This window comes from Streptomyces sp. NBC_00425 (assembly GCF_036030735.1).
Lineage (GTDB): Bacteria > Actinomycetota > Actinomycetes > Streptomycetales > Streptomycetaceae > Streptomyces.
In genome coordinates this window covers 3,216,337-3,273,045 of the sequence record NZ_CP107928.1, presented here as the reverse complement: position 1 = coordinate 3,273,045, position 56,709 = coordinate 3,216,337, and the positions used below count along the sequence as shown (strand labels likewise).

Genomic DNA, 56,709 nt, shown 5'->3' with positions numbered 1-56,709 from the left:
CTGGCCCTCGACCACTCGGTCCGCACCCCGGCGGAGGCCCGCAAGACCGCCGGCGAGGACCTCAAGGTCCAGCTCGGCCTGCTGGACGCCCGCCACCTCGCCGGCGACCTCGGCCTCACCGCCGGACTGCGGACGTCCGTCCTCGCCGACTGGCGCAACCAGGCCCCCAGGCGCCTGCCCGAACTCCAGGAACTGTGCGCCGAGCGCGCCGAACGCCAGGGCGAGCTGCAGTACCTGCTGGAACCCGACCTGAAGGAGGCGCGCGGCGGACTGCGGGACGCCACCGCGCTGCGCGCCGTCGCCGCCTCCTGGCTGGCCGACGCCCCCCGCGAGGGCCTCGCCGACGCCCGCCGCCGGCTCCTCGACGTACGCGACGCCCTGCACCTCGCCACCGGTCGCGCCACCGACCGCCTCGCGCTGCAGGAGCAGGACCAGGTGGCCGCCGAGCTGGACCTGCTGGACGCCGACACCCTGCTGCGGCAGGTGTACGAGGCGGCCCGCGTCATCTCGTACGCGAGCGACGTCACCTGGCGCGAGGTCGGACGCGTTCTGCGGTCGCGCGCCGTGCGGCCCCGGCTGCGCGCGATGCTGGGGGGCGGCAAGCCCGCACCCGAGCGGTCTCCGCTGGCCGAAGGGGTCGTGGAACAGGACGGCGAGGTGGTGCTCGCCCGCGCCGCGCGCCCCGAACGCGACCCCGTGCTCCCGCTGCGCGCCGCGGCCGCCGCCGCGCAGGCCGGCCTGCCGCTGTCCCTGCACGCCGTCCGGCGCCTCGCCGCCACCGTGCGCCCGCTGCCCACGCCGTGGCCCGCCGAGGCCCGCGAGCAGCTGGTCACCCTGCTCGGCTCCGGTCAGCCGACCGTCGAGGTCTGGGAGGCGCTGGAGGCCGAGGGGCTGATCACGCAGCTGCTGCCCGACTGGGAGCGGGTCCGGTGCCGGCCGCAGCGCAACGCCGTGCACATCTGGACCGTCGACCGGCACCTCATCGAGACCGCCGTGCGCGCCTCCGAGTTCACCCGCCGCGTCCACCGGCCCGACCTCCTGCTGGTCGCCGCGCTGCTGCACGACATCGGCAAGGGCTGGCCCGGCGACCACTCGGTGGCCGGCGAGATCATCGCCAAGGACGTGGCCGCCCGCATCGGCTTCGACCGCGCCGACGTGAACGTGCTCGCCGCCCTCGTCCGCCACCACCTCCTGCTCGTCGACACCGCCACCCGGCGCGACCTGGAGGATCCGGCCACCGTGCGCGCGGTCGCCGACGCCGTCGGCTCGCAGGGCACGCTGGAGCTGCTGCACGCCCTCACCGAGGCGGACGCGCTGGCCACCGGGCCCGCCGCCTGGTCGTCCTGGCGGGGTTCGCTCGTGGCGGACCTCGTCAAGCGGGTCGCGGCGGTGCTCGCCGGCAACGAGCCGGAGGAGCCGGACGACACCGCGCCCACCGCCGAGCAGGAACGCCTCGCCATCGAGGCGGTCGCCACCGGCAGCCCGGTGCTGGCGCTGCGCGCGCAGACCGAGACGCCCGCCGAGACCGCGGGGGAGCAGCCGGCCGGCGACCCCGAGCCGCTCGGCGTGGAGCTGCTCATCGCCGTGCCCGACCAGGAGGGCGTGCTGCCGGCGGTGGCCGGCGTCCTCGCCGTGCACCGGCTGACCGTACGCACCGCCGAGCTGCGCGCCCACGACCTCCCGGACGGCGTCGACGGCTCGGTCCTGCTGCTGAACTGGCGGGTCGCCGCCGAGTACGGCTCGCTGCCCCAGGCGGCCCGGCTGCGCGCCGACCTCGTGCGCGCCCTCGACGGCTCGCTGGACATCGCCGGACGGCTCGCGGAACGCGACGCCGCCTACCCGCGCCGCCGGGGCGTGGTCGCCCCGCCGCCGCGCGTGGCGGTGGCCTCCGCGGCCTCCCGGCACGCCACCGTCATCGAGGTGCGCGCCCAGGACGCGCCGGGGCTGCTGTTCCGCATCGGCCGGGCGCTGGAGGACGAGGGCCTGCGGGTGCGCAGCATGCACGTCTCCACCCTCGGCGCGAACGCCGTGGACGCCTTCTACGTCACCGGAACGGACGGCACGCCCCTGCCGGGCGACGAGGCCGTCGCCGCCGCCCGGAAGCTGGAGGAGACGCTGCGGGCGTGATCGCACGCGCCGCGCGGCCCGTCCCCGCCCGCTGAATACAGCAGGCGGGGACGAATGTCTTGCGCGGCCCGATACTCTGGAAGACGCTCAGACCGCCCCCGACACCGAGGACCGACGCCGCCGTGTTCGATACTCTCTCCGATCGCCTCTCAGCGACCTTCAAGAACTTGCGCGGCAAGGGGCGCCTGAGCGAAGCGGACATCGACGCCACGGCGCGCGAGATCCGCATCGCCCTCCTCGAGGCGGACGTGGCCCTGCCGGTCGTCCGCACGTTCATCAAGAACGTCAAGGAGCGCGCCCTCGGCGCCGAGGTCTCCAAGGCCCTGAACCCCGCCCAGCAGGTCCTGAAGATCGTCAACGACGAGCTCGTCACGATCCTCGGCGGTGAGACCCGCCGCCTGCGCTTCGCCAAGCAGCCGCCCACGGTGATCATGCTGGCCGGCCTCCAGGGCGCCGGCAAGACCACTCTCGCGGGCAAGCTCGGCCGCTGGCTGAAGGAACAGGGCCACTCGCCGCTGCTCGTCGCCTGCGACCTCCAACGCCCCAACGCCGTCAACCAGCTCAGCGTCGTCGCCGAGCGCGCCGGCGTGGCCGTCTACGCCCCGCAGCCCGGCAACGGGGTGGGCGACCCGGTCCAGGTCGCCAAGGACTCCATCGAGTTCGCGAAGGCCAAGGTCCACGACATCGTGGTCGTCGACACCGCGGGCCGTCTCGGCATCGACGCCGAGCTGATGCAGCAGGCCGCGGACATCCGCGACGCCGTCTCGCCCGACGAGATCCTCTTCGTCGTCGACGCGATGATCGGCCAGGACGCGGTCAACACCGCCGAGGCCTTCCGGGACGGCGTCGGCTTCGACGGCGTCGTGCTGTCCAAGCTCGACGGCGACGCCCGCGGCGGTGCGGCCCTGTCCATCGCCTCGGTGACCGGCAAGCCGATCATGTTCGCCTCCAACGGCGAGAAGCTCGACGAGTTCGACGCGTTCCACCCCGACCGGATGGCCTCCCGCATCCTCGACATGGGTGACCTGCTCACCCTGATCGAGCAGGCGGAGAAGACGTTCAGTCAGGAAGAGGCCGAGAAGATGGCCTCCAAGCTGGCGTCCAAGAAGGGCCAGGACTTCACCCTGGACGACTTCCTGGCCCAGATGGAGCAGGTCAGGAAGATGGGCAGCATCTCCAAGCTGCTCGGCATGCTGCCCGGCATGGGCCAGATCAAGGACCAGATCGCCAACCTCGACGAGCGCGACGTCGACCGCACCGCCGCGATCATCAAGTCGATGACGCCGGGCGAGCGCCAGGACCCGACGATCATCAACGGCTCGCGCCGCGCCCGTATCGCCAAGGGTTCCGGCGTCGAGGTCAGCGCCGTGAAGGGGCTGGTCGAGCGGTTCTTCGAGGCGCGCAAGATGATGTCCCGGATGGCCCAGGGCGGCGGCATGCCCGGTATGCCCGGGATGCCGGGCATGGGCGGCGGCGCCGGCCGGCAGAAGAAGCAGCCGAAGCAGGCCAAGGGCAAGCAGCGCTCCGGCAACCCGATGAAGCGCAAGCAGCAGGAGCTTGAGGCGGCCCAGCGCCGCGAGGCCCAGGCCCAGGGCGGTAACGCGCTCGGGCTGCCGCAGCAGGGCGCCCAGGACTTCGAGCTGCCGGACGAGTTCAAGAAGTTCATGGGCTGATTCCGTCAGCCGCCGAGGGCGTCCTCCCGTGCCGGAGGGCGCCCTGGCGCGTTTCGGTGCGACCCTCAGCGCATGCCGTGCCCGGCGCTCTGTCGTAGCGTCCAGATATGAGCAACGCCGCTCCGGAGCGCAAGGCCCCCGACCAGCCCTGGCGCACCGAGGGCACCCCGGACGACGACGGACGACGCCCCCCGGACGGCAGGCGGGCGCGCGGCCGCTGGTGGGGGCTGGCCGTCACCGCGGTGATCGTCTTCCTGCTGGTGTACGTCGGACTGAACTACCTCGGCGGGGGAGACGAGCCGACGATCTCCTACACGGAGTTCAGCAGGCAGGTCGACGCGGGCAACGTCGACAAGATCTACTCCAAGGGCGACGCCATCCAGGGCCAGCTCAAGAAGGCCCGCGACGACCCCGACGGCGGCGGCCAGTACACCAAGTTCACGACCCAGCGCCCGGCCTTCGCGGACGACGACCTCTGGCAGAGCCTGGACCGTCAGGACGTCACGGTGACGGCCCGGCCCGTCGTGCAGCAGCGCAGTCTGCTGGCCAACCTGCTCCTGTCGCTGGTGCCGATCGTGCTTCTGGTCGCCGTGTGGATCTTCTTCGCCCGGCGCTTCGGCGGCGGTCCGGGAGGCGGCGCGGGCGGCCTGCTCGGGCGCAAGACGCCGCCCAGACCGGTGGGCCTGCGGCCCGACGGCCGGCGCACCACGTTCGCCGACGTGGCCGGCATCGACGAGGTCAAGGGCGAGCTGGACGACGTCGTCGACTTCCTCGAACACCCCGAGATCTACCGCCGTATGGGCGCGAAGATGCCCCGTGGCGTGCTCCTCGCCGGATCGCCGGGCACCGGCAAGACCCTGCTGGCGCGCGCGGTGGCGGGCGAGGCCGGCGTGCCGTTCTTCTCCGCCTCGGCCTCCGAGTTCATCGAGATGATCGTGGGCGTCGGCGCGTCCCGCGTCCGTGAACTGTTCGCCGAGGCCCGCAAGGTGGCGCCCTCGATCATCTTCATCGACGAGATCGACACCATCGGGCGGATCCGCAGCGGCGGCGCCTCGGTCGGCGGGCACGACGAGCGCGAGCAGACGCTGAACCAGATCCTCACCGAGATGGACGGCTTCTCGGGGGCCGAGGGCGTCATCGTCATCGCGGCGACCAACCGCGCCGACATCCTGGACCCGGCGCTGACCCGGCCGGGCCGCTTCGACCGGGTGGTCAGCGTCTCCCCGCCGGACCGCGCCGGCCGCGAGGCGATCCTCGCCATCCACACCCGCGAGATCCCGCTCGCACCGGACGTGGACCTGGCCTGGATGGCGCGGACCACTCCCGGCATGACGGGAGCGGATCTCGCCAATCTCGCCAACGAGGCCGCGCTGCTCGCCGTGAAGCGCGCGCAGGAACAGGTGACGCAGTCCGACCTGTCCGAGGCGCTGGAGAAGGTGCAGCTCGGGGCCGAGCGCACACTGATCATGCCCGAGGAGGACCGCCGGCGCACCGCGTTCCACGAGAGCGGGCACGCCCTCCTCGGCATGCTGCAGCCCGGCGCCGACCCGGTCCGCAAGGTCACCATCGTGCCGCGCGGCCGTGCGCTCGGCGTGACCCTGTCGACCCCGGAGGTGGAGCGGTACGCGCTGTCCGAGGAGTATCTGCGCGGCCGGATCATCGGCGCCCTCGGCGGCATGGCGGCCGAACAGCTCGTCTACGGCGTCGTCACGACCGGCGCCGAGAACGACCTGGAGCAGGTCACCAACATCGCGCGCGGGATGGTCGCGCGGTGGGGCATGAGTGAACGGGTGGGCCGCCTCTCCGCCCTCCCCAACGACGCCCAGCAGGCCTACGGCCTCGCCGCCGCCCCGGCCACCCTCGACGTCATCGACCACGAGATGCGCCGCATCGTCGACGAGTGCTACGAGGAGGCCTGCCGCAAACTCCGCGACCACCGCGGACAGTTGGACGCCCTCGCCCTGGCGCTGCTGGAACACGAGACGCTCGAGGAGACGGACGCGTACCGCATCGCCGGCATCACCCGGCTCACCAAGAAGGACGCCTAGACCCGGACCCGGCCACACCCCCGGGCCCGGCCACGGGCCGTTCTCCCGACCATGGACCGCACCCGGACGCAGGCTGGTCCCGGGACGGAGGGCGGGTCGGCCGGGAGGTCGAGCCGGGCCGGGAGGTCGAGCCGGGCCGGGAGGTGGACCCGGACCGGGAAGCGGTCTGGTGGACCGCACGGCCTCCGGCGAAGGGGGCGTGCGCTCACGGGGTCCGTGCGATCAGGTACCGGAACACGTTCGGCATCCAGACCGTGCCGTCCGGCCGTCGGTACGGGTGGAGCGCTTCCGCCGTCTCCTTCTCGACCTGCGCCTGGTCGGTCGCCGCGACCGCCGCGTCGAACAGACCCGTGGAGAGCAGCCCCTTGAGGGCGCTGTCCACGTCGGCGTACCCGAACGGACAGGCCACCCGGCCCGATCCGTCCGGCCGCAGCCCGGCCCGCCGGGCGACGTCCTCGAGGTCGTCGCGGAGCGCGGGGCGCAGCCGGACCGTGCCGCGGTCCTGTTCCGCCGCCTTCGCCGCGACCCGGAGCACCGCCGTGGTGGCGCAGCGCTCGGGCGGACCCCAGCCGACGAGCACCACGGGTGCGCCGCGCCGGGCGAGCGGCGTCGCCGCCGCCAGCAGCCCGGCCAGTTCCTCCGTGTCGCCGGCCACGCGTCCGATCGGCTCGAAGGCCGTGACCAGGGTGTACGGGGGCGCCTGCGCCCCCGCCCGGTCCGTGGGCAGCCGGTCGGTGAGCCGGATGTCCGCACGCGCGTGTGCCCCCCAGCTCTCCCGCACGAGCAGCCGCTCACGCGCAAGGGCCAGCCGTGCCGGGGAGGAGGACTCGACGCCGGTGAGGGCCGCGCCTCTGGAGGCCGCCATCACGAGGGCGAGCCCGGAGCCGGAGCCGAGGGAGAGGAGCCGGGTGCCCGGCCCCACGTCCAGCCGCTCGTAGACGGCCTCGTAGAGCGGAACCAGCATCCGTTCCTGGATCTCGGACCAGTCACGCGCGCGTGCACCCAGATCCGCGCGGGGCGCCGGCCCCGCGTGAGGCAGGTGCTGTCGCACGAGCACAGGTGTCATGGAAAAGCGCCCCAATCCGCCGAGAGTCTGCTGCTGTACCCGATCAGTGGGCCCCCGTGCAGTGCTCAGGCACCGCCCCTGTATGCCAGGTAACTCCCCGTCCGCGGCCGCGTCCAGGGGTTGCGGAGCCCTGCTTGAGGACGGCATGTGCCCGTGGCGAGAATTCACATTCCGGCAACGTGGACCCGTACCATCGCGCCATGGCCAAGGCACCCGTTCTCACCCCGCGGGCGGAGGACTTCCCTCGCTGGATGTGGTCCGTTGGGAGCTGCGCCCCCGTCTGTTCCTGCGCACGTCCGAGTTCCTCTGGCAGGAGGGCCACACCGCGCACGCCACGTACGAGGAGGCCCGTGACTTCGCCGCGCGCATCCACCACGAGGTCTACGGGGACTTTCTGGAGAACGTGCTGGCGATCGACTTCGTCGCCGGCCGCAAGACGGCGAAGGAGCGTTTCGCGGGCGCCGTCAACACGCTCACCCTCGAGAGCATGATGGGCGAAGGCAAGGCCCTCCAGATGGTCACCAGCCATGAGCTGGGCCAGAACTTCGCCAAGGCCTTCGACACCCGGTACCTGTCCAGGGACGGCACGCGGGAGCTGGTCTGGCAGACCTCCTGGGGTTCGACCACCCGCATGATCGGCGCCCTGGTGATGACCCACGGCGACGACGACGGGCTGCGGGTGCCGCCGCGGCTGGCGCAGATCCAGGTCGTCGTCCTGGCGGTCAAGGACGACGAGGCGGTTCTGGCCAAGGTCCGCGAGCTCGGCGACCGGCTGACGGCGGCGGGACTGCGCGTCCGGGTCGACGACCGCACCGACGTCCCGTTCGGCCGGCGCGCGGTCGACTGGGAGCTCAAGGGCGTGCCGGTGCGCGTCGAGATCGGGCCCCGCGACCTGGCCGGCGGCACGGCGATGCTGGTCCGCCGCATCGCGGGAGGCAAGGAGCCGGTGGCGGTCGACGCGCTCGCCGATCTGCTGCCCGCCGTCCTCGAGGAGGACCAGGCGCTGCTGCTGCGGCAGTCGCGCGAGCGCCGCGAGTCGCGGACGGCCGACGTGGCGACGGTCGGGGAAGCCGTCGAGGCGGTCGGCGCCGGCGGCTGGGCGCGCCTGCCGTGGGCGGCCCTCGGCGCAGAAGGCGAGGCCGGACTGGCCGAGCAGCAGTCGCTGACCGTACGGTGTCTCGTCGCCGAGGACGGGTCGGTGCCGGACGACGAGGACGCCCCCGGTAACGTCGCGGTCGTGGCACGCGCTTACTGAGGCGGCGCCCTCCGCGCGCGAGAGCGGCCGAAACGCCCCTTGCGCCCCCGGAAGACCTCCGCGCCCCGGCGTGCGGACATGGTCTACGCGCCGGGTCGTACCGGGGACTACGCACCAGCTTGGTACGAGCTGTGAGGCTTCTCCGCAGATCAGCGCACCCGCCCTCGTCCGGACGCATCAGTGCCGACTGACGGGTACGTGCAAATTATTTGGGATGCCCCGGAATAGGAACACTGGGGCACCCCCGCTCGTTGTCATTACGTGAGCACGACACAGACACCACCAGTTCTCGCCGCAGAGCTGGCAGAGGCGTGGGCCGACATTCAGCGGTACCACCCCGAGCTGCCGGATCTCGCCGCGCCAGAGTCCCTGATCGGGGAGTCGTCGTCCGCCTGCGGTCACGAGCTCTCCTTCGAGCGACTGCTTCATGAGGCAGTCCATGGCATCGCCGCCGCCCGCGGCGTGCGCGACACCTCCCGTGCCGGCCGCTACCACAACCGCAGATTCCTCGCGATCGCCGAGGAGATGGGGCTGGACCACCCCGAGGAACCGCACCCCAGCAGCGGCTTCTCGCTGGTCACGCTCAACCCCGAGGCCAAGCGCCGCTACCGCCCGACGATCGAGCGCCTGCAGCGGGCCCTCAAGGCGCACACGGCGGCCACCTCCGCCGACACCGCCCGCACCTTCCGGGGCCCGGCCGCCCGGCACGGCTCCTCCGGCGGAGGCGTCCGCGTCAAGGCCGTCTGCGACTGCGGGCGCAACGTCCGGGTCGTGCCGTCGGTCCTGGCCCAGGCGCCGATCGTGTGCGGGGGCTGCGGCAAGCCGTTCCGGATCCCGGAGATCGTCGGCGCGGCCTAGGCGTCGGGCCCTGTTCCAGACGACCGGCCCTGGCTCCGGCCGAGGGCGGTCCGGTACCGGCATCTCGTGGCTGCCGGTCCACGACGCGGGCGGGGCGCCCGTCCGCCGCGTTCAGCAGTGCCTCCCCCGGCGCCCCACGGGCCCGGGGGACCTTCAGGGGCCGCTGCCGGACGCGGCCCGGCGCCCCGCTGCGCCGGGCCGCGCGTCCGACGCGCCCGCGCCGGGTGCCGCTCAGCCGTGCCCGGGCGCCGCCGACCCTCGGCCGAGGCGACCCGCCGGGTATGGCACAATGGTCAGCTGTACTCGACAGTCGCACAGGACCCCTCTCTCCTCCGGCTGACGCGTCCATCGGGCACTCGGGTACCGCAACCCCACGCGGCCATCTCGCCGTGCCCAACCACGTCAAGACCAGGAGACACCACTTCCGTGGCAGTCAAGATCAAGCTGAAGCGTCTGGGCAAGATCCGTTCGCCTCACTACCGCATCGTCGTCGCCGACTCCCGCACCCGTCGTGACGGCCGTGCGATCGAGGAGATCGGCAAGTACCAGCCGACGTACCACCCGTCCGTCATGGAGGTGGACGCCGACCGCGTCGCCTACTGGCTGGGTGTCGGCGCGCAGCCGACCGAGCCCGTCCTCGCCATCCTGAAGAAGACCGGCGACTGGCAGAAGTTCAAGGGCGAGCCCGCCCCGGCTCCGCTGCTCGTCGCCGAGCCGAAGAAGGCCCGCCCGTCGTTCGAGGCCCTCGGTGGCGACGACTCGGGCAAGGGTGAGGCCATCACCCAGAAGAAGAAGGCCGAGAAGAAGGACGAGGCTGCCGCCGAGTCCTCTGAGTCGACCGAGGCCTGAGCAGCATGCTCGAAGAGGCGCTTGAGCACCTCGTGAAGGGCATCGTCGACAACCCCGACGATGTGCAGGTCGCCTCGCGCAACCTGCGCCGCGGGCGGGTGCTCGAGGTCCGTGTCCACCCGGACGACCTCGGGAAGGTGATCGGCCGCAACGGCCGCACCGCACGCGCTCTGCGCACCGTCGTGGGCGCCATCGGCGGCCGGGGCGTCCGTGTCGACCTCGTCGACGTGGATCACGTCCGCTGACGCGTTTGAGCACCACCGGCTCGGGCCGGGGAAGGCCACTGGGCCGTCCCCGGCCCGCAGTCGTTACGGCACTCGTGACGACAGGCACCGACAGGCACGACAGGAGATCTTCAGAAGTGCAGCTCGTAGTCGCGCGGATCGGCCGCGCCCACGGCATCAAGGGCGAGGTCACCGTCGAGGTACGCACCGACGAGCCGGAGCTGCGGCTCGCACCCGGCGCCGTCCTGTTCACGGACCCGGCCCCGACCGGCCCGCTGACCATCGAGACCGGCCGCGTCCACAGCGGCCGCCTCCTCCTGCGCTTCGAGGGCGTGCGCGACCGCAACGCCGCCGAGGCCCTGCGCAACACCCTCCTGATCGCCGAGGTCGATCCCGAGGAGCTGCCCGAGGAGGAGGGCGAGTACTACGACCATCAGCTGATGGACCTGGACGTGGTCACCGTGGACGGCGCCGAGGTCGGCCGGATCACCGAGATCTCGCATCTGCCCTCCCAGGACCTCTTCATCGTCGAGCGGCCCGACGGCAGCGAGGTGATGATCCCGTTCGTCGAGTCGATCGTCACCGAGATCGACCTCGAGGAGCAGCGGGCGGTCATCGACCCGCCTCCCGGTCTCATCGACGACCGGGCCGAGGTGGCCGGCACCCGGGACCCGGCCGGAGAAGAGTCCTGATGCGCCTCGACGTCGTCACGATCTTCCCCGAGTACCTGGAGCCGCTGAACGTCTCCCTCGTCGGCAAGGCACGCGCCCGCGGGCAGCTCGACGTGCGGGTGCACGACCTGCGGGAGTGGACGTACGACCGGCACAACACGGTCGACGACACCCCCTACGGCGGCGGCCCCGGAATGGTCATGAAGACCGACCCGTGGGGCGACGCCCTCGACTCCGTCCTCGCCGACGGTTACGAGCGGGGCGCGCACGCCCCGGCGATCGTCGTCCCCACCCCCAGCGGCCGGCCCTTCACCCAGGAACTGGCCGTCGAGCTGTCCGGGCGCCCCTGGCTGATCTTCACGCCGGCCCGCTACGAGGGCATCGACCGGCGGGTCGTCGACGAGTACGCCGCCCGGATCCCCGTCTACGAGGTGTCCATCGGCGACTACGTGCTGGCCGGCGGGGAGGCGGCCGTCCTCGTCGTCACCGAGGCCGTCGCACGACTGCTGCCCGGCGTGCTCGGCAACGCCGAGTCCCACCGCGACGACTCCTTCGCCCCCGGCGCGATGGCCAACCTCCTCGAAGGCCCCGTCTATACCAAGCCGCCCGCCTGGCGCGGCCGGGAGATCCCCGAGGTGCTGCTCAGCGGCCACCACGGGAAGATCGCCCGATGGCGCCGTGACGAGGCCCTGCGGCGCACGACGGCCCACCGGCCCGACCTGATCGAGCGCTGCGCACCCGCGTCCTTCGACAAGAAGGACCGCGAGATGCTCTCCATCCTGGGCTGGACGCCCGACCCGGAGGGTGCGCCGTACGGCCGATTTTGGCGCAGGACCGACGGCGTGGAAGAATAGGACGCTGTTGTGCGCCGTCCGGTGTGCGCCCCTGCCGCAGGGGGACACGACGCCCGCCTCGACGGGCACACGGCACTCAATCCTCGAACATCTAGTTCCGTTGATGACCTGTGGCATCAGCGAAGAAAGCAGACGAAATGTCTCACCTGCTCGACTCCGTCGACGCCGCGTCGCTGCGCAGCGACGTTCCGGCCTTCCGCCCGGGCGACACCGTCAACGTCCACGTGCGCGTCATCGAGGGCAACCGCTCCCGTGTGCAGCAGTTCAAGGGCGTGGTCATCCGCCGCCAGGGCGCCGGCGTCCGCGAGACCTTCACGGTCCGCAAGGTCTCCTTCTCCGTCGGCGTCGAGCGCACCTTCCCGGTGCACACCCCGATCGTCGAGAAGATCGAGCTCGTGACCCGCGGTGACGTCCGTCGCGCCAAGCTCTACTACCTCCGTGAGCTGCGCGGCAAGGCCGCGAAGATCAAGGAGAAGCGCGACAACTGAGCGCCTTCCGGAGTTCGTGGAGGGGCCGGATAACATCTGGCCCCGATGGACACCGAAGCTCAGCCGACGCCGGAGCGCGATCGCTCCTCCCGCCCTTCCGTGGCCGCCGACGTCTCCCAGGAGACCGCGGACCCGCAGGGACCGGAGGGGCGGTCGCGTTTTGCGTGGGCGGGACGGATCGCGTCCTGGGTCCCCGGGGGCCGCTACAGCCTGACCGCGCTGGTCTGCCTGCTGTTTTTGCTCGTCCTCAACGCTTTCGTGGTGCAACCATTCCAGATTCCCAGCGGATCCATGGAAAACGCGTTGAGGATCGGTGACCGCGTTCTCGTAAATAAGTTGGCGTACCGTTTCGGTGCCGAGCCGCGGCGCGGCGACGTCGTCGTGTTCGACGGCACCGGGTACTTCGGGAACTCCGACTACATCAAGCGCGTCGTGGGTGTGGGGGGAGATCACGTGGTCTGCTGCGACAAGGAGGGGAGGATCCAGGTGAACGGCCGGTCGGTCGACGAGTCGACATTCCTGTATCCCGGCGACAGCCCGTCCACGGCCGCCTTCGACGTGGTCGTGCCCGACGGCGCCCTGTTCGTCCTGGGCGACCACCGCGGCCGCTCCAGCGACTCCCGCGACCACCTGGGCTCACCGGGCGGCGGCATGATCCCCGTCGACGACGTGATCGGCCGCGCCGACTGGATCATCTGGCCCTTCGCCCACCTCACCCGACTCTCGCGTCCGAGCGCCTACGCGCGCGTGCCCGGCTCGGAGGGCGCCCGTGGGTAACCGCGGCAAGCCGCGCGGCCTCTCCGACCGCGCCGCCGACAACCTCCTGCCCACCGGCGTCCGGCGCACCTCCGGTCCGGGCCCCGGCCGCTCCCGCGCGGAGCGGCGCAAGCTGCAGCGCAAGGTCAAGCGCAAGCGCAGGCGCTCGGCCGTGCGGGAGATACCGCTGCTGGTCGGCGTCGCCGTCCTGATAGCCCTGGTGCTGAAGACCTTCCTGGTGCAGGCCTTCGTGATCCCGTCCGGCTCCATGGAGCAGACGATCCGGATCGGCGACCGCGTCCTGGTCGACAAGTTCACCCCGTGGTTCGGCTCCAAGCCCGAGCGCGGCGACGTCGTCGTCTTCAAGGACCCCGGCGGCTGGCTCGACGGAGAGCAGACCACCGCCAAGAAGGCGGATCCGGTCGTCGTCAAGCAGATCAAGGAAGGGCTCACCTTCATCGGTCTGCTGCCGTCCGACAACGAGAAGGACCTCATCAAGCGCGTCGTCGGGGTGGGCGGCGACCACGTCAAGTGCTGCGACACCCAGGGGCGGGTCACCGTCAACGGCGTTCCCCTGGAAGAGGGAAGCTACCTCTACCCCGGCAACACGCCCTCGGACGACCCGTTCGACATCACCGTCCCCCAGGGGCGGCTGTGGGTGATGGGCGACCACCGGGCCAACTCCGCCGATTCCAGGGCGCATCGCAACACCGACTACGGCGGCACCGTCTCGGAGGACGAGGTGGTCGGCCGGGCCATGGTGATCGCCTGGCCCCTCGGGCACTGGATCCGTTTCAAGGAACCGCAAACTTTCTCGTCGGTGACCGGCTCGGCCGTCGCGGCGACCGCCTCCGCCCAGCCGTCGCATAGGGTTGCTTCCGACGGTCCGAACGGATCGATCGGAAGACTCCCGACCCCTGCGGAACTCCCGCTCGTTATGGGAGTGGTGGGCCTGCGTCGTATGTGGGGCAGGCAGCGGCACAAGGTGAGGAGTTGGCGTGGGGGATGTGGCGGTTGGCGCACGGTCCGGGCACGACGGCGAGGAGCACCGCGGACACCCCGTGGGCGCTGCCGACCCGGTCGCGGACAGCGCCGTGACCTCCGGGAGTGACCCCGTGGCGGGCGGCGACGGTCCGCCGTCGGACGAACCGCCCCGCACCGGCGGCGACGGTTCGGACGGCCCGGCGCCGAAGGCGAAGAAGCCCCGCTCCTTCTGGAAGGAGCTGCCGATCCTGATCGGCATCGCGCTGGTCCTCGCGCTGCTGATCAAGACGTTCCTGGTGCAGGCCTTCTCCATCCCGTCGGCCTCGATGGAGAACACCCTCAAGATCGGCGACCGGGTTCTCGTCGACAAGCTGACCCCGTGGTTCGGCTCCGAGCCGGAGCGCGGCGAGGTCATCGTCTTCCACGACCCGGACAACTGGCTCGCGGGCGAGAACACCGTCGAGCCGAACGCCTTCCAGACCGTCCTCAGCTGGATCGGCCTGATGCCGTCCGCGGAGGAGAAGGACCTCATCAAGCGGGTCATCGGCGTCGGCGGCGACACCGTCGCCTGCAAGGGCACCGGCCCGCTCACGGTCAACGGCAAGGCGCTGAACGAGCCGTACGTGTACCCCGGCAACACCCCGTGCAGCCAGGACGACCAGGGCGGTCAGTTCTCGGTCAAGGTCCCCAAGGGCTACGTCTGGGTGATGGGCGACCACCGTCAGAACTCGCGCGACTCGCGGTACAACCAGTCGGACAAGAACCACGGCATGGTGCCCGTCGACCAGGTCGTCGGCCGTGCCATCGTCAAGGCCTGGCCGATCACCCACTGGGGCACGCTGCCGGTGCCGGACACCTTCGAGCAGACCGGTCTGAACGATCGGTCCGCGGCGTCCGCGGCCCTCACCGTCGCGCCGCAGGGTCTCGCCCTCGCCGGAGTCGTACCAGTGGTCCTGTGGCGTCGCCGACGGACCGGGGACTCCGGGAACCGCTGACCGCGGGGCCCCGCGCCCCTCCCACCGGGCCCTCGTTCGGCAAACCCTTTCCCAAGCGTGTGACCTCGGCCTGCGAAGACCGGGCCGAACCGGGCGAGGCCCGGAAAGAGGGGGCTGACCGGGTTCGGTACCGCCGGGTAGGGTGCGGGTCCATGGGTGGCGAGAGCACTACACGAACGGCCCCGCGCAGCGGCGGTGGCACCAGCAGCGGCCCGGTGGGCAGCCGGACCGGACAGCGCCTGTCCGGACTGGCCGTCGCACTGGGCCTCGTGCTGTTCCTCGGCGGGTTCGCCTGGGGAGCCCTGCTCTACCGGCCCTACACCGTGCCCACCAGCTCCATGAGCCCGACGATCGCCGCCGGCGACCGCGTGCTCGCCGAGCGCATCGACGGTGGCGAGGTGCGCCGCGGGGACGTGGTCGTCTTCATCGACAAGACCTGGGTGAGCAACGCGCCCGTCGTCAAGCGCGTGGTCGCGGTCGGCGGCGACACGGTCTCCTGCTGCACCGACGGCAAGCTGACCGTCAACGGCAAGCAGATCGAGGAACCGTATCTGCCACCGGGAACGCTGGCCGAGATCAAGAACTTCCCGACCGTGACGGTCCCCGACGGCAGGCTCTTCCTCCTCGGCGACGAGCGGCAGGGCTCCCTGGACTCCACCGCCCACCTCACCGACGCGGCCCAGGGCACGGTGGCCCGCAGCGCCGTCAAGGCCCGTGTCGAGGCGGTCGTCTGGCCCATGAACGGCATGCTGAAGCGCCCCACGGGCTTCGAGGACCTCGGCGCCCTCTCCGAGCCGGGCCCGCTGGGCACGATCGGCTGGCTGATCGTCGCCGGCGCGGCGCTGGTGCTCGGTGGCGGCGCGTACGGCCCGATCGCCAAGCGGACGGGCCGCCGCCGCACCCGGCCGGAGTCCGCCGGTGCCCGCTGAGCCGGCGCCCGCCGAGCCGGCGCCCGCCGAGCCGGCGCCCGCCGAGCCGGCGCACGAGCCGACCGGCGCGGACGCCGACTCCTACGAGGGCGGGCTGCGCAGGGTGGCACGGGTCGTCCTCCTCGATCCGCAGGACCGCATCCTGCTGCTGCACGGGCATGAACCGGACGACCCCGCCGACCACTGGTGGTTCACGCCCGGCGGCGGCGTGGAGGGCGACGAGACCCGTGAGGAGGCCGCACTGCGGGAACTCGTCGAGGAGACCGGCATCACCGAGGTCGATCTCGGTCCGGTGCTGTGGCGGCGGATGTGCTCCTTCCCCTTCGCGGGCCGCCGCTGGGACCAGGACGAGTGGTACTACCTCGCCCGGACGACGGTCACGGCGACCCGGGCGACGGCCCTGACCGAGTTGGAACGGCGCAGTGTCGCCGGAGCGCGCTGGTGGACGTGTCAGGAACTGACCCAGGCACATGAGACGGTGTATCCGACCAGACTCGCCGAGCTGCTGCGCAGGCTGCTCGACGAAGGTCCTCCGGCCGGACCGGTGACCCTTGACACGGAAATCGTCTAGGGCCGCTCGGGACTGGCGCACAATGGGGGGATCGCACGGCTGAAGGGGAACATGCCATGAGCGCCGAGGACCTCGAGAAGTACGAGACCGAGATGGAGCTGAAGCTCTACCGGGAGTACCGCGATGTCGTCGGTCTGTTCAAATACGTGATCGAGACCGAGCGTCGTTTCTATCTGACCAACGACTACGAGATGCAGGTGCACTCGGTCCAGGGCGAGGTGTTCTTCGAGGTGTCGATGGCCGACGCCTGGGTGTGGGACATGTACCGGCCGGCCCGCTTCGTGAAGCAGGTGCGGGTCCTCACGTTCAAGGACGTGAACATCGAGGAGCTGAACAAGAGCGACCTGGAGCTTCCGGGGAGCTGAGTCGTGCCGTCCCGCCGGGCGCCCCGGCGGGTCCGGCTGAAACGGATTCCCCCGGACGGGTGACGGGGTTCTCCACAGTGGCCGGCGTGTCCACCAAGATCCTTCCGGTGGCGGCGGATGCGTGAGCGTGGGTGCCGGAGGTGGTGCCGACATGAACGCACAACGGGCACGTGGAGCACTCGGCAGGTACGGCGAGGAGCTGGCCGCCCGGCGGCTGGCCGAGGCAGGGATGACGGTCCTGCGGCGCAACTGGCGCTGCGGCAGGAGCGGCGAGATCGACATCGTCGCGCGGGACGGCGACATGCTGGTGGTCTGCGAGGTGAAGACCCGCAGGGACGGCGGCTTCCAGCACCCGATGGCGGCGGTGACGCCCAAGAAGGCTCAGCGCCTGCGCGGGCTCGCCGAACGATGGATCCAGGCACACGGCGGAGCCCCGCCGGGCGGCGTCCGGATCGACCTGGTCGGCGTGGTCCTGCCGCGCCGCGGAGCCGCCGTCGTGCAGCACGCGCGGGGGGTGGCCTGAGATGGGTTTCGCGCGCACGTGTGCGGTGGCGCTGGTGGGCGTCGAGGGCGTCGTCGTCGAGGTGCAGGCCGACCTCGAACCCGGAGTGGCGGCGTTCACCCTGGTGGGGCTGCCGGACAAGAGCCTGAGCGAGAGCCGCGACCGGGTACGGGCCGCGGTGGTGAACTCGGGCGGCGAGTGGCCGCAGAAGAAGCTCACGGTGGGCCTCAGCCCCGCCTCCGTGCCCAAGGGCGGATCGGGCTTCGACCTCGCCGTGGCCTGTGCGGTGCTCGGCGCGGCCGAACGGATCGACCCGCGGGTGCTCGCCGACCTCGTGATGATCGGCGAGCTGGGCCTGGACGGACGCGTGCGCCCGGTGCGGGGCGTCCTCCCCGCGGTGCTGGCCGCCGCGACCGCCGGATACGAACAGGTGGTCGTGCCCGAGAGCGCCGCCGCCGAGGCATCGCTGGTGCCGGGCGTCTCCGTGCTCGGGGTGCGCAGCCTGCGCCAGCTGATCGCCGTCCTGGCGGACGAGCCCGTCCCCGAGGAGGAGCCGGACGAGGCGGGCCGCCCGGATCCGCTCCTGGCGGGCCTGCGGATGCCCGGCACGGGCGCGGCCACCGGCATGGGCGCCGCTCACCCGGACCAGGAGCACGACCTCGCGGACGTGGTCGGCCAGCGTTCGGCGCGGACCGCTGTGGAGGTCGCCGCGGCGGGCGGACACCACCTCTTCCTGCAGGGCCCGCCCGGCGCCGGCAAGACGATGCTCGCGGAGCGTCTGCCGGCGGTGCTGCCCACCCTGTGCAGGGAGGAGTCGCTGGAGGTCACGGCGGTGCACTCGGTGGCCGGCCTGCTGCCGCCCGGCAAGCCCCTCATCGACGTGCCCCCGTACTGCGCCCCGCACCACTCGGCCACGATGCAGTCGCTGGTCGGCGGCGGCCCCGGCATCGCCCGCCCCGGAGCGGTGTCGCTGGCCCACCGGGGTGTGCTCTTCCTCGACGAGACCCCCGAGTTCGGCAGCCGGGTCCTCGACGCCCTGCGACAGCCGCTCGAGGCGGGGCATGTGGTGATCGCGCGCAGCGCGGGCGTCGTGCGGTTCCCGGCGCGGTTCCTCATGGTGCTGGCCGCCAACCCGTGTCCGTGCGGGCGCTTCTCGCTGCGCGACGCCCTGTGCGACTGTTCGCCCTCCGCGGTCCGCCGCTATCAGGCGCGGCTGTCCGGACCACTGCTCGACCGGGTCGACCTGCGCGTCGAGGTCGACCCGGTCAGCCGGGCCGAGCTCGCGCACCGCGGGCCCGGAGGCGAGTCCACGACGACCGTCGCCGACCGGGTGCGGGCCGCCCGGGAGCGTGCGGCGGTCCGGCTGGCGGGAACCCCGTGGCGGACCAACTCCGAGGTGCCCGGCCGTGAGCTGCGCCACCGCTGGCACGCGGCGGTCGGCGCGATGGACGAGGCGGAGCGGAACCTGGAGCGAGGGACGCTGACCGCCCGCGGCCTCGACCGTGTGCTGCGGGTCGCCTGGACCGTCGCCGACCTGGTCGGTCACGACCGGCCGGACGCGACGGACGTGGCCCTGGCCCTGCAGTTGCGCACAGGGGTGCCCCGCGGGGCGCCGATGGCCCTCGGGGCCCTCACGTGAACGCCGGCGCCCGGGCCGAGGACCGGCTGGCCCGGGTCTTCCTCGGCCGGGTCGTCGAGCCGGGCGACGAGGTGGGCGGTCAGTGGGTGCGCGAGCGCGGGGTGCGGGAGGTGGTGCGGCGGCTGTGCACGGACGGCGAGCCGCTGCCGGGAGTGACCGCACGGCGGTGGGCCGGGCTTCGGGCGCGGGCCGAGCTGGCCGAACCGGAGCGGGACCTGGCGCTCGCGGAGGAGGCCGGGGTGCGGTTCGTGTCCCCGGGCGACGCCGAGTGGCCCGGGACGCTGGAGGAGCTCGGGGACGCCCGGCCGCTGGGGCTCTGGGTGCGGGGTCGGCCCAGCCTGCGGATGTGGGCGCTGCGCTCGGTGGCCGTCGTCGGCGCCCGCGCCTGCACCGAGTACGGCGCCCACATGGCCGCCTCCCTCGCCGCCGGCCTCGCCGAACGAGGATGGGTCGTCGTGTCCGGCGGCGCCTACGGGGTCGACGGCGCGGCCCACCGGGGCGCCCTCGCGGCGGGCGGCGCCACCGTCGCCGTCCTCGCCTGCGGGGTCGACCGGCCCTATCCGCGGGGTCACACACAGTTGATCGGCAGGATCGCCGAACAGGGTCTGGTGATCGGGGAGTTGCCGCCCGGCGACCATCCGACGCCGAGCCGCTTCATCCTGCGCAACCGGGTGATCGCCGCACTGACCCGGGGCACGGTCGTCGTGGAGGCAGCCCACCGCAGCGGCTCGCTGGTCACCGCCCGGGCGGCGCAGCGGCTGGGGCGGCACACGATAGGAGTGCCGGGTCCGGCCACCAGCAGCCTCTCCGCAGGGGTGCACGAACTGCTGCGGCAGGAGGCCGTGCTGGTCACGGACGCCGCGGAAGTCGTCGAGCTGGTCGGCGACATGGGGGAGCTGGCACCCGACCGGCGCGGGCCGACGCTGCCGCGCGACCTCCTCGAACCGGGTGCCCGGCGCGTGCTGGCCGCGCTCCCGGCGCGCCGGACCGCGGCGGTCGACGAGCTCGCCCGCGAGGCCCGGACGACGCCGGACGACGCGATCGCGAGGCTGTACGAACTCAGAGCGCTCGGCTACGTCGAACGACACGGCGACGGCTGGAAGTTGACACGCCAGGCGATGGTCTCCGTTCGAGGGGATCGGCCTCCGTGTTGACCAGGGGGGTTCGGCCGTCCGGGGGAACGCCGAATGCCTTGCGGAATCCCGTAGTTGACGCGACCTCGCGATGACGACCGCGATGGACCTGCCCCGGGAGGGCGCCCAGCGGAACGTATCTGCGTACCGGTCCGGCCGCGACCTTCGCGCACCGCGACACCGCAGTCACGCTACGCTCACGAGGATTCCGTCACAGACCGGCACCACTGCACCACCTGGTAGCACCTACACCCACCATGACGCACTTCACGGCAGAACGGCACAAGGCGACGAATGCCCCAGCACACCTCCGGGTCCGACCGGGCGGCGGTCCCCCCAGCCGCCCGTGACGGTGGCAGCGTGCGGCCGCCCGCTCCCTCGACGCTCGACGAGCTGTGGCGCTCGTACAAGGCGACGGGCGACGAGCGGCTGCGGGAGCAGTTGATCCTGCACTACTCGCCGCTGGTGAAGTACGTGGCGGGAAGGGTGAGCGTCGGCCTGCCGCCCAACGTGGAGCAGGCCGACTTCGTGTCCTCCGGGGTCTTCGGGCTGATCGACGCGATCGAGAAGTTCGACGTCGACCGGGAGATCAAGTTCGAGACGTACGCGATCACCCGGATCCGGGGCGCGATGATCGACGAGCTGCGGGCGCTGGACTGGATCCCGAGGTCGGTCCGGCAGAAGGCGCGCAACGTGGAGCGGGCCTACGCCACGCTGGAGGCGCGGCTGCGGCGGACCCCCTCGGAGTGCGAGGTCGCGGCCGAGCTCGGCATCGCCGTCGAGGAACTGCACGCCGTCTTCAGTCAGTTGTCGCTGGCGAACGTGGTGGCGCTGGAGGAGCTGCTGCACGTCGGCGGCGAGGGCGGCGACCGCCTCAGCCTGATGGACACGCTCGAGGACACGGCGGCCGACAACCCCGTGGAGGTGGCCGAGGACCGGGAGCTCAGACGGTTCCTCGCCCGGGCGATCAACACGCTGCCCGCCCGGGAGAAGACGGTCGTCACCCTGTACTACTACGAGGGGCTGACGCTCGCCGAGATCGGCAACGTGCTGGGGGTGACCGAGAGCAGGGTCAGCCAGATCCACACCAAATCGGTGCTCCAGCTGCGGGCCAAACTGGCGAGCTTCGGTCGCTGACCTGCCTGTTGCCGCTCTGCGCGCGCAGTCACTCCCGCCGCGCGTGGCGCGTCCGTACAGTGGACGACGTGCCAAGGATTCGAGCGGCCTCCGTGGCCGAGCACCGGTCGATGCAGCGTGCCGCCCTGCTGGACGCGGCACGTTCCCTGTTGTCCGAGGGCGGGACGGAAGCGCTGACGTTCCCGGCCCTCGCCGAGCGGACGGGTCTCGCGCGCTCGTCCGTGTACGAGTACTTCCGGTCGCGGGCCGCGGTGGTCGAGGAGCTGTGCGAGGTCGACTTCCCCGTGTGGACGGCGGAGGTCGGGGCGGCGATGACCGCCGCCGACGGTGCCGAGGCCAAGGTCGAGGCGTATGTGCGGCGGCAGCTCGCGCTGGTCGGGGACCGGCGGCACCGGGCCGTCGTGGCGATCTCGGCCAGCGAGCTGGACGCCGGGGCCCGGGAGAAGATCCGGGCGGCGCACGGCGGCCTCGTGACGATGATCGGCGAGGCGCTGGCCGAGCTGGGTCATGCGGAGCCCCGGCTGGCGGCGATGCTGCTGCAGGGCGTCGTGGACGCGGCGGTGCGGCGGATCGAACTGGGCGCCGCGGAGGACCCGGCGGCGATCACGGAGGCCGCGGTCGGCATGGTCCTGCGCGGAGTCCGCGGCTGACCCTGCCGCGGATTCCGTGCTTCCGCGCTCGGCGCTGCCGCCCCGGCGCCCGAAGACGGCGCCGGCCGCGGCACGGCAGGGGCGCCCCGGCCGGGTCACGGCAGGGGCACGCCCAGTACCGGCAGGAGTCTGGAGGGGGCCGTGCGCCGCAGCCACGGCGGCAGCAGGGACAACGGGTCCAGGTAGGTCCCGCCGCGCCGCAGTCCCCAGTGCACACAGGTCCGCTCACAGTGCGAGCCCGTCGGCTCCACCGTGCCGACGACCTGGTCCGGCATCACCTGGTCGCCCTCGCGCACTGACGCCCGCACGGGCTCGTACGTCGTGCGCAGCGGCGGCAGGCCCGTGGCCGTCAGCTCCACCGAGACGACGCCCCGGCCCGCCACCCGGCCGGCGAAGGACACGCGTCCGGCCGCCACCGCCCGTACCGGGGCGCCCGGCGGGGCCCCCAAATCCACGCCTCGATGGCCGCGGGCGTACGGCGTCGCCGGGGGCTCCCAGCCGCGTACCACCGGCGGACGCGTGCCCACCGGCCATGTCCGGCCGATCGCCGGGACGGGAGACGCCTCGCCGCCCGCCTCGGCCTCGGCGGGTGCGGGGGCGTGACCAGAGGACGGGGAGGCCGACGGCGGCGCGGCCGGGACAGGCGGGTCCGGAGGAACAGGCAGGTCCGGCGGGACAGGCGGGCCCGGCAGGTCGGACCGGCTCTGCGGGTCGGTCGGGTCTGCCGGGCGCGGGGTGTCGGGTGGGTCTGCCGGGCTCGGTGGGACGGGCGAGGCGGACGGGTGCGGTGGGACGGGGCGGGCGGACGAGTCCGGTGAGGCGGGTGGGCCGGCCCACGCCGTGGACGTCAGCATCATGATCGACAGGAGCAGCGCCAGGCTGCCGAGGCATCGCTTCGCATACATGACCGAACGGTCCCGCATCCCGCCGATCAGGGCTGCGGCCTGTGGACCGTGCACCGCTTGTGGACAGCGGCGTCACCCGGCACCCCGCGGGTCCCGTACACTTCTTCTGGCGATCCGGGTCACCGGGTCGACTTCGCACGCCCCAATATCGGGGGTCCGGCCACGGTCGGTCTTCCGGTATCCGCGCCCCTCGGTCCTTCGTGGCTCGGCGCATCGCGGGCGTCAGGCGCGGGAGCCGTCCGGTTCCCGCGGCACAACCGAGAAACCCAAGGAGAACGGCCATGGCCGTCGTCACGATGCGGGAGCTGCTGGAAAGCGGCGTCCACTTCGGTCACCAGACCCGTCGCTGGAACCCGAAGATGAAGCGCTTCATCTTCACCGAGCGCAACGGCATCTACATCATCGACCTGCTCCAGTCGCTGTCGTACATCGACCGCGCCTACGAGTTCGTCAAGGAGACCGTCGCCCACGGCGGCACGGTCATGTTCGTCGGCACGAAGAAGCAGGCGCAGGAGGCCATCGCGGAGCAGGCCACCCGCGTCGGCATGCCCTACGTCAACCAGCGCTGGCTGGGCGGCATGCTCACCAACTTCTCGACCGTCTACAAGCGCCTGCAGCGCCTCAAGGAGCTCGAGCTCATCGACTTCGAGGACGTCGCCGCCTCGGGTCTGACGAAGAAGGAGCTCCTGGTCCTCTCGCGTGAGAAGGCCAAGCTCGAGAAGACCCTCGGTGGTATCCGCGAGATGTCCAAGGTCCCCAGCGCCGTCTGGATCGTGGACACCAAGAAGGAGCACATCGCGGTCGGTGAGGCCCGGAAGCTCAACATCCCGGTCGTCGCCATCCTCGACACCAACTGCGACCCCGACGAGGTCGACTACAAGATCCCGGGCAACGACGACGCGATCCGCTCCGTCACCCTGCTCACCCGCGTGATCGCCGACGCCGTCGCCGAGGGCCTCATCTCCCGTTCCGGCGTCGCCACGGGCGACAAGGGCGACAAGGCCGCCGGCGAGCCGCTGGCCGCGTGGGAGCGCGACCTGCTCGAGGGCGAGAAGAAGGCCGACGCCGAGAAGGCGGACGAGGCTGCCGAGAAGCCGGCCGAGGCCGCTGACGAGGCTCCGGCCGCCGAGGCCGCCGCTGCCGAGGCCCCCGCCGCCGAGGCTGCCGCCGACGAGGCTCCCGCCGCGGAGGCCGCTCCGGCCGCCGAGGGCGAGCAGGCCTGAGTCAGGCCGTGAGCCGTACGGTCGCCACGCGGTCCGTACGGCCGTAGGGCTGAGTGACGGCGGGGGGCACCGAGCGTGCCGCCCGCCGTCCACCCACAGCCCGCAGATCTTCGTAGATCTTCGAGACTTCGAACTCCGAGAGAGATTCACAGATCATGGCGAACTACACCGCCGCTGACGTCAAGAAGCTCCGTGAGCTCACCGGCGCCGGCATGATGGACTGCAAGAAGGCGCTGGACGAGGCCGAGGGCAACGTCGACAAGGCCGTCGAGGCGCTCCGCATCAAGGGCCAGAAGGGCGTCGCCAAGCGCGAGGGCCGCTCCGCCGAGAACGGCGCCGTGGTCTCGATCATCGCCGACGACAACTCCTCCGGCGTCATCGTCGAGCTGAAGTGCGAGACCGACTTCGTCGCCAAGGGCGACAAGTTCCAGGCCGTCGCGGCCGCGATCGCCGAGCACGTGGCGAAGACCGCCCCGGCCGACATCGAGGCGCTGCTCGGCTCCGAGATCGAGGCCGGCAAGACCGTCCAGGCGTTCGTGGACGAGGCCAACGCCAACCTCGGCGAGAAGATCGTGCTGGACCGCTTCGCGCAGTTCGCCGACGGCTACGTCACCGCGTACATGCACCGCACGATGCCCGACCTGCCCCCGCAGATCGGTGTTCTCGTCGAGCTGGACAAGCCGAACGCCGAGATCGCCAAGGGCGTCGCCCAGCACATCGCCGCCTTCGCGCCGAAGTACCTCTCCAAGGAGGACGTGCCGGCCGAGGTCGTCGAGTCCGAGCGCCGCGTCGCCGAGGAGACCACCCGCGCCGAGGGCAAGCCCGAGGCCGCCCTGCCGAAGATCGTCGAGGGTCGCCTCAACGGCTTCTTCAAGGACGCCACGCTGCTCGGCCAGCCGTACGCGCTCGACAACAAGAAGTCGGTCCAGAAGGTTCTGGACGAGGCCGGTGTCACCCTGAAGCGCTTCTCGCGCATCAAGGTCGGCATCTGAGTCCGTACCGCGATCGACGCGTCGGCCCGATAGGGTCGGGTGCAGTCGTCCGGTACGCCGTCACGCGCACGCGTGGCGGACGACAGCAGATCTGACGAGGAGGCCATTGCCGCGCATGGGATGCGAACGACACCCCACCGGCAGTGGCCTTCTTCGTTTGTGCACCACGCGAAAGAGGCGGGAACTCCCATGACCACCAAGGCCCAGAAGAGCGACGACGGCAAGGTACACGGCCGGTTCCTGCTGAAGCTGTCCGGAGAGGCGTTCTCCGGCGGTGGGGGCCTGGGCGTGGACCCCGACGTGGTGCACAAGATCGCCCGCGAGATCGCCGCGGTCGTGCGCGACGGCGCCGAGATCGCGGTCGTCATCGGCGGCGGCAACTTCTTCCGCGGCGCCGAACTCCAGCAGCGCGGCATGGACCGCGCCCGCTCGGACTACATGGGCATGCTCGGCACCGTCATGAACTGCCTCGCCCTCCAGGACTTCCTGGAGAAGGAGGGCATCGACAGCCGCGTCCAGACCGCCATCACGATGGGCCAGGTCGCCGAGCCGTACATCCCGCTGCGCGCCGTGCGGCATCTGGAGAAGGGCCGTGTGGTGATCTTCGGCGCCGGTATGGGCATGCCGTACTTCTCCACCGACACCACCGCCGCGCAGCGCGCCCTGGAGATCGACGCCGAGGCGCTGCTCATGGGCAAGAACGGTGTGGACGGCGTCTACGACTCCGACCCCAAGACCAACCCGGCGGCCGTCAAGTACGACGCCCTCGGCTACGGCGAGGTCATCACGCGCGAGCTGAAGGTCGCCGACGCCACGGCGGTCACGCTGTGCCGGGACAACAAACTCCCGATCCTCGTCTTCGAGCTTCTCGCGGAGGGCAATATCGCTCGCGCCGTCAAGGGTGAGAAGATCGGCACGCTCGTGGACGAGCAAGGCGGCCGAGCCTGACCGGTGGAAACCCGGTTTCGTACGACAACACCTGACCGGGGGGCGGACCCTGGTCGGGGGATGGACAATGTCCTGCCGGTCGGGAACCGTGCAGGAAGAAGACGCGACGCAGCCGGCCGCCGCCCCCGCAAGGATCCGCAGCCGGGCCTACTCAAGACACGCAGGAGCAAGTGGTGATCGAAGAGACCCTCCTCGAGGCCGAGGAGAAGATGGAGAAGGCCGTCGTCGTCGCCAAGGAGGACTTCGCCGCGATCCGCACCGGCCGTGCGCACCCGGCGATGTTCAACAAGATCGTCGCCGACTACTACGGCGCACCGACGCCGATCAACCAGCTGGCCTCGTTCTCGGTGCCGGAGCCGCGCATGGCGGTGGTGACCCCGTTCGACAAGACCGCGCTGCGCAACATCGAGCAGGCGATCCGCGACTCCGACCTGGGCGTCAACCCGAGCAACGACGGCAACATCATCCGCGTGGTGTTCCCGGAGCTGACCGAGGAGCGCCGCCGTGACTACATCAAGGTCGCCAAGGGCAAGGGCGAGGACGCCAAGGTGTCCATCCGCGCGGTCCGCCGCAAGGCCAAGGACGCGATCGACAAGCTGATCAAGGACGGCGAGGTCGGCGAGGACGAGGGCCGCCGTGCGGAGAAGGAGCTCGACGACACCACCGCGAAGTACGTCGCCCAGGTGGACGAGCTCCTGAAGCACAAGGAATCAGAGCTTCTCGAGGTCTGATGAACGACTCTTCCTGGGGCTCACCGCCGCACGCCGGACCGAGGGCCGGGTACTGGGGGCCCGTCGACCAGGGGCCGGGACCTGTCCAGGGGGCCGCCCCGGCGGGTCCCGCGTACGATGCGCCTGAGGCGCAGCAGACTCGCCCCATGCCCATCGTCCCCGACGTACCCGCACACGGCGGTCACCAGGATGACGACCGGGGGGCCGCTCGGCCGGGCGGCCCCTTGTTCCGAGACGAGAACTACGGCGGCGCGCCCTACGGCACCCAGTCCTACGGCGACGCCGCCCACGGCAACGACACCCCGTCGGCACAGCCCCCTGCGGCGGTGCCGCAGAATCCGGAGCCCATGCCCGACGCCCCTCAGCCGGCGCCCGCACCGCAGAAGAAGAGCGCGGGCCGAGACCTGGGCGCGGCCATAGGGGTCGGCGTCGGGCTCGGCGTCGTGATCGTGGCGTCGCTGTTCGTCGTCAAGGCCGTGTTCGTCGGCGTGATAGCGGTCGCCGTCGTCGTGGGTCTGTGGGAGCTGACCAGCAGGCTGCAGGAGCGCAAGGGCATCAAGGCGCCGCTCGTGCCGCTCGCGGTCGGCGGGGCCGCGATGGTCGTCGCCGGATACGTCCGGGGACCCGAGGGCGCCTGGGTCGCCATGGCCCTCACCGCGCTCGCGGTGCTGGTCTGGCGCATGACCGAGCCGCCCGAGGGCTACCTGAAGGACGTCACCGCCGGCGTCTTCGCGGCCTTCTACGTCCCGTTCCTGGCCACGTTCGTCGCCCTGATGCTCACCGCCGACGACGGGGCCTTCCGCGTCCTGATCTTCCTGCTCCTGACGGTCGTCAGCGACACGGGTGCGTACGCCGTCGGCTGGCGCTTCGGCAAGACCAAGCTCGCTCCGCGCATCAGCCCCGGCAAGACCCGCGAGGGCCTGCTCGGCGCGGTGTCGTTCGCGATGGTGGCCGGTGCGCTGTGCATGCAGTTCCTGATCGACGACGGCACGTGGTGGCAGGGCCTGCTGCTCGGTCTCGCCGTCGCGGTCAGCGCCACGCTGGGCGACCTGGGCGAGTCCATGATCAAGCGGGACCTGGGCATCAAGGACATGGGCACCCTGCTGCCGGGCCACGGCGGAATCATGGACCGCCTGGACAGCCTTCTGCCGACGGCACCGGTGGTCTGGGCCCTCTTCGTCCTGTTCGCGGGTTCGGGCTGACGGCACCCACACGTGCGTCGCGGGCCCCGTCCTCCTCTCCAGGACGGGGCCCGCTGCCGTGGCACGACCGGCTCACGAGCAGAGGCCGTTGGTCATGCGAACGGGGACAGGCCGTTGGTCTCCAGGTGCGTGAGCAGCGAGTCGAGGCATGCGTCCGGCGTGGCCAGGTCGGCACGGAAGAACGAGTCGTCACCGAGCGGGCCGCCGCTGACGATGACCATCCATGCCGCCCGTCGCTCGACGACGCGGTCACCGTCGACCTTGAAGACGGTCGTGACGCCGCGCTCGGCCAGCCACTCCATCAGTTCGAACATGTCCACTCGCATCCCTCCGGGGGGATCATCCCATTCCCGGTCGCACGCCCTTCGGGCCGTCTCCGGGCCGTAGGGAGCCGAACGACGCCGGCAGGCGGTGCTCGTGGGTGACCACTCCCACCCCGCTGCGGACCGGGGGGCCGGAGATGATCTGCGACACTGGTCGTGTTATGCCGAAGCCCGGAGAACTCACATTCGTCGCCCCCCGCGGAGCCCAGAAGCCGCCGCGGCACCTTGCCGATCTCTCGCCCGCCGAGCGGAAGGAGGTCGTGGCGGAGGTCGGCGAGAAGCCGTTTCGCGCCAAGCAGCTCTCGCAGCACTACTTCGCGCGCTACGCGCACGACCCGGCGGAGTGGACCGACATCCCCGCCGGTTCCCGCGAGAAGCTGCGCGAGGCGCTGTTGCCGGACCTGATGTCGGTCGTGCGGCATCTGTCGACGGACCAGGGGACCACGCGCAAGACGCTGTGGCGGCTGTTCGACGGCACGCTCGTGGAGTCGGTGCTGATGCGGTACCCGGACCGGGTGACCATGTGCATCAGCTCGCAGGCGGGGTGCGGGATGAACTGCCCGTTCTGCGCGACCGGGCAGGCGGGGCTCGACCGGAACCTGTCCACCGCCGAGATCGTGCACCAGATCGTCGACGGGATGCGTGCGCTGCGGGACGGGGAGGTCCCCGGCGGGCCGGCGCGGCTGTCGAACATCGTGTTCATGGGGATGGGCGAGCCGCTCGCCAACTACAAGCGGGTCGTGGGAGCCGTGCGCGCCCTCACCGATCCGGCGCCCGACGGCCTCGGGCTGTCCCAGCGGGGCATCACCGTGTCGACGGTCGGGCTGGTGCCGGCCATCCACCGGTTCGCCGACGAGGGCTTCAAGTGCCGGCTCGCGATCTCCCTGCACGCCCCCGACGACGAACTGCGCGACACCCTCGTCCCCGTGAACACGCGGTGGAAGGTGCGCGAGGTGCTGGACGCCGGGTTCGAGTACACCGAGCGGTCCGGCCGTCGGCTGTCCATCGAGTACGCGCTGATCCGGGACATCAACGACCAGGCCTGGCGCGGTGACCGGCTCGGCCGGCTGCTGCGCGGCAAGCCCGTGCATGTGAACCTGATCCCGCTGAACCCGACCCCGGGCTCGAAGTGGACGGCGTCCCGGCCCGAGGACGAGAAGGCGTTCGTCGAGGCGATCGCCGCGCACGGGGTGCCGGTCACCGTCCGGGACACCCGTGGTCAGGAGATCGACGGCGCCTGTGGTCAGCTCGCGGCCACGGAGAGGTAATCTGGCCACATCGCATCGTCAGATTCAGACATCTTCATATTCCGACAGGGGAGCGCCACAGCGCTGAGAGTGCGGCAACCGGGCCGCAGACCCTCTGAACCTCGCCCAGGTCATTCTGGGTAGGAAGTTCGGTCATCACTCGAGCTGTTGCGCCCTGCCCGGGGTCCCGTGCGGACCCCGGGCAGGGCCGCGTCTCTTCCTGGTCCACCCCAGGAGGAATTCCAGTGCAGAACAAGACCTTCGTCGCCGCGGCCGTCGGGCTCGGCCTGGTCGTCCTGTCCGCGTGCGGGTCGTCGACGGACGGGAAGAGCGAGGCGGACTCCAAGACCGTCACCCTCGTCAGCCACGACTCGTGGGCCGTCTCCAAGAGCGTGCTCGCGGACTTCGAGAAGCAGTCCGGCTACCGGGTGAAGGTCCTCAAGGACGGCGACGCCGGGCAGGCCGTCAACAAGGCGATCCTCACCAAGGACCACCCGCAGGGCGACGTCTTCTTCGGCGTCGACAACACCCTTCTCTCCCGCGCGCTCGACAACGGGCTGTTCCAGCCGTACGAGGCGAAGGGGCTGGACCAGGTCGACGCCCGGTACCGGCTGGACGCCGACAAGCACCGGGTCACGCCCGTCGACTTCGGCGACATCTGCGTCAACTACGACAAGGCGTACTTCACCGCGCACAAGCTGGCCCCGCCGGCCACCTTCGACGACCTGGTGAAGCCCGCGTACAAGGACCTCCTCGTCACCGAGAACGCCGCCACCTCCTCGCCCGGCCTCGGCTTCGTGCTCGGCACGGCCGCGCAGTACGGCGACGCCGGCTGGGAGGGCTACTGGAAGAAGCTCAAGGCGAACGGGGTGAAGGTGGTCGACGGCTGGGACCAGGCCTACAACGAGGAGTTCTCCGGGTCCGCCGGCGGCAGGAAGGCGAAGGCCGACCGTCCGCTGGTCGTCTCCTACGCCTCCTCGCCGCCCGCCGAGGTGGTCTTCGGCGACCCCAAGCCGACCACCGCACCCACCGGTGTCGCGACCGGCACCTGCTTCCGGCAGATCGAGTTCGCCGGGCTGTTGAGCAACGCGGCCGACGCCAAGGGCGGCAAGGCGCTGATCGACTTCCTGATCAGCAAGAAGTTCCAGCAGGACATGCCGCTCAACATGTTCGTCTACCCGGTGGTGAAGGGGGCGGCCGTGCCCGCCGAGTTCACGCAGTACGGGCCCGCCGCCGAGCACCCCGAGACCATGGACCCGGCGAAGATCGCCGACCGTCGCGACCAGTGGGTCAAGTCGTGGACCTCGCTCGTACTGAAGTAGACCCGGCCGAGGGAGCTCCCAAGGCTCCGGGAGGCGGGGGAGGCGGGAGTGGTGAGGGCGTCCGCGGCGTCCGCCACGCCCGGGGGAGCGTGGCGGCGCGGCTCGGTCTCATGGCCGTGCCCGTCGCGTTCTTCGCGATCTTCTTCGCCTACCCGGTCGCCGCGATCGTCGCCCGGGGGCTGGACGCCGACGGCTCCTGGCGGTTCGGGCGGGTGGGGGACGTGCTCGCGCAGTCCGACATCCGGCACGTCCTGTGGTTCACCCTCTGGCAGGCGCTGGCCTCCACCGCTCTCACCCTGCTGGTCGCGCTGCCCGCCGCCTATGTCTTCGCGCGCCTCGACTTCCCCGGGAAGCAGGTGTTGCGGGCCGTCGTCACCGTGCCGTTCGTGCTGCCGACGGTCGTCGTCGGCACGGCGTTCCTGGCGCTGGTCGGCCGGGGCGGGCTGCTCGACGAGCTGTGGGGCGTACGGCTGGACACCACGGTGTGGGCGATCCTGCTGGCGCACGTGTTCTTCAACTACGCGGTCGTCGTCCGGACGGTGGGCGGGCTGTGGGCGCAGCTGGACCCCCGGCAGGAGGAGGCGGCGAGGATGCTGGGCGCGTCCCGTCTGCGTGCCTGGCGCACGGTCACCCTGCCGGCGCTCGGACCCGCCGTCGCGGCTGCCGCGCTGATGGTGTTCCTGTTCACCTTCACCTCGTTCGGCGTGGTGCAGATCCTCGGCGGCCCCACCTTCTCCACCCTCGAGGTGGAGATCTACCGGCAGACCTCCGAGATCCTCGACCTGTCGACGGCCGCCGTCCTCACGATCGTCCAGTTCGCCGCCGTGGGCGCGATCCTCGCCGTGCACGCCTGGACGGTGCGGCGGCGGGAGTCAGCGCTGCGGCTGGTCGACGCGGCCGGCACGGCGCGCCGGCCGCGTGGGGCGGGGCAGTGGACGCTGCTGGCCGGGGTGCTCGCCACGATCGCCGTGCTGCTGGCGCTGCCGCTCGCGGTGCTGGTGCAACGCTCTTTCGACGCGCCCGACTTCGCCTATTACCGTGCGCTGACCAGCGACGACGGCAACGTCTTCCTGGTTCCGCCGATCGACGCGATCGGCAACTCGCTGGAGTACGCCGTCGTCGCGACCGCCGTCGCCGTGTTCGTCGGCGGGCTCGCCGCGGCCGCGCTGGCCCGACGGGACGCCGGACGGCTGGTACGCGGCTTCGACGCCCTGCTGATGCTGCCGCTGGGCGTCTCCGCGGTGACCGTCGGCTTCGGCTTCCTGATCGCGCTGGACGAGCCTCCGCTGGACCTGCGGACCAGCTGGATTCTCGTCCCGCTCGCGCAGGCGCTGGTCGGCGTCCCCTTCGTCGTGCGGACCATGCTGCCGGTGCTGCGGGCGGTGGATCAGCGACTGCGCGAGGCCGCCGCCGTGCTGGGCGCGTCCCCGTGGCGGGTCTGGCGGGAGGTGGACCTGCCGTTGGTGCGGCGGGCGCTGCTCGTCGCGGCCGGGTTCGCCTTCGCGGTGTCGCTCGGGGAGTTCGGGGCGACCGTGTTCATCGCACGGCCCGACAACCCGACCCTGCCGGTCGCCGTGGCGCGACTGCTCGGCCGGGCAGGAGAGCTCAACTACGGCCAGGCGATGGCCCTTTCGACGATTCTGATGGTGGTGTGCGCGGTGGCGCTGCTGGTGCTCGAGCGACTGCGCACCGACCGGACGGGAGAGTTCTGATGCTGCTGGAGCTGGAACGCGCGACCGTGCGGTTCGGCGGGCACGCCGCACTCGACGAGGTCGATCTCGCGGTCGCCGAGCACGAGGTGGTGTGTGTGCTCGGGCCCAGCGGCAGCGGCAAGTCGACGCTGCTGCGGGCGGTGGCCGGGCTCCAGCCGCTGGACGGCGGACGGGTCCGGCTCGACGGACGCGACCAGGCCGGGACGCCCGCGCACCAGCGGGAGATCGGGCTGATGTTCCAGGACCACCAGCTGTTCCCGCAGCGGGACGTGGCCGGCAACGTGGCCTTCGGGCTGCGTATGCGCGGTATGCCGAAGGGTCGACGGGGCGACCGGGTGCGGGAGTTGCTCGAGCTGGTCGGGCTGCCGGGGGCGGGGGGCCGCGCCGTGGCGGCGCTCTCCGGCGGTGAGCAGCAGCGGGTGGCGCTGGCCCGGGCGCTCGCCCCGCGGCCCCGGCTGCTGATGCTCGACGAGCCGCTCGGGCAGCTCGACCGGTCACTGCGCGAGCGCCTCGTGGGAGAACTGCGGGAGCTGTTCGGCCGGTTGGGCACGACCGTGCTCGCGGTCACGCACGACCAGGGTGAGGCGTTCGCGCTCGCCGACCGGGTCGTGGTGATGCGGGACGGCCGGATCGCCCAGTCGGGCACGCCCCTCGAGGTGTGGCAGCGGCCGGCGGACGCGTTCGTGGCCCGCTTCCTCGGCTTCGACAACGTGGTGGCGGCGACCGTCACGGGCGAGGCGGCGGTCACGCCGTGGGGGAAGGTGCCGGTGCCGGCCGGCTCCGGTCAGGGGGCGCGCACGCTGCTCGTGCGGCCCGCCGGCGTCCGCCTGGCCGGCGCGGACGAGGGGCTGCGCTGCACGGTCGCCGCGCGCACGTTCCGCGGCACCCATGTCGCCCTGCGGCTGCGGCCGGAGGACGCGCCGACGCTCGAGGCGGCGTGTGCGCTGCGGGACGCACCCGGGGTCGGCGACGCGGTGGGAGTCTCCTTCGACCCGGCCGAGATCGTGGTGCTGGAGTGATCCGCGCCGCCGGGCGACGGTCGCCCGGCGTGCCCCGCTCGGCTCCGTCCCGCGCGGCTTCCACCGCCGACTGCCGTGGGGCAGCCCCGGGTCGGAGGTGTCCGGCGAGCGGGAGGCGCCGGAGTTCCGGCCGGCGAAGACCCCGTCCGGCTGAGGGGAGCCGGACGGCGGGCCGCCGCGGAACATGTGGGCCGCCGAGAAACACGCGCGCGGCCCGTCCCGGTGAGGGGACGGGCCGCGCATCCGTGTGTCCGTCGCGCGGTCAGCGGTGGCTGGACCCGCGGCGACGCATTCCGAAGAACACCGCGCCGCCGCCGACGACGACCAGGGCGCCCGCGACGCCGACGATCAGGCCGGTGCTGGAACTGGCGCCGGTCTCGGCGAGGTTGGACTCCTGGACCGCGGCCGAGGGCGCGTTGCTCGCGGACGGCGCGCCGGGCGCGGAGCTGTCGCTCGTCGATTCGGACGGCGACGGCAGGGCGGTCGCCGTCTCGGCCGGCGGCGTGGTGGTGGTGCCCGACGGCGTCGAGGGAGGCGTCGAGGACGGGGTGCCGGTCGGCGTGGAGGTGTCGGCCGCGCACGCCTTGGCCGGGGTGGTCAGGTTCTCGCCGGCGTTGATGTCGGTGTCGACCAGGAGCTTCTTGCCCTTGACGGCCTTGACGTGGATCCGGTAGATCGCGCCCGGCTCCCAGTCCTCGGCGAAGGAGACGGTGACGCCCTTCTTCGAGCCCTTGACGGTCTGTTCCGTGCCGACCTGCCGGAAGTCGGCGCCGTTGTTCTCGAGGAAGACGGTGATGACGGCCGGGACACCCGAGGCGTCCTTGTCGGTGACGGTGATGACGCCCTTGGCGCCGTCGCAGGCGGCTGCGGCGGAGAAGTCGCCTATCTCGCAGGCCAGCGCGGTGCCCGAGGCGCTGAGGGCGAGGGCGGAGGCGGCGGCGGTGACACCGAGCATGCGCACCGAACGGGCGGCGATACGGCGGGAAAGGGACACGTTTGTCCTTTACGGGAAGCGCAACTGCGGGGGGTGGAGGGGGAGATGGCGCCCCCGGTGAGCCGAGTGCGTCACCATCCCCAGCAGACCCACAGGTCTATAAGCGTTTCATAAGAAGTGTCAATCCGGGGAGTCCTCCGGGCGGTTGACTTTGCCCTCTTATTAACGACCGAGACGTTTCGGCGCCTCCCGGACCTCCTCGATCCGGTCAACCGGGGTGAAACGGGACGTCGTCGTCCGCTTCCGGCGAGTGGCCGCAGGAGCGGCCGGGCGGGTGGCGTCGGATGCACCCGCCCCTGCCGGGCGCCGTCGTGCGGGCCCGGGCACGGCTCCGCGGGGTTCAGCCCTGGACGGCCGACGGGTCCATCCACACGATCTCCCAGGTGTGGCCGTCGAGGTCGTCGAAGGAACGGCCGTACATGAAGCCCATGTCCTGGGTCTGACCGCTGGCGGAGCCGCCGAGGGCGAGCGCGCGGTCCACCAGCTCGTCGACCTTCTCGCGGCTCTCCGCGCTCAGCGCGATCAGGACCTCGCTGGTCGTCGAGGCGTCCGCGATGTCCTTCTTGGTGAAGGTCGAGTAGAACGGCTTGGTGAGCAGCATCGCGACGATCGTGTCGCTGATCACCACGGAGGCCGCGTTGTCGTCGCTGAACTGCGGGTTGATCCCGTAACCGAGCTCGGTGAAGAACTTCTTCGACGCGTCGAGGTCGTTCACGGGCAGGTTCACGAAGATCATCTGCTGGTAGGCCGGGGTGGTCATCGTGCTCTCCCAAGGGTTCGTGTCGTTCAGATGTACTGTTCGGTGGGGTAGACCGAGGGGTCGCCGCGAACTCATCGGGGATGCGGGAGATTTTTTCGGACGGTGTCTCAGCGGGCCAACGGGAGAGCCGCCAGTTCGGCCACCACCAGGGTGAGCGGGACGAAGAGCGTCAGCAGGGCGCCGGCGCGCAGTGCGGCGGCGCTGCGCAGGGTCTTGGTCGGGGCGCCGAGGCGCAGCAGGGCGGCGGTGGTGTCGGCGCGGGCCTGCCTCGCCTCGACGGCCGACGTCAGGAGCGTCGCGACGGTGCAGCCCGCCACGACCAGCGCGCCCAGTGTGGACAGCGGGCCGAAGGACGGGTCGGCCGGGTCGTACAGCGCGGCCATCGTGTACGCGCCCGAGGTCACCGCGCAGACCACCCCCAGCGGACGGCCGATCCTGGACGCCTCCTGCATCAGCCCACGGCCCGCGAGGAGGCGCAGGGCGCCGGGACGGGCCGACTGCAGCAGACGGCCGCACAGGTGGGTGAGGCCCGGGCCGGCGAGGGCGAGACCCACGACCGTGAGGGTCCAGCCGAGGAACACGGCGGCGGGGCCCTCGGGCAGACCGCCGGGCAGGGGGAGCCCGCCGCCGTCGGCTGTCCGGCTCGCGTACCCCTCCACCGCCAGCCCGGTGGCGAGCAGTGCGGCGCCCCAGGGGAGGGCGGTGGGGTCGGGGGCCGGCGGGTTCCGCGGGGCGTGGAACCCCGGGCCGGCCGGGTCCTCCGCGGGGTCGCCGTCCGCCGGCGGAGGCGGTTCGATGCTCGAGCCCTGCGGCGCGACGTCCGCCGTGGAGCGCTGAGCCGCCGTACGACGGCCCTCCACGGCCGGGTGGTCCTCGGCCGCCGGGCCGGGGAGGTTGTCGGCGTGCCGTCCGTTCGTGGGCCGTCCGTTCGCGGCCCTGTCGCCTCGGCCGTCGGCCGCCTTCGCGTCGGTGCCGTTCGCCGGGTGGACGTCCGGGCCGTCGGGAAGGGCGAGGCGTTCGGTCGCCGTACGGGCGGGGCGGGCGGCGGCGGCCGGGACGGTGCGCCGGAGCGCGTCCGGGACGCCGCCGCCGTCGGCCTGCCGGGAGCCCCGCGGCCCCGCGGCCGCGGCGTCGTCGCCGCCGGTCGACCGGGCCACCAGGCCGCCCGTGGCCTCTGCGACCGCGTCGGAAGCGGTCCGGCCGTCGGGTTCGGCGCGGCCGTCGGGTGTGCGGCGCGCCCGGCCGTCCCCTGCCTGGCCGGTACGGTCCTCCGCGGCCGTGGGCCCGTGCTCGTGGCCGTCGGCGTTCCGAGCGGCACGCTCGCGCGCGCCGGGGCCGTGGGGGCCGTCCGGGCCGTCCGCGGTCCGGGTGCCGTCGTCGACCGGGGCCCCGGCGGCCCGGGCGCCGGTCCGGGGATTTCCGTCGGGGGACCGAGGGGACGGACGGGATGCGCGGGACGCCGTCGTGCGGTTGGTGCCGTATCTGCCGTACGCGCCGAACGTCCCGCCCGGGCCCTTCGCACCGGGTGCGCCGAAGCGGCCGAGCAGTCTCGGGGTCGCCCGGGCCGCCACGCGCGCGTCCCTCGGCCGGAGCATCAGCGCCACCGCCACGGACGAGGCCGCGGGGACCAGGGCGAGGAGGGTCAGCGCGGCCGGCAGGGGCAGCGGCCGGCCCGCCGCCAGGAAGTCGCTCGCCGCCCCGTCGAACGGCATGCCCGTGAGGTCGCCGCGGAGGTGGAGGAAGAGCAGCAGGGCCAGCATCGAGCCGAGCAGCGTCGACAGGGCCGTCGTCGTCGCCGAGACGACCATCAGACGGGTCGGCCCGAGACCGATCGCCGCCAGCCCGGGGCGCGGGCGGGTGCCGGGGTCCGTGCGGGCGACCGCCCTGGCGAAGTAGACCGTGGCGGCCAGCGGCGCCGCGCACCAGGCGAGCCGGAGTGCGGCGGACGCCGGCGCCTCGGGGTGGGTGAGCGCGTGGCCGAGGGTGCTCAGCAGGAGGAAGCCGGTGCCCGCCGAGGCCGCCGCCACCAGGAGCCGGCGGAGCTGGACGGCGGGGTGGGCGCTGCGGGTCAGACGGAGAGCGAGCACGCGGCTTCCCGGCCTTCCGGCTCCGTGACGGGCGGCAGATGGACGGTGTTCACCCGGCGCCCGTCCAGCAGGGCGACCGTGCGGTCCGCGAGGGCCGCGGTCTGCGGGTCGTGGGTGGCGAGCACCACCGTGATGCCGTGCGAGCGGGCCGCCGAGGTCAGGGTGCGCAGGACGTGGGCGCGGTCCGCCCGGTGGAGCGGCGCGGTGGGCTCGTCCGCGAAGAGGATCGAGGGGGCCGGGGCCAGGGCCCGGGTGATGCAGACCCGCTGCCGCTCGGCCTGGGTGAGTTCGTGCGGGCGCAGCCGGGAGCGGTCGCCGACGTCCAGGCGTTCCAGCCATTCCAGCGCGGCGACCTTGGCCCGCCGGCGGCTGGTGCCGCGCAGCATGAGGGGCAGGGCGGCGTTCTCCCAGACGTTCAGCTCGGGGACGAGGAGGGGGACCGGGTCGATCCAGCCGAAGCGGTCCCGGCGCAGCCGTTCGCGGGCCGACGGGCCCATCGTGTGCACGGGCACGCTGTTGAACCAGACCTCGCCGCGCCGGGCGGAGGCGAGGCCGGACAGACAGCGCAGCAGCGTCGTCTTGCCGCTGCCGCGGGGCCCGCCGACGGCGAGGATCTCGCCCTCCCGCACACCCATCGAGACCCCGGCCAGCCCGGGGGAGCCGTCGGGGTGCGTGAAGTGCAGGGAGCGTGCCCAGAGCACGTCGTTGTCCGGCGGAGCCTCCATGGGCGTACACCTCGGTTCAGATCTGTGGTTCCCGTGCCGATCCCCCGAGCGGGGGAACGAAGGCAGGGCCGATCGGTCACTGGCACGCTAGGCAGGCGACGGCGGGAGGCCGGACAGCACACGGCCCCGGACCGCCGTTTCCCACTCGAACGGCAGACACCGGGGCCGGTGTTGATCAGCTGATCAGGCTGACGTCACGGACGTCACAGCTTCGTCCACGCCTCCGTCAGCGTGGCGCGCAGGATCTGCTCGATCTCGTCGAACGTCTCCTGGTTGGAGATCAGCGGCGGGGCGAGCTGGACGACCGGGTCGCCGCGGTCGTCCGCACGGCAGTACAGGCCGTTCTCGAACAGGGCCTTGGAGAGGTAGCCGTAGAGGACGCGCTCGGTCTCCTCCTCGTCGAAGGACTCCTTGGTGACCTTGTCCTTCACGAGCTCGATGCCGTAGAAGAAGCCGTTGCCGCGGACGTCGCCGACGATCGGCAGGTCGTGCAGCTTCTGGAGCGTGGACAGGAACGCGCCCTCGTTGTCGAGGACGTGCTGGTTCAGGCCCTCGCGCTCGAACAGGTCCAGGTTGGCCAGGCCCACCGCGGCCGAGACCGGGTGGCCGCCGAAGGTGTAGCCGTGCAGGAAGGTGTTGTCGCCCTTGTAGAACGGCTCGGCCAGCCGGTCGCTGACGATGCAGGCGCCGATCGGGGAGTAGCCCGACGTCATGCCCTTGGCGCAGGTGATCATGTCCGGGACGTAGCCGAACTTGTCGCAGGCGAACATCGTGCCGAGGCGGCCGAAGGCGCAGATGACCTCGTCCGAGACGAGCAGCACGTCGTACTGGTCGCAGATCTCGCGCACCCGCCGGAAGTAGCCGGGCGGCGGCGGGAAGCAGCCGCCGGCGTTCTGCACGGGCTCCAGGAAGACGGCCGCGACCGTGTCCGGGCCCTCGAAGAGGATCTGCTGCTCGATCTGGTCGGCGGCCCAGCGGCCGAAGGCCTCGGGGTCGTCGCCGTGGATCGGGGCGCGGTAGATGTTGGTGTTCGGCACCTTGTGCGCGCCCGGGACGAGCGGCTCGAAGGGGGCCTTGAGGGCCGGCAGGCCGGTGATGGACAGGGCGCCCTGCGGGGTGCCGTGGTAGGCGACCGCCCGTGAGATGACCTTGTACTTGGTCGGCTTGCCGGTCAGCTTGAAGTACTGCTTGGCGAGCTTCCAGGCGGTCTCCACGGCCTCGCCGCCGCCGGTGGTGAAGAAGACCTTGTTGAGGTCGCCCGGCGCGTGGTCGGCCAGACGCTCCGCGAGTTCCACGGCCTTGGGGTGCGCGTAGGACCAGACGGGGAAGAACGCCAGTTCCTGGGCCTGCTTGAAGGCCGCCTCGGCGAGCTCCACGCGCCCGTGGCCCGCCTGCACCACGAACAGGCCGGCGAGGCCGTCGAGGTAGCGCTTGCCCTTGTCGTCGTAGATGTAGGTGCCCTCGCCCCGGACGATGGTCGGTACCGGCGAGTTCTCGTACGAGGACATGCGGGTGAAGTGCATCCACAGGTGGTCGTACGCGGTGCGGCTGAGGTCCTTGGTGCTCACGGTTATCGGGTCCTCACGGTTATCGGGTTCCCCACATGTAGGTCTGCTTCTTGAGCTTCAGATAGACGAAGCTCTCGGTGGAGCGCACGCCGGGCAGGGCCCGGATGCGTTTGTTGATGACGTCCAGCAGGTGGTCGTCGTCCTCGCAGACGATCTCGGCGAGGACGTCGAAGGAGCCCGCGGTCATCACCACGTACTCGACCTCGGACATGTCGGTGAGCGCTTCCGCTATGGACTCCACGTCGCCCTCGACGTTGATCCCGACCATCGCCTGCCGCCGGAAGCCCACGGTGAGCGGGTCGGTGACGGCGACGATCTGCATCACGCCCTGGTCGAGCAGCTTCTGGACGCGCTGGCGCACGGCCGCCTCCGACAGGCCGACGGCCTTGCCGATCGCGGCGTACGGCCGGCGGCCGTCCTCCTGGAGCTGTTCGATGATGGCGAGGCTGACGGCATCCAGGTGAGGGGTGCTGCCGTTCCTGGACTCGCGGGAGTCCCTGTGCTCTGCGCTTCGACTGGCCACGACGTCACTGTGCACGACAGCTCGACAGTTCCGCAAGGTCGAGGCGATGAAATTCGTTGTTTACGTGAGTGAGATCTGCGGATTCCGCAGTCATGGCGCGATCGGGGGTGTTGAAAACGTGGGCGGGCGGATTAGGGTGGGTGTCTCAGTACATGGACACCCCCAGCAGTCAGAAACCGATCAGGAGGCCCGGCAGTGAGCACCGAGCTGCGTCCGATGCGCAAACTACGGAATTACATCGCCGGTGAGTTCCGGGACGCCGCCGACGGACGGACCACCGAGGTGGTCAACCCGGCGACCGGCGAGGCGTACGCGACCGCACCGCTGTCCGGCCCTGCGGACGTCGACGCCGCGATGGCCGCCGCCGCCGAGGCGTTCCCGGGCTGGCGCGACACGACGCCCGCCGAGCGTCAGAAGGCCCTGCTGAAGATCGCGGACGCCTTCGAGGAGCGGGCCGAGGAGCTCATCGCGGCCGAGGTGGAGAACACGGGCAAGCCCGTCGGGCTCACCCGCTCCGAGGAGATCCCGCCCATGGTCGACCAGATCCGCTTCTTCGCGGGCGCGGCCCGGATGCTCGAAGGGCGCTCGGCCGGCGAGTACATGGACGGGATGACCTCGATCGTCCGCCGGGAGCCGGTCGGCGTCTGCGCGCAGGTCGCGCCGTGGAACTACCCGATGATGATGGCCGTGTGGAAGTTCGCCCCGGCGATCGCCGCGGGCAACACGGTGGTCCTGAAGCCCTCGGACACCACCCCGGCCTCCACCGTCCTGATCGCCGACATCGTCGGCTCCATCCTGCCCAAGGGCGTCTTCAACGTCGTCACCGGCGACCGGGACACCGGCCGGCTGATGGTGGAGCACCCCACCCCGGCGATGGCCTCCATCACCGGTTCGGTGCGCGCGGGCATGTCGGTGGCCGAGTCGGCCTCCAGGGACCTCAAGCGCGTCCACCTGGAACTGGGCGGCAAGGCGCCGGTCGTGGTCTTCGAGGACACCGACATCGCCAAGGCCGTCGAGGACATCTCCGTGGCGGGCTACTTCAACGCCGGCCAGGACTGCACGGCCGCCACGCGCGTCCTCGTCCAGGAGTCCATCCACGACGAGTTCGTGGCCGCGCTCGCGAAGGCCGCGTCCGAGACGAAGACCGGGCAGCCGGACGACGAGGACGTGCTGTACGGCCCGCTGAACAACCCCCAGCAGCTCAAGCAGGTGTCCGGCTTCATCGAGCGGCTGCCCGCGCACGCCAAGGTCGAGGCGGGCGGCAAGCAGGTCGGCGACAAGGGCTACTTCTACGCCGCGACCGTGGTGTCCGGGCTGAACCAGGACGACGAGATCATCCAGAACGAGGTCTTCGGGCCGGTCATCACCGTCCAGTCCTTCACCGACGAGGAGCAGGCGGTGGAGTGGGCCAACGGCGTCGACTACGCCCTCGCGTCCTCGGTGTGGACCAAGGATCACGGCCGCGCGATGCGGATGTCCAAGAAGCTCGACTTCGGCTGCGTGTGGATCAACACCCACATCCCGCTGGTCGCCGAGATGCCGCACGGCGGCTTCAAGAAGTCCGGCTACGGCAAGGACCTCTCGGGTTACGGCTTCGACGACTACACCCGCATCAAGCACGTCATGACGTCCCTGGACGCGTAACGTTCCGCGGGCCGCCCGGGATCTCGCGGGCGGCCGTTCGTGGTGGGGTGCGGGCGCGTTGTCGTGCTGGTCGCGCGGTTCCCCGCGCCCCTTGGGGAGTTCGGCCCTCGGTTGCTCGAACCGGGGGCCGTCTGCTGTGCCCTTGACGGGTCGGCGGTGGGCGTCAGGGTGTCGGATTTCGACTTTGCCAGCTCTTTACAACCCGGTCCCGGGCTGTCTCGTCTCTTCGTCCGATCCGTCAACGGACCGACGAAAGAGAGCGATTCATGCGACTCATGTCCCGAACGGGCCTGGCCGGCCTGGCAATTGCGGGTGCCGCCCTGCTGGCGGGCGCAACGCCCGCACTCGCCGACTCGACGACGCCGGCCCCGGCGCCCACCACCGCCGGGCGAACCGCCTCTCCGACCCAGGCCCCGGCCGACGCCTCCGCCGTGCCGACCACCGCTCCCGCCGAGTCCGGCAGGACCCCGGCGGCCATGCCGAGCCAGGTCGGCGTGGTGCCCAGGGGAGGGGCCGGGACCGGTGTCGCCGAGCCTGCGTCCGAGGGCCACGGCGCACTGATCGGCGGCGCGGCGGCGGCTTCCGCGGCGGCCGGCGTGGTCTTCCACGTCGTACGCCGCCGGAGGGCGTCCGGCGCATGAGCCCGCTCTCCAGGCGCGCCGCGGCCCTGACGGCCCTGGCAGCGCTGCTGCTCACGGGCTGCGCCGGCGGCTCGACGGCCGGGTCCACGCCGGGCGCCTCCACGGCCGCCTCGGGTCCCGCCGCCTCCTCGCCCTCCCCGGCTTCCTCGGCTCCCCCCGTGTCCGCCGGGCGGGCGGTGCGTCCGCTCGCGCGGTCGGCGCCGCTCGGGCTGCGGATCGAGGCCATCGGGGTGGACACCCCGGTCATGCGGCTGGGACTGGCCGCCGACGGCAGCGTCCAGGTGCCTCCGGTCGAGGAACACGACCGGGCGGGTTGGTACGAGCATTCGCCGACTCCGGGGCAGACGGGGCCGTCGGTGATCCTCGGTCATGTCACGGTCGGCCGGTACGGCGACGGCGTCTTCCGCCGACTGGGCCGGCTGCACGCCGGCGACCGGATCGCGGCGCGTCTGGAGAACGGCACGACGGCCGAGTTCGCCGTCACCGAGGTGCGGACCGTCGACAAGTCGCACTTCCCGACGCAGGACGTCTACGGGAACGTGGACCGCCCCGAACTGCGTCTCATCACGTGCGGCGGCCCCCGCAGCGGCGACGGATACCGCGACAACGTGATCGTCTTCGCCGTGCTGGGCGCGGGGTCGAGCGGCTCGAGCAGTTCTGCGGGAGAACGTTGAAACGGTCACGCTCGCGCGACAGGGCGGCGTCCGAGCTGTTCGCCGCCCTCTATCCGCGCCTGGCCGGCTGGTGCCGCCGTCTCGTCGACGACGACGAGACGGCGCACGAGATCGCGTCGGAGGCGTTCACCCGGCTGTGGGCCCGCTGGACGTCGGTGGCTGAGCCCCAGGGCTTCCTGTTCGTCACCGCCGCCAACCTCGTCCGCGACCACTGGCGCAAGCTCGAACGGGAACGCCGGGCCGTGCGCCGCGCCACCGCCGAGGCGGCGATCGCCCCCTGCGCCGAACCGGCCGACCCCTCGGTGCGGATGCTCGTGCAGTCCCTGCCCGACCGGCTGCGCGTCCCGATCCTGCTGCACTACTACGCTGACATGCCGATCCGGGAGGTGTCCGCGCTGACCGGGCGCAAGGAAGGGACCGTCAAGGCCGACCTGCACGCGGCCCGCGAACTGCTCCGCGCCCACCTGAGGAGAAGCCTTGATCACGCCCGTTGACGACTTCGACGACGGCCGTCCTGACCTCGCCCCCGACGACCCCCTCGCCGTCGTCCTGCGGCCCGCCTCCGGTCGTCTCGCGCCGCCCGCCGGCAGCTACGAGCGGATCCGTCGCGGTGCGCGCCGCCGCCGGACCCTGCGTGCCGCGGCCGCGGCCGGCGCCACCTGCGCCGTCGCCGCGCTCGCCGTCCTGCTGCCGCTGCGCCCGGCGACGTCCGGGACGCCGCCGCCCGCGATCCCGCTCGCCCCGCCCCCGGCGAGCGGCCCGGCGACCGTGCCCACCCCTACGGCCCCGGCGAGCCCGGTCGCCGAGGACCCTACCGAGGGGGCGATCGCGACCCGGCCATCGGACGCCCGGCCCTCGACTGCTCCCACCGACACCGCTGCCTCCACCGGCGGCCGCAGCCCTGACCGGTCGCCGTCGCCACCGTCGCCGTCGCCGTCGCAGGCCGGGGTCCGGCCCGCTCCGGCGGAGTCGGACGAGCGGTCTGTCATGCCGTCCGCCGCAGCCACGCGCCGGTGACGCCGGTACGCGTGCCGCCGTCCGGGAATCGTGTTTTGAACATGTTCAATTCCGGCGTACGCTGCCGCCATGAGCGACAGAGCCGCCCTGCTGAAGGGCATACGTGTCTGGCTGGCCCTCTTCGTCGTCTGTCTGGTGCTCAGCGGCGTCACGGCCTTCCCGCTCGTCCATGAACTGCGCTGGACGGAGGAGTCGCTGCGCGCGCTGTCCGTGCCGGAGCGGCTGCCCGGCGCGATGGAGTGGATCGAGCGCGTCCGGCGCGGCCTGGACAGTGCCGACGCCGACTACCCGTTCCTCCTCTACGGCACGGACTGGCTGGCCTTCGCGCACCTCGTGATCGCCGTCGCCTTCTACGGCCCCTACCGCGACCCGGTCCGCAACGTCTGGGTGGTGGAGTTCGCGATGATCGCCTGTGCCGGGATCGTCCCGCTCGCGCTGATCTGTGGACCGATCCGGGGCATCCCCCTCTGGTGGAGCGTGATCGACATGTCCTTCGGCGTGATCGGGGTCGTCCCGCTGTACATCGTGCGCAGGAAGATCCTGCGCTTGGCGGAGATCGGCCCGAACCCCTGGTCGGTCCCCGCGGTGTGAGCGCCGCGCCCCGGAGAAGAGCAGAAGAGGGAAGAGAAGGGGGGAAGAGGAGGAAGAGGGAGGGGTGGGGAGGGGGAGGGCGAAAAGTGTTGTCCCCGGGCCGTCGGGGCCGTCACCTCAGGTGTGATCTGCGACATTGTCAACCACGGGGGCCCGGCTGAGAGGGTGCGGGCATGAGGACGTACGCCGACGCCGAGGCCGGGGGGCACTGGCGCGCCACCGTCGCGGCCGCGCAGGCCGGCGACCGGGACGCGCTGGACGAGCTGGTGGCGGGCTGGCTGCCGCTCGTCTACAACGTCGTCGGCCGGGCCCTCAACGGCCACGCCGACGTCGACGACGTCGTCCAGGAGACCATGCTGCGGGCCGTCGGCAACCTCGGTTCGCTGCGCGACCCCGACAGCTTCCGCTCCTGGCTGGTGGCCATCGCCATGCGTCAGGTGCGTGACCGGGCCCGCCGCAGGACCGACGCCCCTCTCAATGAGAGCACGACCCTCGACGGGACCAGCGACTTCGCCGAACTCACCGTTCTGCGGCTGCAGTTGGAAGGGCAGCGGCGGGAGGTCGCGGAGGCGGTGCGCTGGCTGGACGACGAGGACCGGCAGCTGCTGTCCCTGTGGTGGCTGGAGGTCGCGGGCGAGCTCACCCGGCGCGAACTGGCCGCGGCCGTCGGCATCAACCGGCAGCACGCGGCCGTGCGCGTGCAGCGGGTCAAGGAGCGGCTGGAGGTCTCACGGGGCATCGTGCGCGCCCTCGACGGCGCCTGCCCCGGCCTCCGCGAGCTGACCGCCCGCTGGACCGGTCGCCCCGACTCCGTCTGGCGCAAGCGGCTGGCCCGGCACATCCGCGGCTGCGGCTGCTGCGACGGCGCCTGCGAGTCCGTCGTGCCGGCGGAACGGCTGCTCGTGGGGATCGCCCTGGTGCCCGTCCCGGCCGGATTCGCGATCTCCCTGGCCCTCGGCGGCAAGACGGCCGCCGCGGCCGCCGGCACCGCCTCCGTCGGCTGGTCCGCGAAGGTGCTGACCGCGCTGAGCAAGCCGGCCGTCGCGGTCACGGCCGGCGCGACGCTCGCCGCGGGCGGCGCGTACGTCGTCGTGCACACGCCCGAGGACCCGCCGGGGCGCGCGGCCACCGCGCCGACGGCGGCCGCGGTGTCCGCGGTGTCCGCCGCACCCGCCTCGCCCGCCGCCTCCACGTCGGGCGAGGCCGCCCCCTCCGGCTCGCCGTCGGCGTCACCGTCGCCCTCACCGTCGAAGAGCGTGAAGAAGGCGGCCCGGTACGGAAGCGTCGTCGACGCCGTCGACCGCGCGCCCGACCCGGACACCCCGCCGGCTGCCCTGCCGGAGCGGCCCGCGTCCGGCGTCACCAGCAGCGGCGGCGCCCACGCCACCATGAACCACCGCGGGGACAGCGTGACGCTCAGCGGGCAGGGCTACGTCCTCGTGCGCTGGCAGATATCGCCCCAGTACCGGTCCGGAGCCCTGGTCATGCCGAGCTGGACCGGCCTCAGGGGCCGGCTCTTCCACGTTGCCTCCGGCGGCGGACGCCGGATGGACGATCCCGTCGGCACGGACGGCTCGGCCACCGGCATGGGCGACAGGGCCACCGGCTACGCCGTCCTGCCGCCGGGCGCCCAGCAGATGTGGCAGAACGAGTACTTCTACCTCACGGGCACCGTCACGCTCACCGTGAACGAGCGGGGCGCCGACTACGGACTCAACGTCTTCCCGACAACGTGGGACGCCGTGGAGCGGGACGTCACGAGCGGACCGGGACAGGGCGCGCGGCGCTACGGGCTGGTCCGTGACACCGGCGGCGACGACACACCGGTCCCGCAGTACGCGACCCGGCAGACCCCGGCCGACCCGGCGACCGTGCCGCAGCTCTCCCGCGTGTGAGGGCGGCGCCACCGCGGCAGACGGCAGCGCGCCCGGTGTCCGACGGCCCCGGGACTCAGCCCTCCTTGCGCAGCGCGGTCAGGAGGTCGATGCGGTTCGTGGTGATCGAGTCGACGCCCAGGCCGATGAGCCGGCGCAGGGAACGGCGGGTGTCGGGGGTCCAGACGGAGAGCAGGTGGCCGGCCCGGTGGACGCGCGCGGCGAGCTCCCGGTCCACCAGGGAGAAGCGGTAGTTGAGCCAGCGCGGCCGCACCGCCGCGAGCAGCGCCGGTCGCGGGGGCGCCAGGCTCGTGCAGGTGAGCGCGATCTCGGCGGACGGGTCGGCGGCGCGCACGGCGAGCATCGCGACGGCGCCCGCGCAGTAGTACACCCGGTCCGTCGCCCCGGCCTCGCGCACGGCGTCGACGATCCGCCGTGCCGCGCCCACCTCCCGGGTCCCGGGCAGGTCGAGCATCAGCCGGCTGCCCTCGGTCGCCGCGAGCGCCTCCGCGAGCGTCGGCACCGCGCCGGCCGTCAGCCCGCGCACCTCGGCCGCGGACAGCGAGGCCAGCGGACGGTCGTGCGCCCACAGCCGCTTCAACGTCGCGTCGTGCAGCAGCACGGGCACGCCGTCCCGGGTGAGCCGTACATCGCACTCCACGGCGTCCGCGCCCAGGTCGAGCGCGGAACGCAGCGAAGCGATCGTGTTCTCACGGAGACGGTAGGGGTCGCCGCGGTGGGCCACGGCGGTCACGTTCTGCATGGGCCCATTGTGGCCGTACCCGGACGGTCAGGGGGCGAGCCATCCGGCGGTGTACACGTCGATCTCGGTCCGCAGCCGGGCCTTGCCGGCCTCGTCCAGGAAGGCTGCCTCGACCGCGTTCCTCGCGAGATCGGCGACGCCCCGCTCGTCGAGGTCGAGGAGCCGGGCGGCGACCGCGTACTCGTTGTTCAGGTCGGTGCCGAACATGGGCGGGTCGTCGGAGTTGACCGTGACCAGGACGCCGGCCTGCACGAACTCCTTGATCGGGTGCTCGTCGAGGGTGCGGACCGCACGGGTGGCGATGTTCGACGTCGGGCACACCTCCAGGGCGATGCGGTGTTCGGCGAGGTGCGCGAGCAGCTTCTCGTCCTGCGCGGAGCTGGTGCCGTGGCCGATGCGCTCGGCGCGCAGATGCGTCAGCGCGTCCCACACCGTCTGCGGGCCGGTGGTCTCGCCGGCGTGCGGCGCCGACCGCAGCCCGGCGGCGATCGCCCGGTCGAAGTACGGCTTGAACTGAGGACGTTCCACACCGACCTCGGGCCCGCCGAGCCCGAAGGAGACCAGCCCCTCCGGGCGGATCCGGTCGTCGGTGGCGAGCCGTGTGGTCTCCTCGGCGGCCTCGAGACCCGCCTCGCCGGGGATGTCGAAGCACCAGCGCAGCACGGTCCCGAACTCCGCCTCGGCCGCCTTGCGGGCGTCCTCGATGGCGTCCATGAAGGCGCGTTCGTCGATGCCGCGCCGGGTCGAGGAGAAGGGGGTGACGGTCAGCTCGGCGTAGCGCACCCGCTGACGGGCCAGGTCCCGGGCGACCTCGTAGGTGAGCAGCCGGACGTCCTCCGGGGTGCGGATGAGATCCACGACGGACAGATAGACCTCGATGAAGTGGGCGAAGTCCGTGAAGGTGAAGTAGTCGGCGAGGGCCTCGGGGTCGGTGGGCACCCTGGAGTCGGGGTGCCGGGCGGCCAGCTCGGAGACGATGCGGGGGGACGCGGAGCCGACGTGGTGGACGTGCAGTTCGGCCTTGGGCAGCCCGGCGACGAAGGCGTGCAGGTCGCGGGCGCCGGCCGCCGCCGCGGCGGTGGGGCCGGCGGGCACGCCGGAGACGGGGGAGCCGGAGGCGGCGGCTGCTGAGGATGCGTCGAGTCGGTCGGTCATGGGGTCCTCCCCGGGACGGCACCCCGAGCCAGGCGGGCCGGACGGGACGCGTGTGATCGGCTGATCGATGAGTCCCGATCATCGTAGGCGTAGGCGCAGGCGCGGCGGTGCCGGAGGTCGGTGGAGGCATCGCGGCAGGACGTGGTGGAGGGAGTCGTCGGGCGTTCGAGGGGGGTGCGGCCCGCTGCCGTTCTCGGCGGCCGCGGGCCGTAGCATGACGGAACGTACGCAGGGCGGGACGGCGTACGGATGACGGAACGCAGAGCGACCGCCCGGTCGAGGGGCGACAGAGGGGATCCACGCATGTCCGACGACGCGCCGACTCCGGCCGGTGACGCCGCCCGCGACCCGTGGCCCGCACCCGCCTCCGACGCGACGGACGGACCGTGGGACGCGGAGCCCGGGACGACACCCCGGGTGCCGTTGGACAAGGCCGCCCCGGCCGGCGGTGCTCCCGGCGCGGCCTCCCCGCTGACCCCGAGCCCATGGGCGGCGCCCGGCGGCGCGGCGCAGAGCGGCCCCGGCCACACCGTCGCCGCGAACGAACCCTCGGCCCCCGGAACCGGCCCCGCGCAGGACCGGGCGCCGGCCTCCGTCCACGACCAGCAGACGATGACCTCGCTGCCCGGCGTGACGCCGCAGCCCTGGGCCGATCCCTTCGGGAGCCCGCAGCCGCACGGCGCGCTCGGCGGCTTTCCGCCGCCGGACCCCGCCACGGCCGCGGGCGGTCCGCCCCCCGGACACTTCGCCCCTCCGGCCCACGGCGGGCCGGTGCCGCCGCCGCCCATCGCCCCCGACGGGCCCGGGCAGATCCCGTACGGCTACGCCGGCGGCTACGGCTATCCGTCCCCACCGCACTACGGCGGCGCGCCCGGGCTGTACGGCTGGGCCGGCGGCGGTGCAGGGGACAACAACGGCACGGGCGTGGCCGGACTGGTGCTGGGGATCCTGGCCGCGGTCGTCTTCTGTCTGTGGCCGCTGGCCATCGTCTTCGGCATCCTCGGCGTCGTGTTCGGCGCGATCGGGCGCGGGAAGGCCCGCCGGGGTGAGGCCTCGAACCCCGGTCAGGCGCTGGCCGGCGTCATCTGCGGCGCGGTGGGCCTGGTGCTGGCGGTCGGCGTGGGCGTCCTGACGATCGTGGCCCCGTAGGGCGTGTTTCGAAAGTCCCGTCTGCCGGCAGACGGGACTTTCGAAACACGCCCTGGAACCGCCCCTGCCCCGCCCCCGGCGTCTCAGGCCTGCGCGAGCAGCCGCTCCCTGGCCTGCATCAGGGCGAAGCCCAGCAGGTTCAGGCCGCGCCACCGCTCGGGGTTCGTCGCCGCCTCGTCGTCGGCCGTCAGGCCGATGCCCCACACGCGGTCCATCGGGCTCGCCTCGACCAGCACCCTCGAACGGGTGCCCAGCAGGAACGAGCCCAGCGCGGGGTCCGAGGCGAACTTGTGGACGCTGCCCTCGACGACGATCCGGAACCGCTCCCGCTCCCACGTGGTGTCGTCGAAGCCGCGGACCAGCCGCCCCTCCTTCTTCGCCTGGGCGGGCGACGCTGCGGCCAGCACCCGCTCCTGCGCCTCCGGATCCGCGAAGAGCCGCGCTTTCGCGGCCATCATCCAGTGCTCCGCCGTCGCGTAGGCGACCTCGTCGACCACGAACGGTGACGGCCACCATTGGCTCAGGCAGCTCGCACCGATCCGTCCGTCCGGTCGCGGACGGTGGCCCCAGAAGTGCAGGTACTTGATCCCAGCCCCCGCCCGGACGGCCCTGACCAGGGACTCCCGGCTGTCGATCGTCTCCATGCACCAGAGGATGGCACGCGCCACTGACAGAGCGTCCTGCCTTTTCCGCCGCCACTCGACACCTGGTCGACCCCTCGTCGACAGATTTCGTCGCGTAACCAAAAGGCAACAACGGAATCACTTGTTGGAGTGCCCTTGCTCTGTCAGGATCGGCAATCAAATCAGGCTGGAGCTACGCCACCCGCCCCCGCGCACAGCGGGGCGAAGGCGGAGGAGAGCGACATGCAGGACCGGTTCCCCGCACAGCAGCTGTTCGCGGAAGGCGCCCAGTACATCGACGGCCGCCTCGCCCGCGGCGACTCGGGGCGCGCCCACGCCGTGATCGACCCCGCCACCGGTGAGGAGGTCTGCACCTACGACCTGGCGGGCACGGACACCGTCGACGCGGCCGTCGCCGCGGCCCGCGCCGCCTTTCCCGGCTGGGCGGGCGCCACGCCGGGGGAGCGTTCCGACGCACTGCACCGTTTCGCCGCGGTCCTCGCCGGCCAAGCCGGCGACCTCGCCCGCGCCGAGTCCCTGCAGTGCGGCAAGCCGCTGAAGCTGACCCGGGAGTTCGACGTCCCGGGGACGATCGACAACACCGCGTTCTTCGCCGGAGCCGCCCGGCATCTCGCGGGCCAGTCGGCCGGCGAGTACTCCGGCGACCACACCTCCTACGTCCGCCGGGAACCCATCGGCGTCGTCGGCTCCGTCGCGCCCTGGAACTACCCCCTTCAGATGGCGGCCTGGAAGATCCTCCCGGCGATCGCCGCGGGGAACACGATCGTGCTCAAGCCGGCCGAGCTCACCCCGCTCACCTCGCTGATGTTCGCCCGGGCGGCGTCGGAGGCCGGGATCCCCGACGGTGTGATCAACATCGTCAACGGGACCGGACGGGAGGCGGGCGAGCACCTCGTCGGCCACCCCGACGTCGTCATGACCTCCTTCACCGGCTCCACGGCCGTCGGCAGGCGGGTCGCCGAGATCGCCACCGCGACCGTCAAGCGGCTGCACCTCGAGCTCGGCGGCAAGGCGCCCTTCGTCGTCTTCGAGGACGCCGACCTGGAGGCCGCCGTCCACGGCGCGGTCGCCGGCTCGCTCATCAACACCGGGCAGGACTGCACGGCCGCCACGCGCGCGTATGTGCAGCGGCCTCTCTACCAGGCCTTCGTCGAGCGGACGGCCGCCCTGATGGAGACCGTTCGGGTCGGGGACCCGTTCGCCGCGGGCACCGACCTCGGCCCGCTCGTGTCGCACGCACAGCGCGACCGGGTCGCCGCCTTCGTCGACCGGGCGCGCGGCTACGCGCGCGTGGTGACGGGCGGCGAGGCGCCCCAGGGCGACCTCAAGAACGGCGCCTACTATCTGCCCACCCTGATCGCGGACGCCGCCCAGGACAGCGAGGCCGTCCAGTCGGAGATCTTCGGGCCGGTCCTGGTCGTCCTGCCGTTCGACACCGACGACGAGGGCATCAGGCTCGCCAACGACACCCCCTACGGGCTCGCGGCCTCCGCGTGGACCCGGGACGTCTTCCGGGCGAACCGTGCGACACGCGAGATCAGGGCCGGGTGCGTGTGGATCAACGACCACATCCCGATCATCAGCGAGATGCCGCACGGCGGTTACAAGGCGTCCGGCTTCGGCAAGGACATGTCAGCGTACTCGTTCGAGGAGTACACACAGGTAAAGCACGTTATGTTCGATAACACGGCGGTGGCCCGCAAGCCCTGGCACCGCACGGTCTTCGGGGACTCATAAGCGACGACGAACGGCCGCAGACCACGGCCGGACCTCCCGAAAGGGCACCACGCGCATGGAGCAGTACGAGCCCGACCGCCTGAGCCCGGCCGAACTGGCCGCCGTACGGCGCAGTTTCCGCAACGGCAGGGCGGCCATGACCCGCCGGTCGCTGTTGCGCGCCTCCGCCGGCGGCGCGCTCACCCTGGGCGGCCTCGGAGCGCTGGCCGGCTGCGGGATCCCCGCCGCCGGCAAGTCACAGGGCGGCGTCTCCGCCGACGACCACTCGGCGAAGGAGAAGGTCGTCAACTTCTCCAACTGGCCGGAGTACATCGACGTCGACGACAGCGGGAAGCACCGTCCCACGCTGGACGCCTTCCGCAAGCGGACCGGCATCACGGTCAAGTACACCGAGGACATCAACGACAACGACGAGTTCTTCGGCAAGATCCAGCCGCAGCTCGCCGCCGGCCAGGACACCGGCCGCGACCTCATCGTCCTCACCGACTGGCTGGCCGCCCGCATGATCAGGCTCGGCTACGTCCAGAAGCTGGACGCGTCGAACCTGCCGCACGCCTTCGCCAACCTGTCGGACCAGTTCCGCAGCCCCGACTGGGACCCGGGCCGCGCCTACTCGTACCCCTGGCAGGGCATCTCGACGGTCGTCGCCTACAACAAGAAGGCGCTCGACGGCGTCGAGGTGAAGTCGGTCTCCGACCTGCTCGACAACCCCAAGCTGAAGGGCCGGGTCGGCCTGCTGACCGAGATGCGCGACACCGTCGGCATGACCATGCTCGACATGGGCAAGGACCCGGCGAAGTTCACCGACGACGACTACGACGCGGTCATCGCCCGCCTCCAGAAGGCGGTCGACAAGGGCCAGATCCGCCGCTTCACCGGCAACGACTACACGTCCGACCTCAGCAAGGGCGACCTCGCGGCCTGCGTCGCCTGGGGCGGCGACATCGTGCAGCTCCAGGCGGACAACCCCGATGTCGCCTACGTCATCCCGGACAGCGGCTACATGACGTCGACCGACAACATGCTGATCCCCAACAAGGCTCGCCACAAGACGAACGCCGAGCGGCTGATCGACTACTACTACGAGCCCGAACCGGCCGCCGAACTCGCCGCGTACATCAACTACGTGAGCCCGGTCGCGGACGTGAAACCGTACCTCGCCAAGATCGACAAGTCGGCGGCGGACAATCCGCTGATCCTTCCCGACAAGGCCATGCAGGCGAAGTCCCACGCCTTCCGCTCCCTGAGCTCGAAGGAAGAGACCGCCTACCAGGCCAAGTTCGCAAAGCTCACTGGGGCGTGACGACGATGAAGACGACCGACAGCGGCAGCGGCGACGTCCGCCTCACCGGCATCAGCAAGACCTACGGCTCCTTCACCGCCGTGCACCCGCTGGACCTGACCGTCCCGCAGGGCTCCTTCTTCGCCCTGCTCGGCGCGTCCGGCTGCGGCAAGACCACCACCTTGCGCATGATCGCCGGCCTGGAGGAGCCCTCCTCCGGGACCGTCCACCTCGGCGACCACGACGTGACGGCGCTCCCGCCCTACAAGCGGCCGGTGAACACGGTCTTCCAGTCCTACGCCCTCTTCCCGCACCTCGACATCTTCGAGAACGTCGCCTTCGGCCTGCGCCGGCGCGGCATCAAGAGCGTGAAGAAGCAGGTCGAGGACATGCTGGAGCTCGTCCAGCTCGGGGAGCAGGCCCGCAAGAAGCCGCACCAGCTCTCCGGCGGCCAGCAGCAGCGCGTCGCCGTGGCCCGCGCCCTGATCAACCACCCCAAGGTCCTGCTGCTCGACGAGCCGCTCGGCGCCCTCGACCTCAAGCTGCGCCGCCAGATGCAGCTGGAGCTCAAGCGCATCCAGACCGAGGTCGGCATCACGTTCGTCCACGTCACGCACGACCAGGAGGAGGCCATGACGATGGCCGACACGGTCGCCGTGATGAACGGGGGGCGCGTCGAACAGCTCGGCTCCCCGGCCGACCTGTACGAGAACCCGCACACCACGTTCGTCGCCAACTTCCTCGGCACCTCCAACCTGATCGAGGCCGAGGTGGACTCCAAGGCCGGTGACGACATCGTGCTCAAGGCGGGCGACGGAAAGCTCGTGCTGCCCGTGGCGCGCTGCTCCGCACCCACCACGAACGGCGGCAGGGTGCTGGTCGGCGTACGCCCCGAGAAGATCTCCCTGACCCACGCCGACGACGCCGGTGAGATCCCCGAGGGCCGTAACCGGATCACCGGGAAGATCGCCGACTCCTCGTTCATCGGCGTCTCCACCCAGTACGTGATCGACAGCTCGGTCTGTCCGGAGTTCGAGGTCTACGTCCAGAACGTCGACCGCGACGCCCGGCTCGTCCCCGGCGCCGACGTCGTCCTGCACTGGAGTCCGGCCCACACCTTCGGCCTGGACGCGGCACAGGACATCGACGCCGGCATCCAGGAAGAGGCGGCGGTCTGAGATGGCGACGCTCACCGAGGCGCCCCCGCCTCTCTCCCCGACTGCGCCGACGAAGAAGCCGCCCCGCAAGCGCGGCCGGCTGACGCCGTACTGGCTGCTGCTGCCCGGCCTGCTGTGGCTGGTCGTGTTCTTCGCGCTGCCGATGATCTACCAGGCCTCCACGTCCGTGCAGACGGGCTCCCTGGAGGAGGGCTACAAGGTCACCTGGCACTTCGCGACCTACTGGGACGCCCTCAGCGCGTACTGGCCGCAGTTCCTGCGCTCGGTCCTCTACGCGGGCGCCGCCACGACCCTGTGCCTGGCGCTCGGCTACCCGCTGGCCTACCTGATCGCCTTCCGGGCCGGCCGCTGGCGGAACCTGATCATGATCCTGGTGATCGCGCCGTTCTTCACCAGCTTCCTCATCCGCACCCTCGCCTGGAAGACGATCCTCGCGGACGGCGGTCCCGTCGTCGGCGCCCTGAACAACCTGCACGTCCTCGACGTCACCAGCTGGCTCGGCTGGACCGCGGGCGACCGCGTCCTCGCCACGCCCCTCGCGGTGGTCTGCGGTCTGACGTACAACTTCCTGCCGTTCATGATCCTTCCGCTGTACTCGTCGCTGGAGCGCATCGACGGACGGCTGCACGAGGCGGCCGGCGACCTGTACGCCAGGCCGGCCACCGTCTTCCGCAAGGTCACCTTCCCGCTGTCGATGCCGGGCGTGGTCTCCGGCACCCTGCTCACCTTCATCCCGGCGGCCGGCGACTACGTCAACGCCGAACTCCTCGGCTCGACCGACACCCGCATGATCGGAAACGTCATCCAGACGCAGTTCCTGCGCGTGCTGGACTACCCGACGGCTGCGGCCCTCTCCTTCATCCTCATGGCCGCGATCCTCTTCATGGTCACCTTCTACATCCGCAGGTCGGGGACGGAGGATCTGGTCTGATGCCCCTCGTCAACTGGCTCAAGCGCCATTTCGTGGTCATCGCGGGACTTCTCACGCTCGGCTATCTCCTCCTGCCGAACGTCGTCGTCACCGTGTTCTCCTTCAACAAACCGAAGGGCCGCTTCAACTACGAGTGGCAGCAGTTCTCCACCGACGCCTGGCAGGACCCGTGCGGGGTCGCCGGCCTCTGCGGCTCGCTGTCGCTCAGCCTCCAGATCGCGATCTGGGCGACCCTCGGCGCCACCCTCCTCGGCACGATGATCGCCTTCGCGCTGGTCCGCTACCGCTTCCGCGCGCGGGGCGCCGTGAACTCGCTGATCTTCCTGCCGATGGCGATGCCCGAGGTCGTCATGGCCGCCTCGCTGCTCACCCTCTTCCTCAACCTGGGCGCGCAGCTGGGCTTCTGGACGATCCTCATCGCGCACATCATGTTCTGCCTGAGCTTCGTCGTGACGGCGGTGAAGGCGCGCGTCATGTCGATGGACCCCCGGCTGGAACAGGCCGCCCAGGACCTCTACGCCGGGCCGGCGCAGACGTTCCTGCGCGTCACCCTGCCCATCGCGGCGCCCGGAATCGCCGCGGGCGCGCTGCTCGCCTTCGCGCTCTCCTTCGACGACTTCATCATCACCAACTTCAACGCGGGCTCGACCGTCACCTTCCCCATGTTCGTGTGGGGCTCGGCCCAGCGCGGAACGCCCGTCCAGATCAACGTCATCGGCACGGCCATGTTCCTGGTCGCCGTCCTGCTGGTGCTGACCTCGATGGTCGTCAGCAGTCGCCGCAACAAGCAAAAGGCATAAAGCTCGAAGCCGAGAGTCCCTGTAGGGAGTTGACATCATGGCCCCAGGCGCCATGAACCGGTGGATCACTTCTCTTTCCGACGCACAGCCGGTCCCGTACTGGCTGGAAGACCCGGGCAGGCCCCGCCCCGAGCCCGCGCTCACCGGCCCCGAGACCTGCGATCTGCTGGTCGTCGGGGGCGGATACAGCGGACTGTGGACCGCGCTCGTCGCCAAGGAGCGCGACCCGCAGCGGGACGTGGTGCTGCTGGAGGGCCGCGAGGTGGGCTGGGCCGCCTCGGGCCGCAACGGAGGGTTCTGCGCCTCGTCCCTCACCCACGGGCTGCCCAACGGGCTGGCCCGCTGGCCGGACGAGATCCACCGGCTCGAGGAGCTGGGGATGCGCAACCTCGACGGGATCGAGGCGGCGATCGCCCGGCACGGGATCGACTGCGACTTCGAGCGCACCGGCGAGATCGACGTCGCCACCGAGGAGTACCAGGCACGGGAACTGCGCGAGTGGTACGAGGAGCTCGAGAGCAGGGGCCTCGCCGACGGCGTCGAGTTCCTCGACGCGGACGCGGTGCGCGAGCAG

General features: G+C 71.9%; 54 protein-coding genes and 3 pseudogenes (2 of these 57 cut by a window edge). 44 read left to right on the top strand and 13 right to left on the bottom strand.

Annotation, left to right across the window (positions count from 1 at the left end):
* The 3 genes from OHS82_RS13655 to ftsH form a co-directional block, all read left to right on the top strand.
* A protein-coding gene (locus OHS82_RS13655) for a [protein-PII] uridylyltransferase (RefSeq protein ID WP_328433925.1) crosses the window boundary here: on the top strand, window positions 1–2,127 show its 3' portion. Its footprint begins 330 nt before the window's first position; the window shows 2,127 of its 2,457 coding nt (coding positions 331–2,457); its start codon lies beyond the left edge, outside the window; it ends in the stop codon at window positions 2,125–2,127.
* A 122-nt stretch (window positions 2,128–2,249) separates the two neighbouring features.
* Window positions 2,250–3,800, top strand: coding sequence for a signal recognition particle protein (gene ffh, locus OHS82_RS13650; RefSeq protein WP_057580515.1), 1,551 nt, complete (start codon window positions 2,250–2,252; stop codon window positions 3,798–3,800).
* 107 nt (window positions 3,801–3,907) lie between these two features.
* A complete protein-coding gene (gene ftsH, locus OHS82_RS13645; RefSeq protein WP_057580516.1) occupies window positions 3,908–5,848 on the top strand; it encodes an ATP-dependent zinc metalloprotease FtsH in 1,941 nt (646 codons plus the stop codon).
* A 205-nt stretch (window positions 5,849–6,053) separates the two neighbouring features.
* On the opposite strand, the gene OHS82_RS13640 is transcribed toward ftsH, so the two are convergent.
* Window positions 6,054–6,914: an SAM-dependent methyltransferase gene (locus OHS82_RS13640; RefSeq protein ID WP_079041370.1), complete on the bottom strand. Its 861-nt coding sequence runs from the start codon at window positions 6,912–6,914 to the stop codon at window positions 6,054–6,056.
* Window positions 6,915–7,164: 250 nt separating this feature from the next.
* Between OHS82_RS13640 and OHS82_RS13635 the strand changes: the two are divergent.
* From OHS82_RS13635 to OHS82_RS13550, 18 genes and pseudogenes are all read left to right on the top strand, one after another.
* Window positions 7,165–8,169 (top strand): annotated as a pseudogene (locus OHS82_RS13635) (His/Gly/Thr/Pro-type tRNA ligase C-terminal domain-containing protein); the annotation flags it as partial.
* Between the two features lie 261 nt (window positions 8,170–8,430).
* A complete protein-coding gene (locus tag OHS82_RS13630) occupies window positions 8,431–9,027 on the top strand; it encodes a hypothetical protein (protein ID WP_057580519.1) in 597 nt (198 codons plus the stop codon).
* 426 nt (window positions 9,028–9,453) lie between these two features.
* On the top strand, window positions 9,454–9,876 hold the full coding sequence (rpsP, locus tag OHS82_RS13625; RefSeq protein WP_057580520.1) for a 30S ribosomal protein S16: 423 nt from the start codon (window positions 9,454–9,456) through the stop codon (window positions 9,874–9,876).
* A 5-nt stretch (window positions 9,877–9,881) separates the two neighbouring features.
* Complete coding sequence (locus OHS82_RS13620; protein ID WP_003973401.1) at window positions 9,882–10,121, top strand: RNA-binding protein; 240 nt, start codon at window positions 9,882–9,884, stop codon at window positions 10,119–10,121.
* A 116-nt stretch (window positions 10,122–10,237) separates the two neighbouring features.
* Entirely contained in the window at window positions 10,238–10,792 is a 555-nt protein-coding gene (gene rimM / locus OHS82_RS13615; protein ID WP_057580521.1) for a ribosome maturation factor RimM, read from the top strand.
* On the top strand, window positions 10,792–11,625 hold the full coding sequence (gene trmD, locus OHS82_RS13610; RefSeq protein ID WP_057580522.1) for a tRNA (guanosine(37)-N1)-methyltransferase TrmD: 834 nt from the start codon (window positions 10,792–10,794) through the stop codon (window positions 11,623–11,625). The genes rimM and trmD overlap by 1 nt, the downstream gene beginning before the upstream one ends.
* A gap of 137 nt (window positions 11,626–11,762) precedes the next feature.
* On the top strand, window positions 11,763–12,113 hold the full coding sequence (gene rplS, locus OHS82_RS13605; RefSeq protein WP_020128707.1) for a 50S ribosomal protein L19: 351 nt from the start codon (window positions 11,763–11,765) through the stop codon (window positions 12,111–12,113).
* A gap of 45 nt (window positions 12,114–12,158) precedes the next feature.
* The gene (lepB, locus tag OHS82_RS13600; protein ID WP_057580523.1) at window positions 12,159–12,890 is read left to right on the top strand and encodes a signal peptidase I; all 732 of its coding nucleotides are present in this window, start codon (window positions 12,159–12,161) and stop codon (window positions 12,888–12,890) included.
* Complete coding sequence (lepB, locus tag OHS82_RS13595; RefSeq protein ID WP_328433924.1) at window positions 12,883–13,980, top strand: signal peptidase I; 1,098 nt, start codon at window positions 12,883–12,885, stop codon at window positions 13,978–13,980. The genes lepB (OHS82_RS13600) and lepB (OHS82_RS13595) overlap by 8 nt, the downstream gene beginning before the upstream one ends.
* Window positions 13,868–14,848: a signal peptidase I gene (gene lepB, locus OHS82_RS13590; protein ID WP_057580525.1), complete on the top strand. Its 981-nt coding sequence runs from the start codon at window positions 13,868–13,870 to the stop codon at window positions 14,846–14,848. The genes lepB (OHS82_RS13595) and lepB (OHS82_RS13590) overlap by 113 nt, the downstream gene beginning before the upstream one ends.
* A gap of 152 nt (window positions 14,849–15,000) precedes the next feature.
* The gene (gene lepB, locus OHS82_RS13585) at window positions 15,001–15,777 is read left to right on the top strand and encodes a signal peptidase I (protein ID WP_057580526.1); all 777 of its coding nucleotides are present in this window, start codon (window positions 15,001–15,003) and stop codon (window positions 15,775–15,777) included.
* 94 nt (window positions 15,778–15,871) lie between these two features.
* Window positions 15,872–16,348, top strand: a complete 477-nt coding sequence (locus OHS82_RS13580; protein WP_057580578.1) for an NUDIX hydrolase — start codon at window positions 15,872–15,874, stop codon at window positions 16,346–16,348.
* Between the two features lie 56 nt (window positions 16,349–16,404).
* The gene (locus tag OHS82_RS13575) at window positions 16,405–16,713 is read left to right on the top strand and encodes a DUF2469 domain-containing protein (RefSeq protein ID WP_005311352.1); all 309 of its coding nucleotides are present in this window, start codon (window positions 16,405–16,407) and stop codon (window positions 16,711–16,713) included.
* Window positions 16,714–16,834: 121 nt separating this feature from the next.
* Window positions 16,835–17,236 carry a YraN family protein gene (locus OHS82_RS13570; RefSeq protein ID WP_079041371.1) on the top strand — a complete coding sequence of 134 codons (402 nt, stop codon included), beginning with the start codon at window positions 16,835–16,837 and terminating at the stop codon, window positions 17,234–17,236.
* A 1-nt stretch (window position 17,237) separates the two neighbouring features.
* A complete protein-coding gene (locus OHS82_RS13565; protein WP_057580528.1) occupies window positions 17,238–18,854 on the top strand; it encodes a YifB family Mg chelatase-like AAA ATPase in 1,617 nt (538 codons plus the stop codon).
* Entirely contained in the window at window positions 18,851–20,008 is a 1,158-nt protein-coding gene (dprA, locus tag OHS82_RS13560) for a DNA-processing protein DprA (protein ID WP_328433923.1), read from the top strand. Before OHS82_RS13565 ends, dprA begins: the two co-directional genes overlap by 4 nt.
* Window positions 20,009–20,281: 273 nt before the next feature.
* Window positions 20,282–21,124, top strand: coding sequence for an RNA polymerase sigma factor WhiG (gene whiG / locus OHS82_RS13555; protein WP_057580530.1), 843 nt, complete (start codon window positions 20,282–20,284; stop codon window positions 21,122–21,124).
* Between the two features lie 92 nt (window positions 21,125–21,216).
* Window positions 21,217–21,774: a TetR/AcrR family transcriptional regulator gene (locus OHS82_RS13550; RefSeq protein WP_057580531.1), complete on the top strand. Its 558-nt coding sequence runs from the start codon at window positions 21,217–21,219 to the stop codon at window positions 21,772–21,774.
* Between the two features lie 95 nt (window positions 21,775–21,869).
* Here the strand turns inward: OHS82_RS13550 and OHS82_RS13545 are convergent, their stop codons facing one another.
* On the bottom strand, window positions 21,870–22,466 hold the full coding sequence (locus OHS82_RS13545; RefSeq protein WP_443041113.1) for a murein hydrolase activator EnvC family protein: 597 nt from the start codon (window positions 22,464–22,466) through the stop codon (window positions 21,870–21,872).
* Window positions 22,467–22,960: 494 nt separating this feature from the next.
* On the opposite strand from OHS82_RS13545, the gene rpsB reads away from it, so the two are divergent.
* The 5 genes from rpsB (at window position 22,961) to OHS82_RS13520 (ending at window position 27,775) form a co-directional block, all read left to right on the top strand.
* Window positions 22,961–23,902, top strand: a complete 942-nt coding sequence (gene rpsB / locus OHS82_RS13540; protein WP_057580532.1) for a 30S ribosomal protein S2 — start codon at window positions 22,961–22,963, stop codon at window positions 23,900–23,902.
* A 155-nt stretch (window positions 23,903–24,057) separates the two neighbouring features.
* Window positions 24,058–24,894 carry a translation elongation factor Ts gene (gene tsf, locus OHS82_RS13535; protein ID WP_057580533.1) on the top strand — a complete coding sequence of 279 codons (837 nt, stop codon included), beginning with the start codon at window positions 24,058–24,060 and terminating at the stop codon, window positions 24,892–24,894.
* Window positions 24,895–25,083: 189 nt separating this feature from the next.
* A complete protein-coding gene (gene pyrH, locus OHS82_RS13530) occupies window positions 25,084–25,842 on the top strand; it encodes a UMP kinase (RefSeq protein ID WP_057580534.1) in 759 nt (252 codons plus the stop codon).
* Window positions 25,843–26,015: 173 nt separating this feature from the next.
* Complete coding sequence (frr, locus tag OHS82_RS13525; RefSeq protein WP_057580535.1) at window positions 26,016–26,573, top strand: ribosome recycling factor; 558 nt, start codon at window positions 26,016–26,018, stop codon at window positions 26,571–26,573.
* Window positions 26,573–27,775, top strand: coding sequence for a phosphatidate cytidylyltransferase (locus tag OHS82_RS13520; RefSeq protein ID WP_057580536.1), 1,203 nt, complete (start codon window positions 26,573–26,575; stop codon window positions 27,773–27,775). The genes frr and OHS82_RS13520 overlap by 1 nt, the downstream gene beginning before the upstream one ends.
* A 92-nt stretch (window positions 27,776–27,867) precedes the next feature.
* On the opposite strand, the gene OHS82_RS13515 is transcribed toward OHS82_RS13520, so the two are convergent.
* Window positions 27,868–28,089 carry a hypothetical protein gene (locus tag OHS82_RS13515; protein WP_242433211.1) on the bottom strand — a complete coding sequence of 74 codons (222 nt, stop codon included), beginning with the start codon at window positions 28,087–28,089 and terminating at the stop codon, window positions 27,868–27,870.
* Between the two features lie 170 nt (window positions 28,090–28,259).
* On the opposite strand from OHS82_RS13515, the gene rlmN reads away from it, so the two are divergent.
* The 4 genes from rlmN to OHS82_RS13495 all read left to right on the top strand — a co-directional run bounded on the left by rlmN (window position 28,260) and on the right by OHS82_RS13495 (window position 33,398).
* Entirely contained in the window at window positions 28,260–29,366 is a 1,107-nt protein-coding gene (gene rlmN, locus OHS82_RS13510; protein ID WP_057580538.1) for a 23S rRNA (adenine(2503)-C(2))-methyltransferase RlmN, read from the top strand.
* Between the two features lie 224 nt (window positions 29,367–29,590).
* Entirely contained in the window at window positions 29,591–30,667 is a 1,077-nt protein-coding gene (locus OHS82_RS13505; protein ID WP_328433922.1) for a thiamine ABC transporter substrate-binding protein, read from the top strand.
* A gap of 110 nt (window positions 30,668–30,777) precedes the next feature.
* Window positions 30,778–32,379 carry an ABC transporter permease gene (locus tag OHS82_RS13500; RefSeq protein ID WP_057580540.1) on the top strand — a complete coding sequence of 534 codons (1,602 nt, stop codon included), beginning with the start codon at window positions 30,778–30,780 and terminating at the stop codon, window positions 32,377–32,379.
* Window positions 32,379–33,398, top strand: coding sequence for an ABC transporter ATP-binding protein (locus tag OHS82_RS13495; RefSeq protein WP_328433921.1), 1,020 nt, complete (start codon window positions 32,379–32,381; stop codon window positions 33,396–33,398). Before OHS82_RS13500 ends, OHS82_RS13495 begins: the two co-directional genes overlap by 1 nt.
* A gap of 262 nt (window positions 33,399–33,660) precedes the next feature.
* Here the strand turns inward: OHS82_RS13495 and OHS82_RS13490 are convergent, their stop codons facing one another.
* The 7 genes and pseudogenes from OHS82_RS13490 to OHS82_RS13460 form a co-directional block, all read right to left on the bottom strand.
* Window positions 33,661–34,392, bottom strand: coding sequence for an LAETG motif-containing sortase-dependent surface protein (locus OHS82_RS13490; RefSeq protein ID WP_199863825.1), 732 nt, complete (start codon window positions 34,390–34,392; stop codon window positions 33,661–33,663).
* A gap of 340 nt (window positions 34,393–34,732) precedes the next feature.
* Window positions 34,733–35,152: a VOC family protein gene (locus tag OHS82_RS13485; protein WP_328433920.1), complete on the bottom strand. Its 420-nt coding sequence runs from the start codon at window positions 35,150–35,152 to the stop codon at window positions 34,733–34,735.
* 107 nt (window positions 35,153–35,259) lie between these two features.
* A pseudogene (locus OHS82_RS13480) lies at window positions 35,260–35,871 on the bottom strand (hypothetical protein); the annotation flags it as partial.
* 870 nt (window positions 35,872–36,741) lie between these two features.
* Window positions 36,742–37,239 (bottom strand): annotated as a pseudogene (locus tag OHS82_RS13475) (hypothetical protein); the annotation flags it as partial.
* Window positions 37,221–37,964 carry an ABC transporter ATP-binding protein gene (locus OHS82_RS13470; RefSeq protein WP_057580543.1) on the bottom strand — a complete coding sequence of 248 codons (744 nt, stop codon included), beginning with the start codon at window positions 37,962–37,964 and terminating at the stop codon, window positions 37,221–37,223. The pseudogene OHS82_RS13475 and the gene OHS82_RS13470, both read right to left, overlap by 19 nt.
* A gap of 203 nt (window positions 37,965–38,167) precedes the next feature.
* A complete protein-coding gene (locus OHS82_RS13465) occupies window positions 38,168–39,532 on the bottom strand; it encodes an aspartate aminotransferase family protein (RefSeq protein ID WP_057580544.1) in 1,365 nt (454 codons plus the stop codon).
* Between the two features lie 19 nt (window positions 39,533–39,551).
* Window positions 39,552–40,070, bottom strand: coding sequence for an Lrp/AsnC family transcriptional regulator (locus OHS82_RS13460; RefSeq protein ID WP_057580545.1), 519 nt, complete (start codon window positions 40,068–40,070; stop codon window positions 39,552–39,554).
* Window positions 40,071–40,250: 180 nt separating this feature from the next.
* Here OHS82_RS13460 and OHS82_RS13455 point away from each other — a divergent pair, with 180 nt between their 5' ends.
* The 7 genes from OHS82_RS13455 (at window position 40,251) to OHS82_RS13425 (ending at window position 46,517) form a co-directional block, all read left to right on the top strand.
* Window positions 40,251–41,699 carry a gamma-aminobutyraldehyde dehydrogenase gene (locus OHS82_RS13455; protein ID WP_057580546.1) on the top strand — a complete coding sequence of 483 codons (1,449 nt, stop codon included), beginning with the start codon at window positions 40,251–40,253 and terminating at the stop codon, window positions 41,697–41,699.
* A gap of 275 nt (window positions 41,700–41,974) precedes the next feature.
* Window positions 41,975–42,340: a hypothetical protein gene (locus OHS82_RS13450; protein ID WP_057580547.1), complete on the top strand. Its 366-nt coding sequence runs from the start codon at window positions 41,975–41,977 to the stop codon at window positions 42,338–42,340.
* Window positions 42,337–43,014: a class F sortase gene (locus OHS82_RS13445; RefSeq protein WP_057580548.1), complete on the top strand. Its 678-nt coding sequence runs from the start codon at window positions 42,337–42,339 to the stop codon at window positions 43,012–43,014. Before OHS82_RS13450 ends, OHS82_RS13445 begins: the two co-directional genes overlap by 4 nt.
* Window positions 43,011–43,508, top strand: a complete 498-nt coding sequence (locus tag OHS82_RS13440) for an RNA polymerase sigma factor (protein WP_057580549.1) — start codon at window positions 43,011–43,013, stop codon at window positions 43,506–43,508. The genes OHS82_RS13445 and OHS82_RS13440 overlap by 4 nt, the downstream gene beginning before the upstream one ends.
* Window positions 43,492–44,031, top strand: coding sequence for a hypothetical protein (locus OHS82_RS13435; RefSeq protein WP_057580550.1), 540 nt, complete (start codon window positions 43,492–43,494; stop codon window positions 44,029–44,031). Before OHS82_RS13440 ends, OHS82_RS13435 begins: the two co-directional genes overlap by 17 nt.
* A 69-nt stretch (window positions 44,032–44,100) precedes the next feature.
* On the top strand, window positions 44,101–44,622 hold the full coding sequence (locus OHS82_RS13430) for a hypothetical protein (RefSeq protein ID WP_057580551.1): 522 nt from the start codon (window positions 44,101–44,103) through the stop codon (window positions 44,620–44,622).
* Window positions 44,623–44,795: 173 nt separating this feature from the next.
* The gene (locus tag OHS82_RS13425) at window positions 44,796–46,517 is read left to right on the top strand and encodes an RNA polymerase sigma factor (protein WP_328433919.1); all 1,722 of its coding nucleotides are present in this window, start codon (window positions 44,796–44,798) and stop codon (window positions 46,515–46,517) included.
* A 55-nt stretch (window positions 46,518–46,572) separates the two neighbouring features.
* On the opposite strand, the gene OHS82_RS13420 is transcribed toward OHS82_RS13425, so the two are convergent.
* Window positions 46,573–47,259, bottom strand: coding sequence for a glycerophosphodiester phosphodiesterase (locus tag OHS82_RS13420; protein WP_328433918.1), 687 nt, complete (start codon window positions 47,257–47,259; stop codon window positions 46,573–46,575).
* Between the two features lie 27 nt (window positions 47,260–47,286).
* Entirely contained in the window at window positions 47,287–48,414 is a 1,128-nt protein-coding gene (locus OHS82_RS13415; protein ID WP_057580553.1) for an adenosine deaminase, read from the bottom strand.
* Window positions 48,415–48,717: 303 nt separating this feature from the next.
* Here OHS82_RS13415 and OHS82_RS13410 point away from each other — a divergent pair, with 303 nt between their 5' ends.
* Complete coding sequence (locus OHS82_RS13410) at window positions 48,718–49,563, top strand: DUF4190 domain-containing protein (protein ID WP_328433917.1); 846 nt, start codon at window positions 48,718–48,720, stop codon at window positions 49,561–49,563.
* Between the two features lie 83 nt (window positions 49,564–49,646).
* On the opposite strand, the gene OHS82_RS13405 is transcribed toward OHS82_RS13410, so the two are convergent.
* Window positions 49,647–50,207 carry an NADAR family protein gene (locus OHS82_RS13405; protein WP_157876381.1) on the bottom strand — a complete coding sequence of 187 codons (561 nt, stop codon included), beginning with the start codon at window positions 50,205–50,207 and terminating at the stop codon, window positions 49,647–49,649.
* A 222-nt stretch (window positions 50,208–50,429) separates the two neighbouring features.
* Here OHS82_RS13405 and OHS82_RS13400 point away from each other — a divergent pair, with 222 nt between their 5' ends.
* The 6 genes in view from OHS82_RS13400 to OHS82_RS13375 are tightly spaced (at most 55 nt apart) and all read left to right on the top strand, a layout consistent with a single transcriptional unit that may run on beyond the window.
* Window positions 50,430–51,944, top strand: a complete 1,515-nt coding sequence (locus OHS82_RS13400) for a gamma-aminobutyraldehyde dehydrogenase (RefSeq protein ID WP_057580554.1) — start codon at window positions 50,430–50,432, stop codon at window positions 51,942–51,944.
* 55 nt (window positions 51,945–51,999) lie between these two features.
* Entirely contained in the window at window positions 52,000–53,247 is a 1,248-nt protein-coding gene (locus tag OHS82_RS13395) for an ABC transporter substrate-binding protein (protein ID WP_057580555.1), read from the top strand.
* Between the two features lie 5 nt (window positions 53,248–53,252).
* A complete protein-coding gene (locus tag OHS82_RS13390; protein WP_199863826.1) occupies window positions 53,253–54,404 on the top strand; it encodes an ABC transporter ATP-binding protein in 1,152 nt (383 codons plus the stop codon).
* 1 nt (window position 54,405) lies between these two features.
* Window positions 54,406–55,335, top strand: coding sequence for an ABC transporter permease (locus OHS82_RS13385; RefSeq protein ID WP_057580557.1), 930 nt, complete (start codon window positions 54,406–54,408; stop codon window positions 55,333–55,335).
* The gene (locus OHS82_RS13380; RefSeq protein WP_057580558.1) at window positions 55,335–56,135 is read left to right on the top strand and encodes an ABC transporter permease; all 801 of its coding nucleotides are present in this window, start codon (window positions 55,335–55,337) and stop codon (window positions 56,133–56,135) included. Before OHS82_RS13385 ends, OHS82_RS13380 begins: the two co-directional genes overlap by 1 nt.
* A gap of 37 nt (window positions 56,136–56,172) precedes the next feature.
* On the top strand, window positions 56,173–56,709 hold the 5' portion of the coding sequence (locus OHS82_RS13375; protein ID WP_057580559.1) for an NAD(P)/FAD-dependent oxidoreductase. 882 nt of this gene lie beyond the right edge of the window; 537 of the gene's 1,419 nt are visible here — the first part of the coding sequence; its start codon is at window positions 56,173–56,175; the stop codon falls past the right edge of the window.

Coding starts and splice junctions, on each gene's coding strand:
- OHS82_RS13565 (WP_057580528.1), top strand. CDS start 17,238: ATGGGTTTCGCGCGCACGTGTGCGGTGGCGCTGGTGGGCGTCGAGGGC.
- pyrH (WP_057580534.1), top strand. CDS start 25,084: ATGACCACCAAGGCCCAGAAGAGCGACGACGGCAAGGTACACGGCCGG.
- OHS82_RS13445 (WP_057580548.1), top strand. CDS start 42,337: ATGAGCCCGCTCTCCAGGCGCGCCGCGGCCCTGACGGCCCTGGCAGCG.
- OHS82_RS13420 (WP_328433918.1), bottom strand. CDS start 47,259: ATGCAGAACGTGACCGCCGTGGCCCACCGCGGCGACCCCTACCGTCTC.
- OHS82_RS13415 (WP_057580553.1), bottom strand. CDS start 48,414: ATGACCGACCGACTCGACGCATCCTCAGCAGCCGCCGCCTCCGGCTCC.
- OHS82_RS13470 (WP_057580543.1), bottom strand. CDS start 37,964: ATGGAGGCTCCGCCGGACAACGACGTGCTCTGGGCACGCTCCCTGCAC.
- ftsH (WP_057580516.1), top strand. CDS start 3,908: ATGAGCAACGCCGCTCCGGAGCGCAAGGCCCCCGACCAGCCCTGGCGC.
- OHS82_RS13500 (WP_057580540.1), top strand. CDS start 30,778: ATGGCCGTGCCCGTCGCGTTCTTCGCGATCTTCTTCGCCTACCCGGTC.
- lepB (WP_057580526.1), top strand. CDS start 15,001: ATGGGTGGCGAGAGCACTACACGAACGGCCCCGCGCAGCGGCGGTGGC.
- OHS82_RS13395 (WP_057580555.1), top strand. CDS start 52,000: ATGGAGCAGTACGAGCCCGACCGCCTGAGCCCGGCCGAACTGGCCGCC.
- OHS82_RS13425 (WP_328433919.1), top strand. CDS start 44,796: ATGAGGACGTACGCCGACGCCGAGGCCGGGGGGCACTGGCGCGCCACC.
- OHS82_RS13385 (WP_057580557.1), top strand. CDS start 54,406: ATGGCGACGCTCACCGAGGCGCCCCCGCCTCTCTCCCCGACTGCGCCG.
- rpsB (WP_057580532.1), top strand. CDS start 22,961: ATGGCCGTCGTCACGATGCGGGAGCTGCTGGAAAGCGGCGTCCACTTC.
- OHS82_RS13495 (WP_328433921.1), top strand. CDS start 32,379: ATGCTGCTGGAGCTGGAACGCGCGACCGTGCGGTTCGGCGGGCACGCC.
- OHS82_RS13520 (WP_057580536.1), top strand. CDS start 26,573: ATGAACGACTCTTCCTGGGGCTCACCGCCGCACGCCGGACCGAGGGCC.
- OHS82_RS13450 (WP_057580547.1), top strand. CDS start 41,975: ATGTCCCGAACGGGCCTGGCCGGCCTGGCAATTGCGGGTGCCGCCCTG.
- OHS82_RS13405 (WP_157876381.1), bottom strand. CDS start 50,207: ATGGAGACGATCGACAGCCGGGAGTCCCTGGTCAGGGCCGTCCGGGCG.
- whiG (WP_057580530.1), top strand. CDS start 20,282: ATGCCCCAGCACACCTCCGGGTCCGACCGGGCGGCGGTCCCCCCAGCC.
- OHS82_RS13485 (WP_328433920.1), bottom strand. CDS start 35,152: ATGACCACCCCGGCCTACCAGCAGATGATCTTCGTGAACCTGCCCGTG.
- rlmN (WP_057580538.1), top strand. CDS start 28,260: ATGCCGAAGCCCGGAGAACTCACATTCGTCGCCCCCCGCGGAGCCCAG.
- OHS82_RS13410 (WP_328433917.1), top strand. CDS start 48,718: ATGTCCGACGACGCGCCGACTCCGGCCGGTGACGCCGCCCGCGACCCG.
- OHS82_RS13400 (WP_057580554.1), top strand. CDS start 50,430: ATGCAGGACCGGTTCCCCGCACAGCAGCTGTTCGCGGAAGGCGCCCAG.
- OHS82_RS13620 (WP_003973401.1), top strand. CDS start 9,882: ATGCTCGAAGAGGCGCTTGAGCACCTCGTGAAGGGCATCGTCGACAAC.
- trmD (WP_057580522.1), top strand. CDS start 10,792: ATGCGCCTCGACGTCGTCACGATCTTCCCCGAGTACCTGGAGCCGCTG.
- OHS82_RS13640 (WP_079041370.1), bottom strand. CDS start 6,914: ATGACACCTGTGCTCGTGCGACAGCACCTGCCTCACGCGGGGCCGGCG.
- lepB (WP_057580523.1), top strand. CDS start 12,159: ATGGACACCGAAGCTCAGCCGACGCCGGAGCGCGATCGCTCCTCCCGC.
- tsf (WP_057580533.1), top strand. CDS start 24,058: ATGGCGAACTACACCGCCGCTGACGTCAAGAAGCTCCGTGAGCTCACC.
- OHS82_RS13430 (WP_057580551.1), top strand. CDS start 44,101: ATGAGCGACAGAGCCGCCCTGCTGAAGGGCATACGTGTCTGGCTGGCC.
- OHS82_RS13575 (WP_005311352.1), top strand. CDS start 16,405: ATGAGCGCCGAGGACCTCGAGAAGTACGAGACCGAGATGGAGCTGAAG.
- rplS (WP_020128707.1), top strand. CDS start 11,763: ATGTCTCACCTGCTCGACTCCGTCGACGCCGCGTCGCTGCGCAGCGAC.
- OHS82_RS13390 (WP_199863826.1), top strand. CDS start 53,253: ATGAAGACGACCGACAGCGGCAGCGGCGACGTCCGCCTCACCGGCATC.
- OHS82_RS13515 (WP_242433211.1), bottom strand. CDS start 28,089: ATGTTCGAACTGATGGAGTGGCTGGCCGAGCGCGGCGTCACGACCGTC.
- OHS82_RS13380 (WP_057580558.1), top strand. CDS start 55,335: ATGCCCCTCGTCAACTGGCTCAAGCGCCATTTCGTGGTCATCGCGGGA.